Source organism: Nisaea sp. (assembly GCF_040217065.1).
Classification (GTDB): domain Bacteria; phylum Pseudomonadota; class Alphaproteobacteria; order Thalassobaculales; family Thalassobaculaceae; genus Nisaea.
Window position 1 is genome coordinate 57,083 of sequence record NZ_JAVJNX010000006.1, and the last position, 55,533, is coordinate 112,615.

Consider the following 55,533-nt stretch of genomic DNA (forward strand, 5'->3'; position numbering starts at 1 on the left):
ATCCGAGACTGCCGTAAAGCGTGCGGGCCGGGCCGGCCTGCTCCGAGACACTCAGATGTATGCCCGTAACGCCCTCAATCATCCGGGCGTGCGCAATCACGGCCGTCATCAAGGCGCGTCCCGCGCCGCAGCCTCTTGAAGCCGGGACGACATACATCGTCCAGACATGAACCTTGTGACGTGTTTTCTGTTTCGGCTCCCGGTACAGCCCCGCAATTCCCACCAGCCGATCGGTAAAAGCGCCGAAGACGACATCTCCGTTTCGCCGGCCGAAAAGCTGACTCACATCTTCTTCGGTCTGCAGGAAATCATCCCCGGCCGCGGCGCCGAACGACGCCGGGCACGCCGTCAGTGCTTCCCGCCTCAAGGCGAGAAAAGCCGCGGCGTCGCCCGCGCCGAGTGCCCGAACAGAGAAGGCGCTGTCCGTCCCCGAGGTCACGACACACCGTCGTCCTTCCAGCGGCGGACCGTGCCGGAATCGATGTCAAACAGGTCCAGCACACGGCCGACGGAATGGTCCACCATGTCGGCGATGGAGTCCGGCCTGGCATAGAAGGCGGGAACCGGCGGGGCGATGATTGCGCCCATGTCGGAGAGCGCCAGCATGTTCCGCAAATGACCCGAATGCAGCGGCGTTTCCCGCACCATGCAGACCAGGCGGCGCCGCTCCTTGAGAATCACGTCTGCCGCGCGCGACAGCAGTGTGTCGGTGACGCCCGTGGCGATCTCGGCCAGACTCTTCACCGAACAGGGCGCAATGATCATCCCCATGGTCCGGAAGGACCCGGAAGCGACAGCAGCACCGATATCCTTGTTGGCATGCACCACGTCGGCCAGCGCCTCGACATCCCGGACCTTGAGATCCGTCTCGTGGGCCAGCGTGATTTCCGCCGCCCGGCTCATGATCAGGTGAGTCTCGACTTTTTGCCCGTCCGGCAGCCCGCGCAGCACTTCCAGCAACCGGATTCCATAGACGATCCCCGAAGCACCGCTGATCGCAACAATCAGCCTGTTTTTTTGAGGATTTCTCATGGAAAAAATTTACCTCGGGAATCCAGCATGTTGCACGTTTCAGCCAAAAAACCGGGCACCATGCCCGAGACTGCCCCATTGCACAAGCCCCTATAGCTACCTATTCTCTAAACTGTAACGTTTTGAGGTTCACGATCAAAAAGGAGAGCATAGGCATGGCCCAGGCACAGCGGATTGAGTCGCTGAAACAACGCCACGAGACCTTGGAGCGCAACCTTGATCAGGAACGGACCAGACCCATGCCGGACAGTGCCGCTATCGCGGAAATAAAACGTCAGAAACTTGCCATCAAAGACGAGATGGAAAATCTCTCGGCCTAACCAGACGCCCTCGCCAAACCGATACAGAAATCAGGATCAAGTTGCACCCGCCGAATTTTCGGCGGGTGTTTGTTTTCGGGCTCTAGGACGCCATCCAGCCGCCATCCAGCGTCAGCGTGGTCCCTGTCATGGTGTCGGCGGCACTGCTGCACAGGAAAAGGGCGGCTCCGCTCAGCTGCCCGCATGTGGTGAAGCGGCCGGACGGCTGCTGGTCGATCAGCAGGTCATAGGTTGCCTGCGCGATACTGGTCCCGTCCCTTTTCGCCCGGTCCTCGATCTGTACATCGACCAGCGGCGTTTTCACCCAGCCGGGGCAGATCGCATTGCAGGTCACCCCCGTCCCCGCAGTTTCCAGGCCGGCGACCTTGGTCAGGCCGACGACGCCGTGCTTGGCCGCGACATAGGCCGATTTCCGGATCGAACCGCCCAGTCCCGCGTTGGACGCAATATTGACGATACGCCCCCAGCCGCGCCGCTTCATGCCCGGCAAGGCCGCCCGCATCGCCAGAAACGGGGCCGTCAGGTTGATTGCGATCAGCGCATCCCAGCGTTCGGCCGGGAACGCCTCGATCACTTCGGTATATTGGATGCCGGCATTGTTCACGAGGATATCGACAGCGCCGAAATGTGTCTCGGCCGTTCGCACCAGATCCTCGATCTCCTCCGGCCGGGCCATGTCGGCGCCGTGATAGATCACCTCGACGCCATGGCGTGAAGCCAGCGCCGCCCGCGCGGTTTCGATCGCCCCGGCCTCCCCAAGACCATTCAGGACGATCTGCGCGCCCTCGGCGGCAAAACCCTCGGCCAGCGCGGCCCCGATCCCGCTGGTGGAGCCGGTGACGATCACTGTCCTGCCCTTCATGGCCGGGCCCTTTCGATCAATCCGGGCCATGCCGGAGGAGCGTTACTGCGCGGTCCAGCCGCCGTCGAGCGTCACGGTCGTGCCCGTCATGTTGCTGGCGGCATCGCCGCACAGGAATACGGCGGCGCCGGCGAGTTGCTCGACTGTTGTGAATTGCCCGGACGGCTGCTTTTCCAGCAGCAGCGCCTGGGTTTCCTGCTCGACACTCGTGCCATTGGCCTCCGCACGCGCCTCGATCTGGGCGATCACCAGCGCGGTCTTCACCCAGCCCGGGCAGATGGCATTGCAGGTGACGCCGCGCTGGGCGTTTTCCAGGGCCGCGACCTTGGTCAGGCCGACGATCCCGTGCTTTGCCGCCACATAGGCGGACTTGTTGGCCGACGCGACCAGACCATGTGCCGAGGCCACATTGATGATCCGCCCCCAGCCCCGCGCCTGCATGCCGGGCAGGGCCGCGCGCATGCAGTGGAAGGCGGCGGAAAGATTGATCGCGATCACGGCATCCCAACGATCTACCGGAAAGGCCTCGATCGGGTCGGTATGCTGGATACCGGCATTGTTGACGAGAATATCGACGGAACCGAACCGCTTCTCGGCCGCCCGGATCAAGTCCTCGATCTCTTCCGGCCTGGTCATGTCCGCGCCGTGATAGATCACCTCGACACCATGGGCCGACGCCAGGGCGGCCCGTGATTTCTCGATCTCCGCTGCGTCCCCCAGCCCGTTGATGACGATATTCGCGCCTTCGGCCGCGAATGCCGCCGCCATGGCCGCGCCGATTCCGCTGGTCGATCCCGTGACGACTGCCGTCCTGCCCTTCATGAGCCTGTCCTTATGTTCATGCGTTGCTGCGTCACTCTGGCGATACAGTTTATCGCGGTGCGCCGCAAGATCAGGCTGGTCTGCGCCTAACGCTTGAACAGCGACTCGGCAGCCGATGAAATCGAGCGTTTTTCCTCGATCATCGCTTCCGCGCGAAGGATTTCAGCCTTCATGTTCTCGATATAAAGCGCAAGATCCTCAAGGTTCCAGGTCGAAAGGTCGACCGGCTTGCGGGTTACGTTCTTCGGTTCCAGGTCTTCGAATGTCATCTGCACCTCTCCCGTTATCCGGTTTCGCCGCGATCCCTGTTCAAGCCACCTTCTTTTTACGGAGACTTACTGATTGGATCGTTCCGTAACTTGCTCTATATAACCACCATTCAGAACATTTCAGACAACCAAGAAAGAACGGATCCGTCATCCTCACGGTAGTCGGATAACGTGCTTCAAAGGAGATATCATGGCGAATCCGCTGATGCCGAAAGCGACGGCCGTCTGGCTGATCGACAATACGGCGTTGTCGTTCGAACAGATCGCCGATTTCTGCGGCCTGCATCCCCTCGAAGTCCAGGCGATCGCCGACGGCGAGGTCAGTTCCGGAATCCAGGGCATTGATCCGCTGCAGAACGGTCAAGTGGCCCGCGGCGAAATCGACAAGGCCGAGGCAGACACGTCCTACCGGATGAAAATTCTGGTCAGCACGCTGCCGCAGCCGAAAGCCCGTTCCAAGGGACCGAAATACGTTCCGGTCTCCAAGCGCGGCGACAAGCCGGACGCCATCGCCTGGCTGGTCAAGCACCATCCGGAACTGAAGGACGTCCAGGTCGCGAAACTGGTCGGCACGACCAAGGACACGATCAACAAGGTGCGTGACCGCACGCACTGGAATTCCCAGAACATCACAGCCCGTCATCCGGTGCTGCTCGGCCTCTGTTCGCAGACCGATCTGGATCAGGCCGTGACCAAGGCCGGCGGTACTGCCGCCCCGCCGGAATCCCAGCTCGAATCGCTTTCCGAAGTACCCTGATTCAAGTTTATCAGAATGACAAACGGCCGGTCATATGACCGGCCGTTTTGCTATCTGGCCGGCCCCGCGGCCACAAGGGCGGCACGACGCACCGCAGCGGCAATCTCTTCCGCCGGTCCATCTTCCCCGACCGCCCGTGCCATCGTCAGCCCGCCGATCAAGCCGGTCAGGAAAGCCCAGGCCCGCGCACGCCGGTCGGCATGGTCACCGCCGGCCAGCCCTTCCGCAATCCGGTCCACGATCCGGTTCATCCTGTCCGCATAGGCCTGATGCAGATCCCCCTGTCCTCGCGCTACCTCCGGCGACAGACTTGCCATGGCACAGCCGCAGGAGAGGTCCGCGCGATGCGGCTTGCCAAGATAATAGTCGGCGAAGGCCTCCAGCCACTTGGCTCCATGCTCATCTCGGAACTGCCGGATGCCGTCCAGGACCTCGTCCAGACCAAGTTCCAACGCCGCGGCGAAAGCCCGGTCTTTCGACTTCAAATGCGCATAGAACGCCCCGGACGTGACTCCGGCGGCCTTTGCAATTCCATCAACCCCGATCCCGGCATAGCCATGCGCCCTGAATCCGGCACTGGCCGCGGCCAGCATCTTTTTCCTCGTCTCGTCCCTGCGCGCATTCATGCCGCCGCTCCAGCGAAAATAACGATCGCTATATAATAGTTGACTCGCTGCGACCTTCGTCATAGATAACATCACGACCGTTATATAACGATCGTTATTTTGGAGAATTTCATGAAGGAAGCAGACCGACCACCAAGACCCGAACGGCATCCATCCCGGCGCGAAATTCTCGCCGGCGGCATGGCTGCGACAGCAACGGCACCCCTCATCGGCAGCGCGATATTGCGGCCCGGAACCGGACACGCCCAATCATCAACATCGGAGATCAAGATGCCCCCACATGCCTTCGTTTACACGGAACTCCAGATTTCAGTACCGTTCGACCAGGGCCCATGGCGCCAAGTCAATCCGGTCATCCGGCAGCAACCCGGCTTCCTGAGCAAGACGTGGCTGTTCGGTCTGGGCACGCAATCGCTCGGCGGGTTCTACAGCTTCGATTCTGTCGAGAACGCCAAGACATTCGTAACCGGGTACTTCCCGACGGAAACACGCAGGTTTGGCGTCACCCATACAACCCGGGTGTTTGATGCGGAGGGTGTCGCCGAAGCGAGCGCAGAAATGGGGTCGCCCTATTTCGGCGGGATCGCCGAGCAAGCCCCCGGCGCCTATGTCTACACGGAGTTGCAGCTCAGTCTTCCGTTCGAGCAGGCCCCATGGCGAAAGCGTAACCCCATCCTGAAGAACCAGCCGGGATTGCTGAACAAGACCTGGCTGAGCGGACTGAACAATAACAGCATCGGCGGATTCTACGCCTTCGAAACCGTCGAGCATGCGCAACGGTTCGCTCTCGAGGATTTTCCGGCCGAAACAGCGCGCCTCGATACAGCCTATTATGCGCGAATCTTCGAGGCCCCGCCGGCCGCTGACGCAAGCCGCGACCTGAGCTCACCCTACTACAGCTAGCATTGAGCTTGAGGCGCTACACAAAGGCCGCCATGTGAAAGGCCGCCTGACCTGCTCCGTAGGCATAATCCCGGCCTACGGGGCAGGCCTGGCGTGCCAGGCAAGAACCGTCGAGACAATAATCTCCCGCACCGGACCGCAGATGCCTGCGGCATGCCTGCAGGTCATACCCCCGCCCAGAGAACGCCCCGACCGGGCACGTTGTGAGACAGGGCCGCGCGGTACAGCTGTCGCAGGGGTTCGCCGACATGTCCTTGTCCGGCAGATCCAGCACCCGCTCGAACAACAAGGCACCCCGGTAACCGTGCCAGAGACCGTAGACGGGATGGATCAGGATACCGATCGGGGACGGGAAAACCGGCTCGGCCCGCATCGCCCATTGCTGGAACGGCCGGTAGGGCGGGCCGTCGGACGGCAGCGCCACTTCAGCACCGAACTGTCGGGCCACGGCACCCAGCACCTCTCCGCTCCAGCGATCCAGCGGGTCCACCCCCGCAGGCATTTGTGCGGAGAAAGCCTCCCACATGCCCGGCCCGGCATTGCCGGCGAGCAAGACCGTGCCGACTGATTCGCCCTCGGCAAGCGCCATTTCCTGCGCTTCCGGATGAAATCCGCCGCGCAGCAGCAGCCCGTGGCGCGCGAGCGCAGCCGCGATTTTCTCGCACAAGCTCATGGAACTCTCACCGCTGATCTCCGGGCCATCATTGAATTCGTCTATTCCCGACCTAGTGTCCCAATTTCGACATGGCTACGGGGCGAGCCAAGCGAAAACATCTACCAACACCTTATTTTCATTGCTCCCGGGCACCGACTTGGCTTTATCCTTTTCACGACAAAAATGACGGGCCGGGAAACAAGCGGAAACCCGTGCGGCGGAGTGTATGGCCAAATATGTTCGACGACCCAAATGATGTCCCGCTCACCGTCGATTTTTTTCTGACGCCTAACTTTTCACTGCTTCCCTTTACGGCAGCCGTCGAGCCTCTGCGCTCCGCCAACCGGATGGCCGGAAAGACGCTCTATCACTGGCGCGTGCTGAGCGAGGACGGCAAACCCGTGCAGGCCAGCAACGGCATTGAGGTGATGACGGTCGGCACGCTGTATGATCTGAACACTTCCGATGCGGTGGTCGTCGCCGCCGGCATCGACGCCCAGCATTATCGCAACGACCGGGTATTCGGCGCCCTGCGCCGGCTGTCACGGCAGGGTGCCGTGATCGGTTCCGTCTGCACCGGCGCGCACGTACTGGCCCGGGCGGGCCTGCTGGAAGGCCGCCGCTGCACCATCCATTGGGAGAATCTCGGCGGCTTCACCGAAGAATTTCCCGAAATCGACGTCACCTCTGATCTGTTCGAGATTGATCGCGACCGTTTCACCTGCTCCGGCGGAACCGCCGCGCTGGACATGATGCTGCATCTGATTGCCAAGCAGCATGGATTCAAACTGGCCAACGAGGTGTCCGAGCAGTTCATCCATGACCGCATCCGCGAGCCGCACGATCACCAGCGCATGGAATTGCGGGCCCGCCTCGGTGTCAGCCACCCGAAGCTGATCAATGTGATTGCCGAAATGGAAGCCAATCTGGAAGAGCCGTTGAGCCAGACCGCGCTGGCGGACAAGGCCAACCTGTCCACCCGGCAGCTGGAGCGGCTGTTCCGGAAATATCTTTCCAGCACACCGACCCGCTACTACCTCAACCTGCGCCTGCAGCGTGCCCGCCAGCTGCTGGCCCAGACCAGCATGTCGATCCTGTCGGTGGCGCTGGCCTGCGGTTTCGTTTCCGCCAGCCACTTCTCGAAATGCTATCGTGAATGTTTCGGGCGCACGCCGCGCGCCGAGCGGGCGGTACGGCACGATGCGCCGACCCTGGTGATGCAGAAACTCGCGGGCTGATGGCCGGGCGTTAGCCCCGCTAATTGCATCGCAACAAATTCTCGTTTGACCTGCCCCGCCGCCGGACGCACATCTAGCCGGCATTTGGTGGGAATGGCGATGACAACCTTTACTTCAAGCGGCATGCGCTCGGGCGCGGTCCTGATCTGGCCCATCGCCGTCAGCGGCTTTTTCTTCGCAGTCGCTGTCGGTGTGATCGGGCGCAATGTCGGCATGAGCTGGATCGAGGCCGTCACCATGAGCGGCGTCGTTTTCGCCGGCGCCTCCCAGGTCGCGATCATCGATCTCTGGCAGGACCCGCTGCCGCTGCTGATCATCGCCATCACCACACTTGGCATCAACTCCCGCATGCTGCTGATGGGGGCGTCACTTCGGGAGTGGTTCGCGCCTCTGCCGCGGCGCCTGACCTGGCTCAGCTTCTTCTTCCTGACGGATGCCAACTGGGCTGTCGCGATCGCGGAGCGGCGGAAGGGATCGACGGATGCCGGGATCCTTCTCGGCTCCGGTATGGCGCTGTGGTTCTCCTGGATATTCGGCACCGGGCTCGGGCACGCTCTGGGCGCCGCTCTCGACCCGAAAGCGCTCGCCTTCGATGTCCTGCTGCCGGCCTTCTTCGTCATCATGATCAAGCCGATCTGGACCGGGCGGAAGCAGATCCTGCCCTGGGCCGTGGCTGCCGCCGGCGCCATTCTGGCAAACGAGTACGTCCCCGGTGAGGCTCATGTGGTGATCGGCGGCATTGCCGGCTCCCTGGTCGGAGGGCTGCTCCGTGAACGCTGAATCCATCGCCCCCTACCTCGCCTTCGACTGGACCGCCATGATCGCCATCCTGCTGATGGGGATGGTGACCTACTTCACCCGGATCGGCGGCTTCCTGATGATGCGCTGGGTCCCGGAAGGCGGCTTCGTGTCCCGTTGGCTCGCGGCCATACCCGGGGCCGTTCTGGTCGCGATCCTGGCACCAACGGTCTGGCATTCCGGCTGGCTGGAACGTGCGGCCCTGGTTTCGGTCGCCGCCCTCTCCCTGCTCGGCGCCAACCCGCTTGTCGCCGTTGCTGTCGGCACGGCCAGCGTTGCCGCGGGTCGGGCTTTCCTGTTCTAGATCAATGCCCGCGATTGCCATCCGGGGCATTCCTCGGGCAGACTCTCGGCGGACAAACGGGATTGGCGCGCGCATGCAGACCGAAGAAGCGGAGCTCCTGGCTCTGACAGAAGACGCATCGGCCCGCGGCGCCGGTCGGACCGTCATCCTGATCGACCTGTCATCCATCCCGCATATCAGCGATCCGATATTCTTCCGGACGCTGATCGCGCGCATTGACGTGGCACCCAAAGACGGAAAATCCCGGATGTACCGGCTGTCTCACCATATTGTCGCCATCGTCACGCCGGACGAACAGGCTCATCTCGCCGTCTTCGCGGTCGACAAGCTCGATGCCTTCCTGAAGCGCAGCGGCCGCGGCGGCGCCCGCCACCAGGAACTCCGGCTCGCGACCGAATCCGACAAGATTGCCAAAATCTGCCGCAAACTGATGGCGGAAGCGGCCAGGACACGGCAACCCAACCGCGACAGCGGCGAACTCGAGAGTTTCATGCGGTTGTTCGAGTCGCTGCGGAATGCCGATATCGCCAATCTGGTGCGCGAGCAGACCATCTGGAATCTGTCCGACCCGCATCACCCGGTCTCGCTGGCCAGCGCGCTCACCGTTTCCATCGACGCGCTCGACGACATGTTCGGGCAGGACATCCGGGCCAATCCCTGGCTTTTCGAGAAAGTGATCGAAGTCGTCGATATCCGCATGCTCGACCATCTGGTGGACGATCGTCTCAAGGCGCGCAAGACCTACACGGTGAACGTCAACAGCACGGTGGTTATCGAAAGGGAACTCGACGAGGCCTTCTCCGCCATTCCGATGACCTCCCGCAATCGCATCATTCTTGAAGTGCCCTATGTCGAGGCCCTGCACGAACGGGCCGAATTCGACCGCATGGTGGGAGATCTCGAGCACGAGAACTTTCCCATTGCGCTGGACGGCATCCGCTGGACGTCCCTGCCGAAACTCGAGGTGCCAACGGAGCGCTTCGCCTATCTGAAGATCATGTGGGACCGGCATCTGACGCCGGCCAGCGCGCCGGAATGGGCCGCCTTCTCTGCCGCTGTTGCCGCGGTCGGCCCGGAACGGATCATCATGTTCAACTGCGTCGACGATGCCGTGATCCCGGATCTGCTGGCACGCGGCCTCACCCTGTTCCAGGGCCGCGGGGTCGAGAGCTTCATCCGGCGCGACCGGATCGAACTGCTGCAGGCGCAGGAACACGACCTGCAGGCGGAACGGCTGGCCGACGAGACCAGCCGGACCGGCCGCAAGAAAGGGATTCTCGGGAAAATACTGAGCGGCTGACATGCTGCCGTCGGCGTGGTGCCGGATGTGGCAATCCGGCACTTGATTTGCCCTCCACGGCCATCGACCATGCAGTCAGAGAAACACGATAAAACGATTTCAGGGAGGCTCTGGATATGGGCCAGTTTGACGAGGTCTACCGGCATTCTCTCGACGACCCGGAAGCATTCTGGGGCGCGGCGGCCGACGATGTTTTCTGGTTCAAGCGCTGGGACAGGGTGCTCGACGACAGCAAGCCGCCCTTCTACCGCTGGTATCCCGGCGGTGTGACCAATACCTGCTACAACGCCCTCGACCGGCATGTGAAGGAAGGTCGCGGCGATCAGGCCGCCCTGATCTATGACAGCCCGGTCACGGACACGAAGCAGAGCTTCACCTACAGCGAGTTGACCGACAAGGTCGCCGCCTTTGCCGGCGTGCTGACGAAATACGGCCTCGGCTATGGCGACCGGGTGATCATCTACATGCCGATGATTCCCGAAGCCGTGATCGCCATGCTGGCCGCGACACGGATCGGCGCGGTGCATTCCGTGGTGTTCGGCGGCTTCGCCTCGAACGAGCTGGCAAAACGGATCGACGATTGCAGGCCGAAGCTGATCGTCAGCGCCTCCTGCGGCATCGAGCCGGGCCGGACCGTCGCCTACATGCCGCTGCTCGACGGCGCCATCGAGATGGCGACGCACAAGCCGGATCACTGCATCATCCATCAGCGCCCGATGGCGGAGGCCAAACTGACCCCCGGCAGGGACATAGAATGGAACGCCGCGCATGAGGGCGCCGCGCCGGCACCCTGCGCCGAAGTGCTCGCCACCGACCCGGCCTATATCCTCTACACCTCCGGCACCACAGGCGTGCCCAAGGGCGTCGTCCGGTCGACCGGCGGCCATATCGTCGCCCTGAAATGGTCGATGAAGAACATCTATGGCGTCGACCCGGGCGAGGTCTTCTGGGCGGCGTCCGACGTCGGCTGGGTGGTCGGGCACTCCTATATCGTCTATGCGCCGCTGTTCCACGGCTGCACCACCATGCTGTACGAGGGCAAACCGGTCGGCACGCCGGACGCCGGCGCTTTCTGGCGGGTGATCGCCGAGCACAAGGTCAGCACCATGTTCACCGCGCCGACAGCGATCCGGGCGATCAAGAAGGAAGACCCGGACGGCAAGCTGCTCGCGCAGTATGACCTGAGCCACTACAAGGCCCAGTTCCTGGCAGGCGAGCGGTGCGATCCGGACACGCTGCACTGGTGCGAGGAGAAGCTGAAGGTTCCCGTGGTGGACCATTGGTGGCAGACCGAGACCGGCTGGCCGATTGCCTCCAACTGCATCGGTATCGAGCTGCTGCCGATCAAGGCCGGCTCTCCGACCCGGGCGGTGCCCGGCTGGGACGTGCAGATCCTCGACGAGGCCAGCAAGGAGATGAAGCGCGGTGAGATCGGCGCCATATCCATCAAGCTGCCCATGCCGCCGGGCTCCCTGCCCACGCTCTGGCAGAATGACGACCGGTTCGTTGAAAGCTATCTCGCGGACTATCCCGGCTATTACAAGACCGGTGACGCGGGTTATATGGACGAGGATGGCTATCTCTATGTCATGAGCCGGACGGACGACATCATCAATGTCGCCGGGCACAGGCTGTCCACAGGCGGCATGGAAGAGGTGCTGGCCGGGCACCCGGCCGTCGCCGAATGCGCCGTGATCGGCGTTGCCGACCAGCTCAAGGGCCAGGTCCCGCTCGGCTTCGTTGTGCTGAAGGACGGCGTGAACACGCCGGCGGAGCAGATCCTGAAGGAACTGGTGCAGATGGTCCGCGACCGCATCGGCCCGGTGGCCGCCTTCAAGCAGGCCACCATCGTCCAGCGCCTGCCGAAGACCCGCTCCGGCAAGATCCTGCGCGGCACCATGCAGAAGATCGCCGACGGCGAGACCTACCCGATGCCGGCAACCATCGACGACGCGTCGATCCTGCCGGAGATCAAGGAAGCGCTGCAAGGGATCGGTTACGCGAAATAGCCGGCCAACGCGGCTGATTGACGTTTTGCGACAGAGAAAAGGCCCGGGGCGAAACCGCCCGGGCCTTTTTCATGCGGATGACAGGGAACGCGACGCCGTCGCGCTTTTTTCTAGACGTTCAGCCCTTCCGGCACCGGCACCTTGGCCATGATCGGATCGTCCGGCACCCGGCCCTCCTCGACACCGTGACAGGCAACAACGGCGCCGTCGGCCAGCGGCCGGGGCTCCGGGCGCTCGCTCTTGCAGCGGTCGTTCGCGAACGGGCAGCGCGGATGGAAGGCGCAGCCCGATGGCGGGTTGATCGGGCTTGGGACCTCGCCTGCAACCGGCATCCGCTCGCGGCCGGACATTTCCAGATCCGGGATCGTGTCCAGCAGCATCCGCGTGTAGGGATGGCGCGGACGGGTGAACAGGATATCCGACGGCGCGACCTCGACCAGCCGGCCGAGATACATCACGCCGACCCGGTCGGAGACATGGCAGACCACGGCGAGATTGTGGCTGATGAAGAGATAGGTCAGCCCCAGTTTCTTCTGCAGGTCCCGCATCAGGTTCAGGATCTGGGCCTGCACCGACACATCGAGCGCCGATGTCGGCTCGTCGCAGACCAGGAAGTCCGGCTCGCTGGCAAGGGCGCGGGCGATGGACAGCCGCTGGCGCTGACCGCCGGAGAATTCATGCGGATATTTCTCGCCGTCGACGGGCGAGAGACCGACCTGGGTGAGCAGCTGCCCGACCCGCTCCAGCACCTCGTCCGGACTGTCCGCCAGGCCGAAGGCGCGGATCGGCTCGGCAATGATGTCCCGGACCTTCCAGCGCGGATTGAGGCTGGCATAGGGATCCTGGAAAATCATCTGCAGGCGGCGGCGGATCGGCCCCATCTGCTTGCGGGACAGGTTGGCGATGTCCCGGCCCTCGAACTCGATGGACCCGCTGCTCGGCCCGTGCAGGCCGACGATCAGCTTCGCCACCGTTGACTTGCCGCAGCCGGACTCGCCGACCAGGCTGAAGGTCTCCCCCGGCTTGATGGCGAAATCGATACCGTCGACAGCCTTCAGGATCTGCTCCGGCGCCCCTTCCAGGACCCGGTTCAGCCAGGGTGCGGAAACGTCGAAATAGCGCTTCAGGCCCTTCACTTCGAGAATGGTCTCGAAGGTTTCTTTCGCCACGGCAGGTTTCTTGGCGGTCGTCGCATCAGACATGGGCCGCCTCCTTGTCATAGAGCCAGCAGGCTACCTCGGTTCCATCCACCGCGATCGTATCCGGCCGCTCCTTAAAGCAACGATCGAAGGCTTTCGGGCAGCGCTGGTTGAAGGCGCAGCCGGTCGGGATGCTGGTCAGCCGCGGCATGGAACCCTCAATCTGGCGAAGCTTCTCGTCGGTGTGTCCGATCATCGGGATCGAGCCCATCAGGCCTTCGGTATAGGGATGCTTGGCCTGCTTCACGACCTGGCGGACAGGGCCGATCTCGGCAATCCGTCCGGCATACATGACGGCCACGCGATCGGCGGTTTCGGCGATGACACCCATATCGTGGGTCACCAGCATGACCGCCGTCCCGTGTTCCCGGCACAGCTTCTTCAAGAGCGCGATGATCTGCGCCTGGATCGAGACGTCGAGCGCGGTGGTCGGCTCATCCGCCACCACCAGCTTCGGATTGACGCACAGCGCGAGTGCGATGACGACGCGCTGGCGCATGCCGCCCGAGAACTGGTGCGGATACTGGTCGACCCGTGTCTCCGGCGCCGGGATGCCGACCTCGGTCAGCAACTCGATCGCCCGTTCCCGGGCTTTCGTCGGCGTCATGTCCGTATGGGTCATGATTGTTTCGGTGAGCTGCCGTCCGACCGTATAGAGCGGGTTCAGACTGGTCAGCGGGTCCTGGAAAATCGCGCCGATCTCCCGGCCTCGGATCTTCCGCATTTCCTCGTATTCGAGATTGTCGATCCGCCGCCCGTTCATGACGATCTCGCCGCCGGAGATCCGTCCCGGCGGCTCCAGCAGGCCGATGATGGCCGCCCCGGTGAGAGATTTTCCGGCGCCGGATTCCCCGACCACGCCGAGCACTTCGCCCTCGTCGATATGGAAGGACACATCGTCGATGGCTGTCAGAATCCCCTTCCGCGTCGGGAAATCGATACGGAGGTTTCTGACTTCAAGAAGATGTTTCGACATCAGCGCAGCTTCGGGTTGAGGGCATCACGGAGCCAATCTCCGAGGAGATTGACGGCGAGAACGAGGATCGCAAGCGTCATCCCCGGGAAGATCGCGATCCACCAGACTCCGGAAAACAGGAAGTCGTTCCCGATCTGGATCAGGGTGCCGAGCGACGGCTCGGTCGGCGGCATGCCGACACCGAGGAATGACAGGGTCGCTTCCGTCAGAATGGCGAAGGCGAGACCCAGCGTGGCGATGACCAGCACCGGCCCCATCACGTTCGGCAGTACATGCTTGATCATGATCAGGATCGGGTGCAGGCCGATGATCCGGGCCGCCTGGACATATTCCTTGTTCCGCTCCACCAGGGTCGAGCCACGCACGGTACGGGCATACTGCACCCAGTTGGAGATACCGATGGAGAGCACCAGCACCGGGATGATCATGGCGTCATGCTGTTCCCGGTCCAGGATGCCGCGCATGATCCCGTCGATCAGCAGGGCGATCAGGATGGTCGGGAAGGAAAGCTGGATGTCTGCGATCCGCATGATCACTGCATCCACCTTTCCGCCGACATATCCGGCGACGAGGCCGGCCGAGATACCGATCACAGCGGAAAAGACGACGCTTGCGAATCCGACCAGCAGAGAGATGCGCATGCCATACAAGATTGTGGAATAGATGTCGCGGCCCAGATTGTCCGTGCCGAGCAGGAAACGCGGGTCGCCATCTTCCACCCAGACCGGGGGCAATTCGGAGTCCATCAGGTCGATGGAGGCCAGATCGTAGGGATTATGCGGCGCGATCACACCGGCAAACACCGCCGCCAGAATCAGCAGCAGCGTAACCACAGCGGCCGCGACGGTCAGGGGCGAGTTCCTGAAGCTGTAGCAGAGCTCGTGATCCCAGATCCGAAACAGCAGGCTCGGCTTCGAGGGTGTCACTTTGAGCGAGGTTGTATCAGTCATATCTCGGCCCTCAATGTCCGCCGCCATGACCTTCAACGCGCAGGCGCGGGTCAACGACGTAATAAAGAATATCGACGATCAGGTTCAGAACGACGAAAAGGAACGAAATCATGACCAGATAGGCAGACATGACGGGCAGATCGACTTCCTGGATGGACTGCAGGAACAGGCGTCCCATTCCCGGCCACTGGAACACGCTCTCGGTGATGATCGCGAAAGCGATCAGGTTGCCGAGCAGAAGACCGGTCACCGTGATCACCGGTACCATCGTATTCTTCAAGGCGTGGCCGAAATTGACTGCCCGGTTCGTAAGCCCGCGCGCGCGAGCGAATTTAATATAGTCCGTCCGCAACACTTCCAGCATTTCAGCCCGGATCAGCCGCATGATAAGGGTCAGGGTAAAAAGTCCGAGCGTCAGGGCTGGCAGGACGATTGCCTTGAGGCCGCTGACCGTCAGCAGGCCGGTTGTCCAGCCGCCGGGAAGCGTCACAACGTCGCCGCGTCCGTAAGACGGCAGCCAGCCGAGCACAACCGCGAAGAGATAGATAAAGAGAATACCGATGAGAAAGGTCGGCACAGATATACCGACCAATGAGAGGGTCAGCATCGCCTTGCTGCTCCACCGGTTCCGGTAGAGTCCTGTGTAAACGCCAGCCGGCAGTGCCAGCGCAAAGGCGATTATGGCGGAAACCACACTCAGTTCAATGGTTGCCGGCAAACGCTCGAGCAGCAGGTCCGTAACCGGCGACTTATGCTGATACGACAACCCGAATTCGAGCTGCGCCGCGTTCACGACGAACTTGCCGAAACGAATGATCAACGGATCATTCAGGCCGAGCCGTTCGCGCAGGGCTTCGCGCTCCGCTTCAGGTGTGTCGATACCGACCATCTGGTTCACGGGATCGCCGAGAAACTGGAACATGAAAAAGGCGACGAGGCTGACCACAAGCATCACGAGAATGGATTGAGCCAGCCGACGAAGTATGAATGCAACCATAAACGGTCACGCTTTCCGGCAAGTTAGCAGATCTCTCATAAAGGCAGGGGCCGGTCCAGAGGACCGGCCCGCACCTGATTATCGCCAGTGAATCACTTCACGTTGACGTAATAGAAGCGGAACTGGTTGTCAGCCCGCTGCCTCAGCTCGACGTTGTCGCGCTTGCCCCAGGCCAGGGCCTGCTGATGAAGCGGGATCGTCGCAACATCGTTCGTGGTGATCTGGAAAGCTTCCTCGATCAATGCATCGCGCTTTGCCTTGTCCGTCTCAACACCGATCAACTCAGCCAACTCATCAACCCGTGCATTGCTGTAGCCGCTGTAGTTATAGAGGCCACGGCCTTTGTCCGGAGTCGGGGTGGAGAGCAGATTCCAGATCACGTTCCAGGAATCGAAGCTGCCTGGTGTCCAGCCAAGCAGGCCAAACGCATAGTCGCTGCCGCCCTTCGGAGCGATGGCTGCGAAATACTTCGCCTTCGGCTGCGCCACCAGGGTGGACTTGATACCGACCTTGGCAAGCATGGACACGATTGCCTGGCAGATCTGCTCGTCGTTGACATAGCGGTCGTTCGGGCAGTCCATCCGGGTCTCGAACCCGTCCGGATAGCCGGCTTCGGCCAGCAGGGCCTTGGCTTTGTCACGATCGTACGGCAGACGCTGGAAGCCTTCCGACCTGTCGAACAGCTTCGGCGAGATCATGATCGCGGAGGGATCGGAGAGACCGCGCATGATCTTCTTCTTGATCGCCTCGATATCGATCGCGTGATACATCGCCTGCCGGACCTTGAGGTCCTTGAACGGGTTCTTGCCCTTGACGTTGGAATAGAGCAGCTCGTCGCGGAACATGTCGAAGAACAGGAAGATGGTCCGCAGTTCCGGGCCGACCAGCACGCTGGTACCGCCGTTCTTGTTCACCCGGTCGATGTCCTGGACCGGAACCGGGAAGACCATGTCGATCTCTCCCGAGAGCAGCGCCGCGACGCGGGTCGCGTCCTGACTGATCGGGGTCATGATGACTTCGGTCAAGTTGTGCTGCGGTTTGTCCCACCAGCCATCGAACGGAACCAAGACGGTCTTAACATCGGTCTGGCGTTCGGTGATGGTGAAAGCGCCTGTGCCGTTTTCATGGTGCGCGGCGTAGCTCTCGACACCCTTGGACATGTTCGTCGGGGTGGTGGCGCCATTCGCCTCGGACCACTCCTTGTCCATGATGAACCAGGTATCCCACTCGTAATAGATGATGGGATTCGGCTTCTCGGTGATGAAGTCGACCGTGTAATCGTCAATCTTGACGACTTCCGTGATACCGACGACGCGGCCGCGCAGGTTGGCGTCCTCGTTGTTCGTCCGCTCGTAGGAGAAGAGTACGTCGTCCGCGTTGAAGTCGTTCCCGTTATGGAACTTGACGCCCTTGCGGAGATGGAACCGCCAGCGGGTCGGCTCAAGGTTTTCCCACTTGGTGGCAAGACCCGGTTCGAACTTCAGATCCGCATCGCGACGGACCAGGCCCTCATAGATGTTTCCGAGGAAACCGAGGGTGAAGGTCACGTTGTGAGCATGCGGATCGAGAGATGTGGTGTCAGTCTGAAAGCCCCACTTAAAGGTCTTCGCCTCAGCGAAACCTCCGGAAGCGACAACAGCTGCCGCGACCGCAAGGGCGGTGAATGCTTTACGCATGGAAAGCTCCCCAATGATGCCTCTGTCGCGCCCGGTGCAGACCCTTCTTGATTGTCGGGATCGCGGCCAGGGCACGGCCCGACGAAAACAATTGCCGGGATTGATGCATAAAAGCCTCTCGTCCTGGTGGCGTCAATGACATTGATGTTCGCCAACCCCGCAGAAAACGGCACAGAAACGTACAACGCGAAATTGCAGGGGTCGCGCTTTACCTATGCTTCAGCACGCAGCAACATGTGCGGTAATTTGGCATCACTATGATTTCTTTGTCGAACTGGTCACGGGCTTTTCAAGCCCATTTGGCATGCTATGCTGCCTGCAGTCCCCACGGCCTGTTCAGCGCCGTTCCCGAAGGAGAATCGTCATGACCTTTCAGCCGAATTCACCGGCGGCGCGAGACGTCGCATATGTGCTGCATCCCTACACGAACTTCGAGGCCCATGAAGAAAAGGGCCCGATGATCATCGACCGGGGGGAAGGCATCTATGTCTACGATGATTCTGGAAAAAAATATATCGAGGGCATGGCCGGGCTCTGGTCGACCTCGCTCGGCTTCAATTCCGAGCGCCTGAAACAGGCTGCCATGAAGCAGTTCGACACCCTGCCATACTATCATACCTTCGCGCACAAGGCGCACCTGCCCAGCATTGATCTGGCGGAGCAGCTGATCTCCAAGATGCCGGTGCCGATGTCCAAGGTGTTCTTCAACAATTCCGGCTCGGAAGCGAACGACACCGCGATCAAGATCATCTGGTACTACAACAACGCGCTCGGCCGGCATCACAAGAAGAAGATCATCGGCCGGGTGAACGGCTATCACGGCATCACCCTCGCCGCCGCCAGCCTGACCGGCCGGTCGATGAACCATCGGGGTTTCGACGCCCCGATCGCCAACTTCATCCACACGGACGAGCCGCACCACTATTCGAAGTGCAATCCGGGTGAGAGCGAAGAGGATTTCGCGACCCGCCTCGCCGACAGCCTCGAGAACCTGATCATCGAGGAAGGTCCGGACACGGTTGCCGCCTTCTTCGCCGAGCCCGTCATGGGTGCCGGCGGCGTCATCGTTCCGCCGAAGACCTATTTCGAGAAGATCCAGAAGGTCCTCAACAAGTACGATATCCTGCTGGTCGCCGACGAAGTGATCTGCGGCTTTGGCCGGACCGGGAACTACTGGGGCTCGCAAACCTTCAACATGAAACCCGATATTCTGGTCTGCGCGAAGGCTCTGTCCTCCAGCTACCTGCCGATCTCCGCGACCATCATCAATGACCGGGTCTACGAGCCGGTGAAGAAGGCCAGCGCCGAGCTCGGCGCCTTCGGCCACGGCTACACCTATTCCGGCCATCCGGTCTGCGCTGCCGTCGCCCTCGAGACGATGAAGATCTACGACGAGGAAAACATCATGGAGAAGGTGCAGGGCGTTGCCCCGCACTTCCAGAAGGGCATTCGCGCCTTCGCCGACCATCCGCTGGTTGGCGAAGCCCGGGGTGTCGGCCTTGTGGGCGCCATCCAGGTGATGCAGGACAAGGCGACAAAGAAGCCGTTCGAGGCTTCCGCCGGCGTCGGCCCGATGGTTGCCAATCTGGCGACCGAGGAAGGCCTGATGCTGCGCGCCATCGGTGACAGCGTTGCCTTCTGTCCGCCACTGATCATCACCGAGCCCCAGATCGACGAGATGTTCGCATGCTTCCGGCGTGGCCTCGACCGGGCGCTGGATCACCTGCGCAAGGAAGGCCAGGCCGTCGCCTGACCTGACGCGGGACACGACAGAGTAAAGGGCCGGCGCATGCGCCGGCCCTTTTTGTTTGTTCTCTTCGTAAGATCCAGCCCGGCTTAAGCGCGGATGAAATTCAGAACATCGGTGTTGAATTGTGCCGCCTGCAACTGGGCCAGACCGTGCCCACCGCCTTCGTAGATTTTCAGCTCAGCACCCTGCACAATTTCGGCCGCACGATGCGCCGATGCCTCGATCGGCACGATCTGGTCGTCGCTACCGTGCACGATGAGGGTCGGCCGCCGGATCGCTTTCAGATCAGCCGTGTAATCCACTTCCGAGAATTCCCGGATGCTGTCGTACTGCCCCTTGATGCTGCCGGCCATGCCCTGAAGCCAGAAGCTGTCCCTCAGGCCCTGCACTTCCTCGACCCCGTCGCGGTTAAAGCCATAAAAGGGGACCGTCAGGTCCTGGAAGAACTGCGAGCGGTTCAAAGCCGTCCCCTCGCGGATTCCGTCGAACACCTCAAGCGGTGTACCGTTCGGATTATCGGCGGTTTTCAGCATCAGAGGCGGCACTGCGCCGACCAGCACGACTTTCGCCACACGATCATTCCCGTGCCGTCCGACATAGTGCGAAACCTCGCCGCCGCCAGTCGAATGACCAACCAGGATGACGTCCCGCAGATCCAGATGCTCGATCAGTTCCGCCAGGTCGTCGGCATAGCGGTCCATGTTGTTATTGTCCCAGGGTTGAGCCGAACGCCCATGTCCCCGGCGGTCATGGGCGATGACCCGATATCCGTTCAGGCCGAAGAAGAGCATCTGTGCGTCCCAGGCGTCCGACGACAATGGCCAGCCGTGGGAGAACACGATCGGCTGTCCCTTACCCCAGTCCTTGTAGAAGATTTCAACTCCGTCATTTGTGGTGAAAGTGATCATGGTGATGTCTCCAATCTTTGAAAATGCGGTTGTTGCTGCGGCCTGGGAAAGCAACGCCAGGCCAAGTCCGGAAAGGCCTCCCGCGATCAGCGCCTGACGGCGGGAAAGATGCGGACCTTGGGGTGTCGGGTTCATTCGTGAGGTTTTCCTCCAGGTTTCAGATTTAAAATCTTGCTCGATTTCATCGTGCACGATATATTTAGATTCAACATACGCCAAAATCAATAGGAAGCGATTAAGTCGTGTGCGATTTTTTTATCGGCCTCTCATTTGCCGACCGCCGGTGAAACGTCCGGAGAGGCAGAGGCTCGCCGAAACAGGCGGCGCCTTGGCCCAAACAGGCCCTTTAAACAAAGTGAATACGCGGAAAGAGTAAGGACAGAGCAGGCCGTCCTCCGCTAAGCGTGCCAACAAGTTGGTGTTTCACGCTGTTTTCGCATATCTTTTCCATCAGCGTTTTGCATGTGGAGTTTCGATATGTCGGCACCCGACAATCCCGACGACAAGAAGGATCTCAACAAGACTTCGAACGCCAGCCAGCCGGAAACGCCTACTCCCGAAAAAAAAGATGCCGAAGCATCCGCGGAGAAGAAACCGGCCGCCGCCAAGAAAAAGCCAAACCCCGAACTTTCCGCGACGAAAGATCCGGCGGACAAACTCGCCGAGGAAAAACCCGGCTCCCCGCGCCAGGGCACGCCCTGGGGAAAGCGTGCGGCACTCTCAATTGCCGCCGTGATCGCAGTAATCCTGCTCGGCGGGCCGGCACTGTTTGCATTGTGCCTGTCAGAAACATCCCGACCGTTCGATGCCGCCATCGCGCCGAACGGCGGTCCGATCGCCTGCCCGGCGATCGCCAGGCATTTCGAGGATTGCTACCTCACCGAAGAAGTCACCGTCTCGGCGCCTGCCGCGGCACCGAAAACCGGTCTTGAGAAATTCTGCTGCGATGTGGTGGTCGAACGGTCGCTGCTGATCACGGCCCGATACGAGGATGCATCCGGCTCCCTTCCCCGGACGCTGAGTGCGGATGGCAGCATGCTGCCGCTGCATGACGGCGCACGTCTGACAGGCAGTCCGATCCTGCTGCGTGCCGGCGAGATCCCGCAGCGCTCTCTCAATCTGTCCGCCCGGCCCGAATTTTCAGTGCCGCTGCTTGAACAGGCGGAAATGCTGCTGGGACACGAGACGGGCATTTCCATTGCCGGACTGATTGCCGCGATCGCCCCGAATGCAGCCGAAGAACACCAACTCGACCGGGACATTCCGCTGTCAGAGGGCGGCACGATGGTGCGCATTTCCACCGGCGCGCCCGAATTTCAGCAGATCAGCATCCGTACGCGAACATCCGGGACCCTGCTGTTTTCGGACATTCTCCCCGCGGGCATGAATCCCGCCCGCATCCTGGGCGCAATGCCGCAGGACACAAACGGCCTGCTGATGCGCAAGATCGACGCTGCCGGCCCCTCAGCCCGCGCCAGTATCCGTGGCGCCTTCGACAACCTGCAATCGCACATGGTGTCACGCCTCGAAACCAGCGAAGAGGCCGTCTCCGCGCAACAGGTTGCGGGCCGGTCCTGCATCGCGTTCTACGGAGCCATGCGGCAGGATTTCAGCCGCTACGATGCCGCGGTTGCCACCTATATCGCGGCCGGGCCGAGCGGACTTTTAACCGCACGCTCGCCGGCCGATCCGCATGGCTGTTTCGATCCGGGCGCCGAAAGATATTCAGCGGAGCTCGCCGCCGACTGGCAGGCGCTGGATGCCCCCATGGTCGACCTCGCCATGGCGCCGGAAAGCGAGATGAAAGCTGACACCGGTCCGGATGCGGCACATCAGGAGACCGTCCGGAAGCTGCTGCTGGACTTCGCCTCTGCCGCCAAGAGCGGTGCCCGGCTCCAGGATATCAAGGCCGCCATCAACGACCCTGTCGCCATCCGCTTCCACCGCAAGGGCGAGGCGGCAACCGGGTCACGCGATTCCGTATTGCGCATGCTGCATCAGCAATGGACCCATGTCGGTTGCTGGATCTATGCGCCGGCCGGCAATGCCGGCGGGACGGCGATGCTGCTGGCGGAAGCCCAGTACCCGTACCTGAACCGCATCGTTCTCGGTTTCGACAACAACGGGCTGGTGGAGAAGGTCGAGGTGACTGGCGTCACCTTCGACGACATCCTGCGCTTCAAGGCAGCCAACCGGGGCCGGAACTGTCAGGATTTCCTGAATTCCGTCCGGCTTGCGGAGTACCGGGACTGGTATGTCGACAACCCGGCGGGGACACCGACACCGACCGATCATGCCGAGCGGCTCTTCCATGAAGGCCTGAAGCGGAAGTTTCGTCTCAATTAAACCCTCCCGGTTCTGAACATGTCTGGTGAAGACCACCACGTCCCGAATCTCGACGGTACGAGACGCGGCGGACTGATTTCCGCCGCCGAGCTTACGCGCGAGGCACCCGCCGTTCGCCCTGCCCTGCATATGCTGGAACGGTGGGATAGCTGGACCGGGGTAGGCTTTCCGCTCCAGTCGCATTTCCGGCCGGAGAGCTTCGGCACATTGATGGGCCGCATTTCCCTGCTGGATCCCGTGGATGATGGTGCCGATTTCATCTATCGGCTTTATGCGACTATTGCCGCGAACAAGGGCGGCATGGACCTGACCGGCACGCGGGTCAGCGACATGCCCTATCCGGACTATGCCGCCGCCCTTATCCAGCAAAACCGCCAATGCCTGTCGTCTGGCCGTCCGACCATTCACGAAAACCGCTTCATCTGGCGCAACCGTAAATACGGCATCTGCTGCGTCCGCCTGCCAATTCGCGACAAAACCGGCAGGCAAAACATGCTCATGGCAATTGATCTGCATGCCAACCCGGACAAGCGGCCGGACAAGGCGGACTACATTCCGCAGCTTTAGAGTCACAGCAACGCACGTATGCGATAAAAGAACCCTTGCGGCCTGTTCCAGCGGCGTCACCGCAGGTCGGGCCGGAACAACAGGGGCTGGACAGCTCCGATTACGGTCCCGATCATTCTGGCAATTCTTTGGTTCTATGGGGGCATGGCGATGAAGGGTTCCGCGAATGGCATGCGGGCACTGAGGGGCGGGGCTTCCCGCTACTCGATCTTCGCACTGGCGCGCAATGCGCTCAGCTATCACGAGAACTGGCAAAAGGCCTGGCGGTCGCCGGAACCCAAGCCGGAATACGACGTGATCATTGTCGGCGGCGGCGGCCATGGGCTGGCAACCGCCTATTACCTCGCCTCCGTGCACGGCATCCGGAATATCGCCGTGGTCGAAAAGGGCTGGATCGGCGGCGGCAATACCGGCCGGAACACCACCATCATCCGCTCCAACTATCTCTGGGACGAAAGTGCCGGTATCTATGAGCACGCGCTGAAGCTCTGGGAAGGCATGAGCCAGGAGCTGAACTTCAACGTCATGTTCTCCCAGCGCGGCGTGCTGACGCTGGCGCATTCCGAACATGAGCTGAAGGAAATGCGCCGCCGGGTCGAGGCGATCCGCCTGAACGGCATCGACAGCGAGGTGCTGAGCCCGGCCCAGATCAAGCAGCTGGTGCCGATCATCGATACCAATCCCGGCATTCGCTATCCGGTCATGGGCGGCTTCATCCAGCGCCGTGGCGGCACCGCCCGGCACGATGCCGTGGCCTGGGGCTATGCCCGGGCGGCCGACGATCTCGGCGTCGACATCATCCAGAATTGCGAGGTTACCGGCATCCTGCGCGACGGCGGCAAGGTCACCGGCATCGAGACCAGCCGCGGCACCATCAAGGCCAAGAAGGTCGGCGTGGTCACCGCAGGCCATTCCGGCGTCGTCGCCTCCATGGCGGGCCTGAACCTGCCGATCGATTCCCGGCCGCTGCAGGCGCTCGTCTCCGAGCCGATCAAGCCCTGCATCGACACGGTCGTGATGTCGAACGCGGTGCATATGTATATCAGCCAGTCCGACAAGGGCGAGCTGGTGTTCGGCGCCGGTGTGGACAGCTACAATTCCTACAGCCAGCGCGGCAGCATCCCGACGGTGGAGAGCCTGCTGGCGGCAGGCGTCGAACTCTACCCGATCATCTCGCGCCTGCGCGTGCTGCGGACCTGGGGCGGTATCGTCGATACATGCCCCGACGCCTCGCCGATCATTTCCAAGACTCCGATCGACGGGCTCTATTTCAACTGCGGCTGGGGCACCGGCGGCTTCAAGGCAACGCCGGGCTCCGGGCATGTCTTCGCCGACCTGATCGCCCGGGACGAGCCGAATGCAATCGCCGCGCCGTACAGCCTGAAGCGGTTCGAAACCGGCTATCTGATCGACGAACACGGCGCCGCCGGCGTCGCGCACTAGGGAGACGAGACATGCTGCATATCACCTGTCCCTGGTGCGGACCGCGCGACGACAACGAATTCCACTATGGCGGCGAGGCCCACATCCTGCGCCCGGCCGCGCCGGAAAAGCTGAGCGACGCGGAATGGGCCGAATATCTGTTCCTGAAGCAGAACGCCAAGGGTCCGTTCCTGGAACGCTGGTCGCACAGCGCCGGCTGCCGGCAATGGTTCAACGTCGTGCGCAACACCGCCACCGACGAGATCATCGAGGTCTACCCGATGGGGGAGCTGCCGAAGAGTCCCGAAGGCATCAAGGCCTATGAAGGCAACTGGCGGCGCCAGAGCGCGGCCGAGAAGAACGCGAAAGCGGGAGTGTCGGGCACATGAGCGGGCAGTCTTTCCGGATCCGCGACAAGGGGCGCATCGACCGCTCCAAGCCGGTTCGCTTCACTTTCGACGGCAAGAGCTACGAGGGCTTTGAGGGCGATACGCTCGCCTCCGCCCTGATCGCCAACGGCGTCCACCTGATCGGCCGCAGCTTCAAGTATCACCGTCCGCGCGGCATCCTCGCCGCCGGATCAGAAGAGCCGAACGCGCTGATCCAGCTCGGCGGCGGCAACAAGTCGGAGCCGAACCTGCGGGCGACCCAGATCGAGATCTTCGACGGTCTGGAAGCCGCCAGCCAGAACCGCTGGCCGAACCTGAAGTTCGATGTCGGCGCGATCAACTCCGTCTTCCATCGGCTGTTCCCGGCGGGCTTCTATTACAAGACCTTCATGTGGCCTGCCTCGCTCTGGCTGAAATACGAGCATGTCATCCGGCATGCCGCCGGTCTCGGCAAGGCCCCGCCGGACCGCGATCCGGACCGCTACGAGAAAGTCCATGCCCATGCCGACGTTCTGATTGTCGGCGGCGGCCCGGCTGGTCTGGCCGCCGCATTGGCGGCCGGCAAGACCGGTGCCCGGGTGATCCTGGCGGACGAGACGGCGGACTGGGGCGGATCGCTGCTGTCCGAAAGCGATTGCGAGATCGACGGCAAGGAGCCTGCCCGCTGGGTCGAGGAGACCGTTGCCGAGCTGGAAGCGATGCCGGAGGTCACTCTGGTCAAGCGCTGTACCATCACCGGCTATTACGATCACAACTACCTGACCGGCCTGGAGCGGGTCAGCGATCATCTCGGCGCGGCGCCGGAACACACCCCGCGCCAGCGGCTGTGGAAGATCCGGGCAAAACGCGTGGTACTGGCCACCGGCGCCCTCGAACGGCCGCTGGTCTTCACGGACAATGATCGTCCGGGTGTCATGCTGTCCTCGGCGGTGCGCACCTATGTCAACCGGTACGGCGTGCTGCCGGGTCGCAAGGCGGTGATCTTCACCAATAACGACGACGCCTACCGCACCGCCCTGGCCCTCGAAGAGGCGCATGGACGGGTTGCCGCCATCGTCGATGTCCGCGCCTCCGTCACCGGCCCGCTGGCCGACGCGGTCCGGGCCAAGGGCATTACCGTCTACGAGAACCACGGCATCGTCTCGGTGCAGGGCACGCAGAAAGTGACCGGCATCGAGGTCATGCAGCTTGACGCGGACGGCACCGGCGTCACCGGTACGGCCAAATCACTCAATTGCGACCTGATCGCCATGTCCGGCGGCTGGAACCCGACCGTGCACCTGTTCTCCCAGTCCAAGGGCAAGCTCACCTGGGATCCGGAGATGGCTGCGTTCATCCCCGGCACGGCAAGTCAGGCCCTGGCCAGTGCCGGTGCCTGCAATGGCACCATGGGTCTGGCCGACGGCCTGAAGGAAGGTGTCAAGCTCGGGGCCGAAGCCGCGCGCGAAGCCGGACACAAGGGCCGCGCTCCCGCCGCCCCGAAAGCCACCGAGCCGGCACAGGGCAGCCTGCGGCCGCTCTGGATCACGCCGGGCAAGGCCAGGCTCGGCCGCAAGGGCAAGCATTTCGTCGATTTCCAGAACGACGTGACCGCCGCCGACGTGCAGCTCGCCGCCCGCGAAGGCTATCGCTCGGTCGAGCATCTGAAGCGCTACACCACCACCGGCATGGGCACGGACCAGGGCAAGACCTCCAACGTCAATGCGCTCGCCATCCTGTCGGACGTGCTCGCCGCCGAGATCCCGTCTGTCGGCACCACCACCTTCCGCCCGCCCTACACGCCGGCCACCATCGGCGCCTATGCGGGCCGGAATGTCGGCAAGCTGTTCGAGCCGATCCGCAAGACCCGGATCGACGAATGGGCCCGGGCCAACGGCGCTAAATTCGAGCATGTCGGTCAGTGGATGCGGGCCTGGTATTTCCCGAAGAACGGCGAGACCTTCAGGCAAGCGATCGACCGTGAGGTCAAGGCCGTGCGCGATTCTGTCGGCATTCTCGATGCCTCGACCCTCGGCAAGATCGACATCCAGGGGCCGGACGCCGCCGAATTCCTCAACCGCATCTATACCAATGCGTGGCTGAAGCTCGGCGTCGGCCGCTGCCGCTACGGGCTGATGCTGAAGGAAGACGGCATGGTCATGGATGACGGCGTGACCACCTGCATCGGCGAGAGCCACTACCACATGACCACCACCACCGGCGGCGCGGCGAACGTGCTGTCCTGGCTGGAGGAATGGCACCAGACCGAATGGCCGGACCTGAAGGTCTTCTTCTCCAGTGTGACCGAGCAATGGTCCGTGGTGGCGATCAACGGCCCCAAAAGCCGGGCGGTGATGCAGAAACTCTGCAATGACGTGGACTTCTCCGCCGACGCCTTCCCCTTCATGGCCATGAAGGAAGGCACCGTCGCGGGCATCCCGGCGCGGCTGTACCGGATTTCCTTCACCGGCGAGCTGTCCTTCGAGATCAACGTCCCGGCCCGCTACGGCCTGGCGCTCTGGGAAGCCCTGATGGAGGCCGGCAAGGAGTTCGACATCACGCCCTACGGCACCGAGACCATGCATGTGCTGCGGGCCGAGAAGGGTTTCATCATCGTCGGCCAGGAAACCGACGGCACGGTGAACCCGCTCGATCTCGGCATGGACTGGATCGTCTCGAAGAAGAAGCCGGACTTTGTCGGCAAGCGCTCCCTTGAGCGCGAAAGCATGGCCTCACCGGAGCGCAAGCAGCTTGTCGGGCTGTTGACGGAAGATCCGCAGACCGTGCTGCCCGAAGGCGGCCATGTGGTCGAAAAGCTGAAACCGCAGCCGCCGATGGTCATGCTGGGCCATGTCACGTCAAGCTATTACAGCCCGAATTGCGGCCGCTCCATCGCCATGGCCCTGATCAAGGGCGGCCATGCCCGGCACGGCCAGACCCTGCATGTCCCGCTTGAGGACAAGGTCGTGAAAGTCACGGTGACCGAACCCCGGTTCTTTGATCTGGAAGGAGAGCGGATCGATGGCTGATCTGGAAACCCTCACCGCCCGCACCCCGCTCGATCCGCTCGACATCGTCATCGGCGGCCCGTCCGATGCCGGGGTCACCCTGACCGAGATCCCGTTCCAGACCAGACTGGTGCTGCGCGGCCTGCCGTCGGACAAGAAATTCGTCTCGACCGTCAAGAAAGCGCTCGGTGTCGAGCTGCCGGCAAAGCCGGGCACCGTCGCCAGCTCGAAGACAGCCCGTGTGCTCTGGACCGGCCCGAACGAGTGGATGGTCTATAGCGACGATACCGGCCTCGCCGCCGCGCTGACAAAGGCTGTCTCCAATCTGCATGCCGCCGTCACCGACGTGACGGAGCATTACACCTTGATCCGGCTGTCCGGCAGGCACGCCCGGGACGTGATGATCAAGGGCTGCGCCATCGACCTGCATCCCCGCGAATTCGGCCCCGGCCAGTGCGCCCAAAGCCATCTCGGCCGGATCACGGTCCTGTTCGACCAGACCGACGAGACGCCGAGCTACGACATTCTCGTCCGGGCCAGCTTCGCCGAATATCTCTGGATGTATCTGGAAGATGCCGGGCTGGAATTCGGCGTCCGGATCGAAAACGTAGGCTGAACGGCTCAAGGTGCGATACAAACGCAGCATGAAATTCGCCGCTATCGCCGACATTCACGGAAACAGCCTCGCACTGGAAGCAGTGATCGCCGACATCGAGGCCGAGGGGATTTCCGACATCGTCAATCTCGGGGATTTCTTCAGCTCGCCGCTGGATGCCGAAGGTACAGCGGAACTGCTGCGCGGCATCAATGCCGTCTCGATCCGCGGCAATCACGACCGCTGGCTCATCGAACTCGCGCCCGAAGATATGGGGACGTCGGACCGCCTCGCCCATGACCAGCTGGCGATGGAAACGCTCGACTGGATCCGGCAGCTTCCGGCAACGATGGTCTGGCGCGACGAAGTCTTCCTCTGCCACGGCACGCCGGAAGACGACAACACCTACTGGCTGGAGCAGGTGACCCGGGAAGGGAGAACCCGCAGCGCGGCGCTTACCGACATCGAAGCGCGTGCACAAGGCATCACGCAGCCGCTGATCCTCTGCGCCCATACCCATCTGCCCCGGACCGTTGCGCTGGCGGACGGGCGTCTGATCGTCAATCCGGGATCTGTCGGCTGCCCTGCCTATATCGACCTTGAACCCATCCCGCACAAGGTGCAGGCCGGAAAGCCCCACGCCAGCTACGCTATTCTGGAAAAACGGCCGGAAGGCTGGTCCGTCACCCACCGCCATGTGCCTTACGCACATCTGGACATGGCAACACTTGCAATGGAGCGGGGCCGCCCCGATTGGGCCGAGGGTCTCGCTACCGGCTGGATCAGCAACGGGACGTTCGCGGATATCGCCAACGGATAACCCGCGGCCAGACGCGAGGCCGGCCTAACTAATGCCTTCTGTCTCGATCTTCAGCGGCTCGCCGCAATGCTTGCAGTGAACTGCGTCTTCCTCGTGCCGTTTCAGGCCGCATGACGGGCAGGGGTAAGTTACCTTCTGCGGCCGGAAAATTGCCTGGGCCAGCCGCAGGAACAGGGTCACGCCAACGACCATGATGACAATCGCGAGCAGCCGCCCGACCGTGCCGGTGAGCACGATATCGCCGAACCCGGTCGTCGTCAGCGCGGACACGGTGAAATAGAGCGCGGCAATGAAGTCCTCGATTCCCGGATTGGCGCCGAACTGCAGCACGAAGACCAGCGAGGTCACGAAAAAGACGAACACGCCGAGATTGACCGAGCCGAGGATGACCTCCTCGTTCCGGCGGAAGAACGGCGTTTCGGACCGCAGGTCGCGCAGCACTTGGTAGGAATGCAGCAGCCGGAGTGCCCTGAGAATGCGCAGGAAGGCGAAGCTCTGGCTGAAGATCGGCGCCAGCAGCAGTGACAGGATCACGAAAATATCCGCGATTGTATAGATCTGCCCCAACATGCGGATCTTGTTCGGGGCGATCCAGAGCCGGGCCATGAAATCGCCGAAGATCAGCAGTCCAACGACAATATCGATCAGGAATATCTTGGCCGACGGGCTCATGGGGATCGTGACGATGAAGAAGGCGATCGTGAAAACGTCAAACACAATCAGCGCGTACCGGAACAGCACCGCCCTGCGGCTCCGCCCGGTGTAAAGAAGTGCCAGTTTTTCTTTCAGGTTCGCCTCAGCCATGGATTTGACTCGTCACCCCGTCCGCGCATTTCGCTGACCGTCCCAAAAAGGTCAGACCCGGTGCCATACAAAACCATATCCGATTGTATTGAAAACAAAATTCCGCTGATGACGACACTCGCCATGGAACGCGGCCGCCCCGACTGGGCGGAAGGTCTCGCTGCCAGATAGATCAGCAGCGGGACCTTCGCCACGATAATTGGAACCTGATCAGGCCGCCGCCTCGATCAGACCTTCCGCCTGCATCGCCGCACGCACTGACGGACGTTCAGCCATCCGGCCCATATAGGCGATCAGATTCGGCCGCTCGCCCAGTCCGAGACCGGTCACATTTGTCCAGTTCGAAATCGTGAAGAGATAGGCATCGGCAATCGAGAAATCTTTCCCGAGGAAGAATGCACGACCATCTGACAGCACCGTCTCCACGTCATTTAGACGCAGGGCTACTTTCTTGCGCGCCGCGGTCTTTTCATCTTCGGTCGAGTCTTTCTTGAACAGCGGGCTGAACGCTTTGTGCAGCTCGGCGGAGACGAAGTTGAGCTCCGATTGCAGCCGGGCCCGCTCGATACTGCCCTGCGGCGGGGACAAATCATTCCGGGCGGAACTGTCGGCAAGATATTGCAGTATGGCCACACCTTCGGTCAGCACTTCTCCATCCTTGAGCTGCAGGGCCGGAACATAGCCCTTGCGGTGTATCTGGAAGAAGTCGGCGCCTGTTTCCGTCTTGTGCGTGGCACTGTCGACCTTCTCGATAGCGAATGATGCGTCAGTTTCGTGCAACACGATATGGGATGCGAGGGAACATGCACCGGGGATGTAATAGAGCTTCATTCTTTGGTCTCCTTTGGAAAAGCCGCAGGACCGGCGCCGCACAATGCGGCAATGGATGAGACGTTCCGGCGGCCGGGGTGTCCCGCTTCATTCAGGCAGCGCGGACGGATTCGAGATCGCCGGTCAGCTCATCCATCAACGCGACGGCCGACCGGTGTTTAAGGTTCGGTGCGGACTGGCCGGCATAAAGCGAGACCAGGTCGTCCCGTCCCGCCTTGAGCGCCGCCGCCTTGATGGCGCCGAAGAACCAGCTCTGCACCGGGAATGGCGGCAGCTCCGCTTCCCGTCCGGCCATCTCGCTGACCCAGCGATTGCGGATCCCCCGGGCCAGACGGCCGGTATAGGACCGGGTCAGCGCCGTATCCCGGGCCGCATCGGTGAAGAGCAGGTCCCGGTGCGCCTGGTTGGTGCCGGATTCGGCGCAGGCCAGGAACGCGGTGCCGATCTGGGCCGCGCCGGCGCCGAGTGTCAGGGCCGCGCGGACGCCGCGCCCGTCGACGATACCGCCGGCAGCGATCACCGGCGCTTTGACATGGGATGCGGCGACCTGGGTCAGCGAGAAGGTTCCGGTCAGGCTGTCCTCCGCGGATTTCAGAAAGGAGACCCGGTGCCCGCCGGCTTCCAGCCCCGTGGCGACGATGAGATCGACCCCGGCCGCGTCCAGCGCCTCCGCTTCCGCCAGCGTGGTGGCGGCGCCCATGGTGCGGATGCCGAGGCGGCGGCATTCCTGCAGGATCTTCGGTGAGGGAATACCGAAGACGAAGCTGAATACCGGAGGACGCGCTTCCAGCAGCGCTTCGATCTGGTCGTCGAAGCGGTGGTGGAAACGGTCCGGCGGTGTCGGCTTAGCCAACCCGAGTTCCTCGAAATAGGGGGCGAAGACCGGATAGACTTTCTCGAACGCCTCATCGGTCAGGTGCTCCCCTCCCGGATCGTGGTCCGAAACCCAGAGATTCAGCGCAAAAGGCGCGTCGGTGGCATCCGCAAGTTCCTGCCTCAACGCGCCGATGTCTTCCGGTGCGGTGATGTGGGCACCGTAGGATCCGAGCCCGCCCCTGTTGGAAACCACCGCCGCAAGCTCGATGGTCGAAAGGCCGCCACCGAACGGCCCCTGGATGATTGGGTGCCGAATGCCCAAGCGGGCGGTGGCGTTGTGGGTGAACGTCATTCCGCGCTCCTTCTGCTGCTATGACGCCCTTCACCTAGTGATGCTGGTCACAATTGTAAATTAAGTGATATTTGGTAAGCTCATTATCCTGTTACGCCTTGGTAACCAGCACACCGGAAGGTAATCCCACCATGGCCCTGAAAATGCGGAAGAACACGGTCACCCCGCCACCGGAGGAGTGCCCGCTCGGAACCTGCCTCAGCATTATCTCCAGCGCTTGGGCGCCGAACGTTATCTGGTACCTCAGCAAGGCCCCACGCCGCTTCAGCGAGCTGAAGGCGGATATCCCCGAAGTCTCGTCAAAAATGCTGACGGCACGGCTGAAGGACCTGCAGCAGCACGGCGTCATCTCCCGCACGGTGAAGCCGACCTCCCCGCCGTCCGTCGAATACGCGTTGACGGATCTTGGCCTGGAACTGGTCCCTGCAATCAACGCCATCGTCGAGGTTGGGCATAAACTGAAGAAACGCAAAGACGCGGCCGCTGCATAGGCTTGCCGCACGACCAGCTCGGGCACTAGGCTGCCTATCCCGCCGACACCAGCCCCGCGAGCGACCATGAAACTCTCCGATCTCCAGACCCCCTGCCTGATCCTCGACAAGAGCCGGGTGGAGCGCAATTGTGCCCGCATGAGCGCGCGCGCCGCCGCACTCGGCGTGGCCCTGCGCCCGCATATGAAGACCGGCAAGTCGGCGGAGATCGCCAGGATCGCGACGGCAGGCCAGTCCGGCGGCGTTACCGTCTCGACGCTGGCGGAAGCGGACTATCTGTTCGAGCACGGTTTCGCCGACATCCTCTATGCGGTCAGCATCCCGCCCTCGAAGCTGGACCGCGCCGCCGCACTGACAGCCCGGGGTGCGGACCTGAAGGTCCTGATCGACAGTGTGGAGGTGGCGGAGGCCATCGCCGCCCATCCGGGCACTCACGCTGTAATGATCGAGGTGGATTGCGGCGAGCACCGGACCGGTGTCGACCAGGACAATGACCGGCTGCTGGCCATCGCCCGCATTCTCGACACGGCCCCGCGTTCCCGCCTTGCCGGTGTGATGACCCATGCCGGTCATTCCTATCGCGGACGCACGCCGGAAGACATGAAAGCCGTCGCCGCGACGGAACGGGATACGGCTGTCGCAATGGCCGAGCTGATCCGGGCCGACGGCATCGCCTGCCCGATCGTCAGCGTCGGCTCGACCCCGACCACGCTCTATGCCGATCACCTCGACGGCGTCACCGAAATGCGCCCGGGCGTCTATACACTGGGGGATCTTTTCCAGGCCGGGATCGGCAGTCACGGCATCGACGATATCGCCGCCACCGTTGTCGCCAGCGTGATCTCCCATAACAAGGCCCGGGGCACCCTGATCCTCGATGCGGGCGGCATCGCCCTGTCCAAGGACCGCTCGACCGAAGCGCTCGGCGAGAAAGGCGATATGGGCTTCGGCCTGCTGGCGGACCTGGAGACCGGAAAACCGCTGCACAACCTCACCATCCGGGGCACCCATCAGGAACACGGCGAAGTCCACCTGCCCGACCCGGCACTGTTCGCGGAACTGCCCATCGGCGCCCGCGTCCGCGTCCTGCCAAACCATGTCTGCATGACGGTGGCGGCGTATGAGAATTATGAAGTGTTCGAGGAAGGCTCGGACGAAATCATCGCCCGGTGGGACCGGCGCAACGGCTGGTAAGCCGCCGCGCCGTCCTCAATCTGATCAGACCATCGAGTCCGGGAAAGACGCTTTCCGCTTGGTCATGAACGCGACCAGCGCCTCGTCCACCGCCGGATCGATGTCCGGGGCCTGGTATTCCGCCAGCATGGTCTTCACCCGGTCGCCGGTACGCTGATAGGCGTCGCGGGAACCTTCGGCGGCCCATTGCTCGTAGGTGTTGTTGTCGGCGACCTTGGAGCGGAAGAAGGCGTTCTCGAAATTCGCCTGGGTATGGGCGCAGCCGAGGAAATGCTTGCCGGGGCCGACCTCGCGGATCGCGTCCATGGCCTGGCCGTTTTCGGTCAGATCGACGCCGCCGAGCAGGGTCGGCATCATGGCGAGCTGGTCCGCATCCATCAGCAGTTTCTCGTAGGAGGCGACGAGACCGCCTTCCAGCCAGCCGGCCGCGTGCAGCACGAAATTCACCCCGCCCATCACCGTCGGGTTCAGGGTCTGCGCGGACTCGTAAGCCGCCTGCGCGTCCGGGGTCTTGGAGCCGCAGAGCGAGCCGCCGGAGCGGAACGGCACGCCAAGACGGCGGGCGAGCTGGGCGCAACCATAGAGCACCATGGCAGGCTCCGGCGTGCCGAAGGTCGGGGCGCCGGACTGCATGGAGATGGAGCTGGCGAAGGAGCCGAAGATCACCGGCGCTCCCGGCCGCACGAGCTGGGTGAAGGCGATCCCGGCCATGGCTTCGGCCAGCGTCTGGGCCAGCGTGCCCGCCACCGTCACCGGCGACATGGCACCTGCGAGGATGAAGGGCGTGGTGATGCAGGCCTGGTTGTTGCGGGCATAGGTCTTCAGCGCGCCCAGCATGGTGCCGTCCCAGACCATCGGCGAGTTGGCGTTGATCAGGCTGGTGCAGACAGTATTGTTCTCGACGAACGCGGCACCGAACAGGATCTTCGCCATGTCGACCGTGTCCTGCGCCCGTTCCGGCGCGGTGACGGAGCCCATGAACGGCTTGTCGCTGTATTTCATATGGGCATAGACCATGTCGAAATGCCGCTTGTTCACGGGCAGATCGACCGGCTCGCACACCGTGCCGCCGCTATGGTGCAGCGACGGCAGCATGTAGGTCAGCTTCACGAAATTCTGGAAGTCCTCGATGGTCGCATAGCGGCGGCCGCCATCGACATCGCTGACGAAGGGCGGGCCGTAGACCGGTGCGAAGATCGTATTCTTGCCGCCGACCTCGACCGAGCGGGCCGGATTGCGGGCATGCTGGGTGAAGGTCGAGGGTGCCGTCGCGCAGAGCGTGCGGGCAAGACCGCGCGGGATATGCACCCGCGTTCCCTGCACGTCCGCGCCGGCGCTGCGCCAGAGCTCCAGCGCCTCGGCATCGTCCTGAAACTCGATGCCGATCTCTTCCATGATGGTGTCGGCATTGGCCTCGATGATCTCGAGACCTTCCTCGCTGAGGACTTCATAGACCGGCACGTTGCGGGTGATGTAGGGCGCCTGCAGCTGGGACGGCTTCGCCCTGGAGGCGCGGCGGGCTTCGCGGCCACCGCCGCTGCGGCCGCGACGGCCGGGCGCTTCGCCTGCAGCGTCCGCGGCAGCATCAATACCGGTACCGGCGTTTTCGAGATCCCGGGCTTCAGCGGTCATCTCGTGTCCTCCACAATTTCGTTCGCTGCATCGATATGAGCACGATTGGAAGTGTGAACTTTCAAATGCCCGTCATCCGTTGTCGCCCTTGAGCCAGATTTGATCCGGCGCAATCCCTTGCTGAGCCTGCGATACCGCTGCCTCCCGTTGCCTCGCGCGGGCTTCCCATGCGCGTGAACGGCGAATTCGGCAATTGAACCTTTGCGCGTGCGGTGAGATGCTTTCGGTAACGCATAAAGCCGGAGGTCCCGGCCTTCATGGTTGCGGGACCGACCGGCCAGCTCCGGAGGAAACAGCCATGTTCCGACATCTTGCGTCTTTCGGCCTTTGCCTCGGCCTTGCCGCCGGTCTCGCCACCGGCCCCGTCAGCGGCACAACCGAGGCCCGCGCGGCCACATCAGAACTGCCCCAGGTCCTCGGCCTGGTCGCCACCAGGCTTCCCGTTCCGCTCGATTGCGAGGACGGCAGCTGCACAGGGTTCTTTTCCGCCTTCTGCCTGCAGGAACACCGTCCGAAGCCGGATGCCGGCCATGTCTATGACGTCGCGGGCGATGGCGACATCACCATGATTGTGCAGAAGAAGGACGGCAGCACCGCCGAGTTCTCGGCCGCGGGCCTGCTGCATTTCGAGAGCACCGGCGCCTATACCTCGGTCCGGATCTCCATGGAGGGGCACCGGCTTGCCGCGCTGGATGCCGCCGCGGTCTCCCTGAGCGTGCCGCGCCGGATCTCCCTGCTGCCGCGTTCCGAGCCGACTGTCGCCGCCCGGCCAAGCGATGAGGACCTGGAAGCCGCGCTTGGCGAGAAGCGGATGCTGGCGGAAGGCTATTTCGAGAACGGCTCGCCCCGGGCCGACAGCGGCGCGCTGATGTCCCGGATGATCAACCTGCTGCCGGCGGATGGGTATGCGGAAAAAGCGCTGCGCGGCGGCGTCTGGGACAAGGCGACCACGCCGGCCGCTCTGAAACAGTTCTCGCCGCAAGGCGTCGAGTCCGCCCGCGACGCCTACGCGCGCTGCAAGGCCTATGGCGACCAGGGCTACAAGGTCCGCCTGCGCGGCTGCCTGGAGAAGAGCCACGACAAACTGATGAAACACCTGAACGACAAATACTGGGAAGGCGATGCCGGGTTCTGACGGCGGGGGCCTCGCTTAGTCGTCATCCGTTCTCCCAATCGTCATCCCGGACCTGATCCGGGATCTGCCCAAGCTGGGCACCGCCTTATGATCGAAAGGTCCCGGATCGGGGTTCGGGATGACGGTTCTGGTGGGGTGATCTACAAATCCCGCCGTTCCGCCAAAACCGCTTCCTCGACCCGGATCCGGTAGGCCAGCAGGGCCAGATTGGCGGCGCCGAACAATGCGGCAATATCCCAGGCGCCAAAAGCGAGCGGCAGCAGCGGAATTTCCACCGCCACCAGGAGATAGTTCGGATGCCGGAGAAACCGGTAGGGACCGCGCCGGATCAGCGGCGCGTCCGGCAGGGTGACGATTCGCGTGGTCCAGTAGGGCCCGAGGCTGGCGATGATCCAGACGCGGACAGCCTGCAGGGCGGCGAAGAGAGCCAGCAGCGGCAGGCTCGGCAGCACATCGCCATGCACCAGGAAAAACAGGGCCAGCAGCCAGCTGCCGTGCAACAGGACGAAGAGCGGGTAATGGCGGGCGCCATGCTCTACGCCGCCCCGGGCGATCAGCCGGGTCAGGTTGCGCCGGGCATGAACCAGTTCAGCCATCCGCAGGCCCGCGACGATCAACACGACCCATTGCGCCCAGCCGAATTCCATCCCGCTCACCCTTCCAGCACGGCGAACCCGGCGGTGAAACCGGGGCCGAGCGCCTGGACCAGCACACGCTGGCCGTCGATACCGTCCGCCTGCATCCGCTCCAGCACGAAGAACACGGTCGCCGCCGACATGTTCCCATAGTCCCGCAGCACCGACCGGGACTGCGCGAGGCCGCCGCCGGGCAGCCCGAACGCCTCTTCCAGCGCATCGGCAACCTTGGCGCCGCCCGGATGGCAGGCGAACAGGTCGATGTCGGAAAGGGTCAGCTCATTCCGAGCCAGAAACCGGTCCACCTCGCCCCGCATGCCGGTGCGGACGATCTCGGGAATGCGCGGGCTGAAGATCACCCCGAAGCCGTCCTCCTCCACCGACCAGCCCATGACATCGAGGGAGTCCGGCCAGGTATGCTCACCCCAGGCCGTGACAGTCGTGCCGTCTCCGTCGCCGCCACCGCGCAGCACTGCCGCCGCCGCGCCGTCGCCGAAGATCGCGGTCGCCACCTGGTTGGATTTCCCGATATCGGACCAGCGGAAGGTCAGGCTGCACAGCTCGACCACCAGCAGCAGAACCGTCTCCCCGTCCCCGCTTGCGGCAAACTGCGCCGCCCGGCCGAGGCCGAGCACGCCACCGGCGCACCCGAGCCCGAACAGCGGCACCCGTTTCACATCCTCCCGGAAATCCAGCCGGCGCAACATCCGGGCATCCAGGCTCGGCGTCGCAATGCCGGTGCTGGAGACGACGATAAGCGTGTCCACCTCGGCGGCTGAAATACCGGCCTGTTCCAACGCCTTGCGCGCGGCCTCGGCCAGCAGGTCCTCGGCGACCTGCAGATAGATCCGGTTCGCCTCGGCCCAGCTGCGCGGCCGGGCGAACCAGTCGAGCGGCACGGACAGATAGCGGGTCTCGACCCCGGCATTGCCATAGACCGGGGCCAGCCGGGCAAAGGCCGGCACCCGCTCCTCGAAGATCTTTCGGGCATGGGCGAGGGCGTCGGATTGCGACAGGCGATGCCGGGGCACGGCCGTCGCGACACTGAGGAGGCGCGGAGTGATCATGCAAGTGAATGTGCGCCCGATCCTGCGCACGACAAATGAAAAACCCGCGAGACCCTGTGACGCGGGGTTTTCTTCAGGGTGTCCTCGTCTTCCGGGGAGCCCCCCTCAGACTGCCACGGGCGTCCCGGCGCTCCAGACGCCCGTCTTGGCGGCGCGCCGCGCATAATCGGCAAAACGGCGCGGCGGACGGCCCAATGCCTGATCGACGCCATCGGTCACATTGGCATTGCGCCCGTCCAGCACTGTGGTGAAGAGATAAAGAACCAGCGAGATCATGTCCTGCGGCACACCGGCCTGCTCCATCGCCGCCCTGTAATCCGCCGCCGGGATCTGCCTGTAACGGATCGGCCGTCCGGTCGCTTCAGCAATGGAGGCGACAGCCTCGGAAAAACTCAGCAGCTCCGGGCCGGTGACCTCGTACAGCTTGCCTATATGCGCGGGATCGGTCAGGACCGCCGCCGCCACGTCGGCAATATCCTCGACGTCGATGAAGGGCTCCTTCACATCGCCGATCGGCAGCGCCACCTCGCCCGTATTGATGGCGTCGGCCAGGAAGGTCTCGCTGAAATTCTGGAAGAACCAACTGGCCCGCACAATGGTCCAGTCGGCGCCCGAGCCCATCAGCATCTTCTCTGTCTGCTCGGCCTCTTCCTCGCCCCGGCCGGACAGCAGAACCATGCGCCTTACACCAGATTTTAACGCGGTTTCGACAAAGGCCCCGACTGTCTCCAATGCGCCCGGAACAGCAAGATCCGGATGATAGGCGATGTAGATGGCGCGCGCGCCTTCGACCACAGGCGACCAGGTTTCCGGCGCGTCCCAGTCGAATGGCAATGCCGCTTCCCGGGAGCCGATCCGGACAGGCTGTCCCTGCTCGATCAGCCGTTTCACAACCCGTTGCCCGGTCTTGCCCGTCCCGCCCAGAACCAGGATCGGCGCCGTCCCGTCGTATCTGTTCATCTCGTTCTCCGTAAATGTGAGGATTACTCATATTTTGAAATCTGATAAACTCTCACATTTACGGAGTCAACGAAATTTGCTCTGATGCCGGACGGTTTCATGGAGTGGTCATGTCGAAAGTACTGCCGGATATGTCGCATGTCGCGCTGGAGCACATCTCGCTCCGCCGCATGCCCAATCAGGAACGCAGCCGCGCCCGCGTTGAACACATGCTGAACTGCGCCATCGCGGTGATCGCCGAAAAGGGCAGCGAGGCAATGACGATGAGCGAGGTGGCCCGGCTTGCGGACGTCTCCATCGGCTCGCTCTATCAGTATTTTCCGGACAAGAGCGCGATCATCCGGGCGCTCGCCGAGCATTACGGCGCGGAATGTCTCCGCTGCATCGAGGAGGGACTGGCCGGACCGGACACGCTCGACGCCCTCTGCGATGCGCTGGGTGAGCTGATCGACGTCTATTACGCCCTGTTCCAGGCGGAACCGGTCATTCGCGACATCTATTCCGGGATAGGCGCCGACAAGTCCCTGAGAGACATGGAAATCGCCGAGAGCCGCAAGAGCGGCGCCCTGCTTTCCGAGGCACTCTGCCGTGTCGCGCCGGACTGTGACCCGGAGCGCGCCGCCACAGACTGTTTCCTGATCATGCATTTTGGCGAAGCCACCATGCGGCTCGCGATTTCGGTCGCGCCGGACGAAGGCGCCAAGCTCGTCGATGCCTATAAACGCATGGCCGTGAGTGAATTGCACCGGGCCGGAACAGCGCCCTGATACGGCGATCAGGCGGCGCTCACAGCCTTGTGTGTCCGCATCCTTTTTACCCGGTCGACAGAGTGCGTCTTTCGCCACAGAAAGTTCCGGCAAAAGGGGGGAATGCGAATGACGGGTACGGCGAAATTCTGGGACAGGCACGCGGAAGGCTATGCGAAACGCCCCGTCGGAGACGAGGCGGCGTACGAGCACAAGCTGGCCCTGACCCGCGCGCGCCTTGCGCCGGAGATGACGGTTCTTGAGATCGGCTGCGGCACGGGCACCACCGCCCTGCATCATGCCCCGCATGTCGCGCATATCCGGGCGGTGGATGTCTCACCGAAGATGCTGGAAATCGCACGCCGCAAGGCCGAGGCAGCCGGCATCGGGAATATCACCTTCGAGGTTGCGGATTTCGACAGCCTGGACACCGAGGACGGAGACTACGACCTCGTCATGGCCCACAGCATCCTGCACCTGCTGCGCGACCGCCGGGACGCCATCGTGAAAGCGGTGCGCCTGCTGAAGCCGGGAGGGCTCTTCATCAGCTCCACCCCGTGCCTCGCCGGCGGCCGGCTGGGTTGGCTGCGCTTCGTGCTCCCGCCGGCACGCTGGCTCGGCCTCGTGCCCTGGGTCGGCTTTTTCACCGCCGAGACCCTGATCGCCGACTTCGAAGCGGCGGGACTTGAGATAGAGGAAACATGGCAGCCGGGGCCGGCAAAGGCGCTCTTCGTGATCGCCCGCAAACGCTGACGGGCTTGGATTTCCTTCAGAGTCCGACGGGCGTCCCGCCGCTGATCGGCATGGCAATGCCGGTGATGTATTCCGATCGCGGCCCGGCCAGAAAAGCGACCGCCTCGGCCACCTCTTCCGGCTCGCCCGCCCGGCGCATCGCCACCGTTCTGTAGCGCTCCTGCTTCACAGCATCGACCGGGCGGCCGCTTTCCCGGGCCAGACGCGCATTCGCCGCCGCATGCATGTCCGTCGCGATAAAGCCGGGGCAGACCACGTTGCAGCGGATACCGTCGACGCCGAATTCCGCCGCGACCGTTTTTGTCAGACCGACCAGCCCGTGTTTCATCGCGGTATAGGCGCCGAAACCGGCATCGGCGCCGAGACTGCCGGTGGAGCCGATATTGACGATGCTGCCGCCGCCCGCCGCCTGCATTTCCGGGATCACCGCCTGGGTGAACATGGCCGGGCCCAGCAGGTTGACCCGGAAGCTGGTCTCCCACTGTTCCGGCGCGGTCTCCAGCAGGTTCGCGGCCCCGGCGAGAGAGCCGGCATTGTTCACCAGAATATCGATCCGGCCGAATTGGTCTTTTGCCAGCTTAACGGCGGTTTCGATGTCGGCCGTCCGGGTAACGTCGACCGCCACGGCCAGTGCCGTCCCCCCGGCCGCCGCGATCTCCGAGACAATATCGTCAAGACGCCCCGTGGTCTCGTCTGAGCCGATATCGCTGACAATGACGGACGCACCCTCCGCCGCCAGACGCAGGGCCACCGCCCGCCCGATACCGCGCGGCGCCGATGCGCCGGTGACGATCGCCACCTTGCCGTCAAGTTCAGCCATGGTTTTTTCCGATTGATCGTCCCCAGAAGCGGCAGATGTGGGACCGGGAGTGACGGCCGTCAATTGGCCGGGCTGGCGCCGGCCCGAAAGGATTTCCCGCGCGGGCTCAGAACTTTCCGAATTTGAGGTAGGCTTCCTGTGGATCTGTGCCGCCGAGAATGGCCGTCCGGACCTTGTTCTCGGTGGTGATGGCGGCCTCGGCCTTGTCCACGACCTCCTCGACGATACCGGACGGCACGCGGACAAGCCCGTCACGGTCTCCCAGCATGTAGTCGCCCGGCTCGATCACCACATCGCCGATCCGCACGTCGACATCGGTCGCCGCCGGCAACCACCAGCCGACAATGTCCCGCGGGGTGAAGCCGCGCGACCAGGACTGGAAGCCGATATCGAGCAGGAAATTGACATCCCGGACGAACCCGTCGGCAACACAGCCGCGCACGCCCTTGTCCTTCAGCGTCTCGGCCGACAATTCTCCCATATGGGCGACCACCCGGTCGTTCGGCTGGCTCACCCAGACGGAACCCGCCGGCGCCTTCGACAGCAGCCCGGTCCAGGCGAGCAGCGTCTCGTGCGCATCCGCCGTCGGGTCGACCTTGCCGAGAATGGTGAAGGCGGGACCGGCCATCGGCTTTTCCGGCATGATCGGGCGCAGTTCCGGCGGCAGGGTGAAGTCCTTCAGCCCCATTGCCCGCATGACGTCATGGACGACGCCCGTATAGCATTTCTCCAACCGCTCCGTGATCGACATGGTTCCTCCCAGCTCTTCGGTTTGATTTTCTTGTTATGCCGCCGGCAGGCAGGCCGGCCCGATCGGCTCGAAAGACTTGTAGGTCAGGATGAACTCCTGATGCCCGAGCTCTTCCGACCGGGTCCGCGCGCCATCCGCGACGGCCAGCACCAGATCCCGGATCTCGGTGCCGACATCGTCCAGCTCCGCCGCCCCCTCAAGGATACGACCGGCATCCACGTCCATGTCATCCGCCATGCGCCGGTAGGTTTCCGGATTGGCGCAGATCTTGATCACCGGCGAGATGGCGGAGCCGACGACCGAGCCGCGTCCGGTGACGAACAGGTTGATATGGGCGCCGCAGGCCATCAGCTCGGCGATCTCGGCATTGTCGTTGATGTTCGGAAAGCCGAACCGGACCTCACCGTCCGGCACCACGTCGAGCAGATAGAGCCCGCCTTTCGGCGGCACGTCGCCCGGCTTCAGCAACCCGACAATCGGTGAAGCCCCGGATTTGGCATAGGCGCCCATCGACTTCTCCTCGATGGTCGTCAGCCCGCCGGTGGCATTGCCTGCCGCGAAGGAGCCGTAACCGAGGGTCGCGTAATAGCGCGCCGCCTTGGCCACACTTTCCTCGAGCAGGGCGGCGAGTGCCGGTGTGGCGGCGCGGGCGGCCATGATGTGCTCGCAGCCGATCAGCTCGCCGGTTTCCTCGAAGATGCAGGCGGCGCCATCGCCGATCAGCATGTCGAAGGCTCGGCCCGCCGCCGGATTGCCGGTGATGCCGGACGTCCCGTCGGAACCGCCGCAGATCGTGCCGATGACCAGTTCATCCGCCTGCATGGGCACCCGCACGGCGGCTTCCAGCGCTGGCAGGTGCTCTGCGATGAAGGCCTCGCCTTCAGCAATCGCAGCCCGTGTGCCGCCGACCTGCTGGATGGTGATCGCCTTCACCGGGCGCCCGGTCGCCTCGATCTGCTCGCGCAGCAGTCGGTTGTTGAAGGATTCGCAGCCGAGCGAGACCAGCAGCGCCCCGCCGACATTCGGATGGGTGCAGAGCGCCTGCATCATCCGCTGGGCATACTCGTTCGGGTAGCAGCCGGGAAAGCCGATGAGATGGACCTCCCGGTCCCGGAACCGCAACGCGATCTCCCGCGCGACGTGATGCGCGCATTCGACCAGATAGGCCACGACGAAGACATTCCGGATGCCCTTGCGCCCGTCACTCCTCGGATATCCGCTGAAGCCGGTCATCGCGTCTCCTCCGGCAGGCTGTAGGTCGGTGTGTAGTTGCTGCGGACATTGTGCACATGAACATGTCCGCCCGCCTCGATGGATGTGGTGGCGACGCCGATCACGGCGCCGTATTTCAGGATTTCCTCGCCTTCGGAAATCGCCCGGCGCGCAACCTTGTGGCCGAGATTGAGGCTGCGGTCGGTTTCCACATGCCCCGTGCCGATAGCGATCCGCTCGCCCGCGGCGATGCCCCGGCGCAGGACCAGAACATTGTCATCCTCGTTCAGAAGCAGCAGGCGGCGGTCCGTCATCGGTCAACCTCAAGCAGGTGAGGTCAAAAGCGTGGGCCCAGCCGGGAGACCGAGTCAACAACAACGCGGCCAGATCATCCCCGCATCAGGGCGCCCTTCGGATCGTGCAGCGGCGCGGCCACCCGGTGCGCCTTCAGGATCTTGCCGAGGATCTCGACCTCGAAACCGTCCGTCTCCCCGGCGCATGCCTTCGCGACGTAGCCGATGGCGATGCTCTTGCCCACCGTGTGACCGAAGCCACCCGACGTCACCCAGCCGATCGCCTTGCCGCCGTGGAAGATCGGCTCGTCGGCGATCGGGTCCACATCCTCGACATCGATGGTCAGGGTGACCAGCTTGTATTTGCCGCCGGTTTCTTTCTCCTCGACCAGCGCATCCCGGCCGATGAAGCTGTTCTTCGACATGTCGACGAACCGGTCCAGCCCGGCTTCGAAGGGTGAATAGTCCGGCGTGAATTCGGCCCGGAAGCCACCGAAGCCCTTTTCCAGACGCAGGGAATTGAGTGCCCGGCCACCGAAATGCTTCAGCCCGAATTCAGCCCCGGCGCGGACCAGCATGTCATGGAGCGTGATCAGGTAATCCGGCTTCACCCAGATCTCGTAGCCGCGCTCGCCGGTGAAGGAGACCCGGCCAACCATGGCGTGGAGCATGCCGAGATTCATCTCCCGGAAAGACATGAACGGCATCGCCTCGGTCGAGACATCCTCATGGGTCAGCTTGGCCAGCAGATCGGCCGATTTTGGCCCGGCGATGGAGAGCCCGACAAGTTCCTGACAGCGGCTCCGGATCTCGACGCCAGCCTCCGGCAGGTGATCCCAGAACCAGCGCAGATGGAACATTTCCGCGATGCCGGAGCCGAAGATCATGAACCGGTCGTCGGCCAGCTTGGCGATGGTGAAATCGCCGATGATCTTGCCCTGCTGGTTCAGCATCGGGGTCAGCACCATGCGGCCGGTGCGCGGCATCCTGTTTGCCATCAGCTCCGACAGCCAGGCTTCCGCGCCCTCGCCCGTCACCTCGTACTTGGCAAAGCTGGAAATCTCGATCATGCCGACGCCGGTGCGCACGGCCTTGCATTCCTCCGCCACCGGGCCGAAAGCGTTGGAGCGGCCGAAGGTCACATTCTCCACCGGCTCCATGCCTTCCGGCGCAAACCAGAGCGCGTGCTCCAGCCCGTAGGAGGCACCGAACACGGCATTCTGCGCCGCCAGCCGGTCATAGATCGCCGTCTTGCGCAGCGGACGGCCGGCCGGCAGTTCCTCGTTCGGGAAGGTGATGGAGAAGCGGCGGGAGTAGTTTTCCTTCACCTTCTCGTAGGTATAGCCCTTGGTCGCGTAGGAGCCGAAGCGGGCGCAGTCCATGGCATAGATATCCATGTCCGGCTCGCCCTCGATCATCCATTGCGCCAGCGCGAGGCCGACGCCGCCGCCCTGGCTGAACCCGGCCATCACACCGCAGGCGAGGTACATGTTTCGGAGCCCCGGCACCGGGCCGACCAGCGGGTTGCCGTCCGGTGCGAAGGTGAACGGCCCATTGATCATCGATTTCACACCGGCATTCGCCAGGAACGGGAAGTGCTGGTAGGCGATGTCGAGGGACGGCGCGATCCGGTCGAGATCCGGCTGCAGCAGCTCGTGCCCGAAATCCCACGGCGTCTGGTGCGGCGACCAGGGCACGCAGGCTTTCTCGTAGGTGCCGAGCAGGAAGCCCTGGCCTTCCTGGCGGGTATAGAGCTCCGCCTCGAAGTCGATCAGGTGCGGCAGCTCGGCCTCAAGCGCCTTGATCTCGTCCAGCGCCTCGGTGATCAGGTAATGGTGCTCCATCGCCAGCACCGGCAGCTCCAGCCCGACCATGCGGCCGACCTCGCGGGCCCAGAGGCCGCCGGCATTCACCACCTTCTCGCAGCGGATCGTGCCCTTGTCGGTGGCGACAGACCAGCCGCCGTCCTTTTCCGCCACCAGTTCCTCGACCTTGGTGTGGCGGTAGATCTCCGCCCCGCCCTTGCGGGCCGAGATGGCATAGGCGTTGGTCACGCCGGACGGGTCGACATGGCCCTCGTTCGGGTCGTAGACGGCGCCGGTGAAGTGACTGGCATCGACCAGCGGATGCAGGCGCTGCACCTCGTCTAGGGAGATGAAGTCGATATCGAGACCCATATATTTGCCCTTGGCGACCATCGTCTTCAGATAGTCGAGCCGTTCGGGCGTCCCCGCCGCCATGATCCCGCCGGAGAGATGCACGCCGGTCGCCTGTCCGGAGATCTCCTCGATCTCCTTGTAGAGATCGATGGTGTATTTCTGCAGCTTGGTGACGTTCGGGTCGCTGTTCAGCGTGTGCATGCCGCCCGCCGCGTGCCAGGTGGAGCCGGATGTCAGCTCGCTGCGCTCCACCAGGACCACGTCTTTCCAGCCCAGTTTGGTCAGGTGGTAGAGAACGCTGCAGCCAACGACGCCCCCGCCGATAACAACGACCTGCGCATGCGATTTCATCGATATGTCCCCCCTCGCCACCGGCGCGCCCGGCGGCCTTGCACTGGAGCCAGTCCAGCAGATCCAGCGAAACGAGGCGAGCCATCCGGCGACACGGGCCCACGGCCCGGCGTCGGAATCGGAGCATTGAGCCCGACGCGGGGACTTTGCCTCATCCGCTCAAGCGACTACCCTTGGACATGCAGTACGTGAGGGAGATTGACATGGCTATTGTGGATATGAGCGTGAAGCTGGCGGCGCCGGCCTCGGAAGTCTGGTCGCTGGTTGGCGATTTCCTGGCCCTTCATACCTGGCACCCGGCCGTCCCGACTTGCGAGCCTGTCGGCGAGGGTGGCGGCATCCGGCGCCTGACATCCGGCAATGGCGGGCCGACCTTCGACGAAGTGCAGCTGGAGCGCGACGAGGATAACCACAGGATGCGCTATGCCATCCTCGGCAAGCCCTTCCCGCTGGAGAATTATTCCTCCTGGCTGTCTGTCGAAGATACCGACGGCGGCTGCGTTGTCCGCTGGCGCTCGGCCTTCGCCCCGGACGAGGGCAACGAAACCAAGGCGAACGGTATCGTCCAGTTCATCTACAAGAGCGGCTTCGACGCGCTGGTGGCACGGTTCGGCGCCGGCTAGCGCCCGCGATCGACGGCCCGGACCAGCAGCACGACGAACAGCCCCGTCACCCCGAGGCCGATCATCGGCAGATGGCCGTTCGACCAGCCGCCGAAATAGGTCACGACCGCGGCGAAGATCGGCGCGGCCAGCAGGTTGCCGGCATTGGAGCCATGCACCACCACGCCGCTGCAGGTGGCGACCTCCGACGCATTGCGGGCCTGCGCCGGCGCGCCGGCGAGGCAGGCCGCCGGCAGCACCCCGCCGATGCAGGACATGGCGATGGCCGCAGGGACCCGGAGCCCGTCCGGTGCACTGCCGGCGAAGACAAACCAGGCCGTGCCGATGATGCCGAGGAAACTGATGGCGATGATGCTCCAGCGCGGCATGCCGCGATGCATCAGCCAGGCCGCGCCGAGATTGCCCACCGTGTTCACCAGCACCACGGCGGCGCCGATCAGGGCCGCTCCCTCCAGGGAATAGCCCATCCGCTCGATCAGGAAGGTCGGCATCCAGGTCATCAGGGCGAAGATCGCGCAGGCATAGAGGAAAAAGGAGGCGGCGAAGAGATAGGGTCCTGGCAGGCGGAGCGTGACGAACACGTCGCTGAAGCCGCGGGACCGGCTCGGCAGGGGCGCGCCGGGCCAGCGGGCGGGCGCCGTCAGGAGCGCCAGGACAATGGCAAAGACGATACTGATGGCCGCCCCCGTGAACCAGAGCCCGCGCCATCCGGCGGAGGCGATCAGGACCGGTGCGGCGACCATGGCGATGGCGGCGCCGACCGGAAAATAGGCGGACCAGAAACCGAGCGCGAGGGAGCGGTGATGCGGTGTGGTCGCGGCCACGATCAGGGTCGGCGCGGCAATCGAGGTGGCAACGAACCCCATGCTTTCCAGGGCCCGTCCCGTAAACAGCACGGGCGTGGATTCCGAAACGGCGCCGAGCGCCGAGCCGAGCGCGGTGATCAGCATTGCCGCGACGGCCATCCGGGCGGGGCCGAGCCGGTCCGTCGCCATACTGATGAGAATGGCGAACAGTGCGGCGAACAGGTGCAGCAGGGAGGCCAGCCAGCCTCCGGCAACCAGCGACAGGTCGAGATCGGCCCGGATCTCCGGCAGGGCGGGCGGCACCTTGCCGACCTGAAGCGCCGCGACAACGCCCGCCATTACGGCGAGCGCGACAATGTCCCAGCGGGTCTGACCCGGCTCGGGCGCCGCGGCAGCGGCGGTCACGGGATCGCCAGACGCGCCAGCTCGTCCGCCCGCTCATTCTCGGGATGGCCGGCATGGCCCTTGACCCAGTGCCACTCGATCTCGTGCCGCTCGACGGCGGCCTCGAGCCGCTGCCAGAGCTCCATGTTCTTCACCGGCTTCTTGTCGGCCGTGCGCCAGCCCCGCTTCTTCCAGCCGTGGATCCATTTGGTGATGCCGTCGCGGACATAGGTGCTGTCCGTATAGAGGTCCACATGCATTGGCCGGGTCAGGGATTCCAGCGAGGTGATCGCCGCCATCATCTCCATGCGGTTGTTGGTGGTTTCCTTCTCGCCGCCGGACAGTTCCTTCTCGGTATCGCCGTAGCGCAGGATCGCGCCCCAGCCGCCGGGCCCGGGATTGCCGCTGCAGGCGCCGTCCGTGAAGATCTCGACCCGTTTTCCGGCCATCAGATGCCATAGCCCGCGCTGGAGGAAACGCTCTGGTGGAAGCTCAGCTTGCGGTGATATTCCATCGGATCCTTCGGTTTCACGAATGCCCCTTCCGGGTGGTTCAGCCAGTCATAAAGGCGGGTCAGCAGGAAGCGGGTGGCGGAGCCGCGGGCCAGCACCGGCAGGGCGGCCAGCTCGGCGTCGGAGAGTTTCCGGACCGCCTGGTAGGCCGTGATCATCTGCCGCGCCTTGGTCACGTTGAAACTGCCATCCGTCTCGAAACACCAGGCGTTGAGGCAAATCGCGAGGTCGTAGACCAGCATGTCCGTGCAGGCGAAGTAGAAGTCGATGAAGCCGGACAGTTCGTCCCCGAGGAAGAACACATTGTCCTGGAACAGATCGGCATGGATGACGCCGCGCGGCAGATCGGCCGGCCAGTTCTTTTCCAGGAAATCGATTTCCGATTCCAGGAAGGCATAGAGCCCGGGCTTCACGCTGTCCGCCGCCGGGCCGCAGGAGACCAGCAGGGGACGCCAGGACTGCACGGAGAGGCTGTTCTCCCGGATCATGCCGAAATCGGCCCCCAACGCGTGCATCCTGGCCAGCTCGGCGCCAAGAGCCCGGCAATGGGCTGGCGTCGCCTTGCGGTGCCAGATCCCGTCCAGGAAGGTCACGACCGCCGCCGGACGGTCGTTCAGGCGGCTGAGCATCTCGCCGGCCCGCGTCCGGACCGGCTGCGGGCAGGACAGCCCCTTGCCGGCCAGATGGTTCATCAGGTTCAGGAAGAACGGCAGATCGTCGGGATTCACCCGCTTCTCGTACAGCGTCAGGATGTAGGTACCGGTCGTCGTCCGGACCATGAAGTTCGAGTTCTCGACCCCTTCGGCGATGCCGGCGAAGGAAACCGGATCGCCGATATCGTATTCGGCCAGAAAGGACGCGAGATCCTCGTCGGAAATAGCAGTGTAAACGGCCAAGGACTTAACTCGCCAGTTCGCGGGGCAGCTTGAAATGGACGTCCTCGCGGGCGACCGTGACCTCTTCGATGGTCACCGAGCGGTGGGCCCGGCAGGCCTCGATCACCTCGTCCACCAGGATTTCCGGCGCGGACGCCCCGGCGGTGATGCCGAGCACCGTGATATCGGCCATCCAGTCCCAGTCGATATCGACAGCGCGCTGGATCAGCAGCGCCTTGTCGCAGCCGCGCACCCTGGCGACCTCCACCAGGCGCTTGGAATTGGAGGAGTTCGGCGCGCCGATGACGACCATGCCGTCGCAGCGCTCCGCAATGGCCTTGACCGCCTCCTGGCGGTTCGTCGTGGCGTAGCAGATGTCTTCCTTGGCCGGCCCGATCATCTTCGGGAACCGGCTCTGCAGGACCGCGACGATTTCCGCCGTGTCGTCCACCGACAGCGTGGTCTGGGTGATGAAGGAAAGATCCGGATCGCCCTCGAAGCTGACCGTCTCGGCATCGGCGCGGGTTTCCACCAGGGTGATGGTGCCGTCCGGCACCTGCCCCATGGTGCCGACCACTTCGGGATGGCCGGCATGGCCGATCAGGATGATGTGCCGGCCCTGCTTCATGTGCCGTTCGGCTTCCAGATGCACCTTGCTGACCAGCGGGCAGGTGGCGTCGAGATAGACCATGTTGCGCCGTGCCGCTTCGGCCGGAACCGATTTTGGCACGCCGTGCGCGCTGAACACGACCGGTGCGTCGAGCGGCACCTGGTCCAGCTCCTCGACGAAGATCGCACCCTTGCGTTCCAGGCCCTCGACCACAAAACGGTTATGCACGATCTCGTGCCGGACATAGACCGGCGCGCCGTATTTCTCGAGGCTGCGCTCGACGATCTGGATGGCCCGGTCCACCCCGGCGCAGAAACCGCGCGGCGTGGCCAGTAAAATGGTGAGAGCGGCTTTGTTCATGCCCGCGATGTAGTCCCTCGGTAAAAACTTGTCCATAGAAGACAGAAGCGCGCCATGCCTGTTTGCGGGTCCGCGCCCGAGCGGGTAGTGTGTGCGCCGACAGAACCCTAGCAGAGCTGAGCCATGTTTTCCCAATCGCGTTTCCGCTTTCTGACCCGCGCCCTGCTGCCGCTTGTGCTGCTGGCGTCCGTGGCCGCCTGCTCCAGCGACGAGGGCCCGCCGCCAGGCTGCCCGGTGACCAATTTCGTCGACGATCTGGACCGTATGACCGTCTTCGCCGATGGCGCCGTCGGCGATCTCACCGATGTCCGATTCGACGCCCAGTTCGCCAGCCTCAGCGCGATCTGCAATTTCGAGGACGACGCGCTTGTCATGGATATCGCGTTCCAGGTCATCGCCACGCGCGGGCCGGCCAACAAGGACAACCAGGCAGCGGTAACCTATTTCCTCGCCATCTCGGACGAGACCGGCGCGGTGATCGCCAAGCAGACCTTCGACAACGTTCTGCCGTTCCGGGGAAATCTGCGCCGCGTCGCCATCAAGGACGAGTTCGAGCCGACCATCCCCTATCCGTCGGACCAGAAGATCCTGAATAATTACCGGGTTCTGATCGGCTTCCAGCTGACGACGGAACAGCTTGCCTATAACCGGTCGCGGCGATAAGGGCGGCCGGGCCGGCACCTTTGGCCTCCGTGACCCCTTTTCTTTTTCTCTGGCGCCGATTACTGTCTTGCACGACTACCGATGACCCTCAAGGGAGAGACCGGCCACATGGTCGGCGCCGAAGGAGCAACCGCCCCCGGAAACTCTCAGGCAAAAGGACCTTGAGGCGAGGAACTTCTGGAAAGCAGACGGGAAACCGTCTCACCCACGGTGAAAGCCCGGCACAGAGTTCGCCGGGTGAATCTCTCAGGTTAGCGACAGAGGGGGCAGGTTCCGGCAGTTCGCCGGGATGCCTTTCGCTGACCGGAGAGACCTATGACCGAAACCGCCCTTCTCAAGACTCCCCTGCACGCACTGCATGTCGAACTCGGCGCCAAGATGGTGCCGTTCGCCGGCTATGACATGCCCGTGCAGTACCCCGCCGGCGTCAAGGCCGAGCATCTGCATACCCGCACCAGGACCGGGCTGTTCGACGTCTCCCATATGGGCCAGGTCAGGCTGACCGGCGCCGACGCGGCACGCGACCTGGAACGGCTGGTGCCGGGCGATCTCGACGGACTCGCGATCGGTCAGATGCGCTACAGCATGTTCACCAACAATGAGGGCGGCATCCTGGATGACCTGATGGTTTGCCGGATTGAGGACGGGTTGATGGTCGTCGTCAACGCGGCCTGCAAGGATGCCGATATTGCCCATATGCGGGCGCAGCTTTCCTCCGAGATCACGGTTCTGGAAGACCGCGCGCTGATCGCCTTGCAGGGCCCCGGCGCCGAGGCGGCACTGTCCGCCCTCGCCCCGGCCGCCGCGACCCTCAGCTTCATGACCGGCGCCGAGATGGATGTGGACGGGGCTGCCTGCTTCGTCACCCGGTCGGGCTATACTGGCGAGGACGGCTACGAGATATCCGTGCCGGCCGATCAGGCCGATGCGCTGGCCCGCACGCTGCTGGCCCGGAACGACGTGGAAGCCATCGGCCTTGGCGCCCGGGATTCCCTGCGACTTGAAGCCGGGCTGTGCCTCTATGGCCACGATATCGACGAGACGACAACGCCGGTCGAGGCGGCGCTCACCTGGTCCATCGGCAAGCGCCGGCGGGAGGAAGGCGGCTTTCCCGGCGCGGATGTCATTCTCGGTCAGATCAAGAACGGCGCTCCGCGCAAGCGCGTCGGCATCCTGCCGGACGGACGGGCACCGGCCCGCGAAGGCACCGAAATCCAGGCGCCGGATGGCACCAGCATCGGCAGCATCACAAGCGGCGGCTTCGGGCCGAGCCTCGAGGCACCGCTGGCCATGGGATACGTCACGACGGAGCACGCCGCCGCCGGCAGCGCTGTAAATGTTGTCGTTCGGGGCAAAGCCCTGCCCGCCAAAATCGCCAAAATGCCGTTCGTCCCGAATGGCTACAAACGTTAAAACAAAGCACCTGAGGGGATCAGATATGAGCGAACGCCGTTACACCGAAGACCATGAATGGATTGATCTCGACGGCGAGATCGGCACCGTGGGGATTACCGATTTCGCCCAGGAACAGCTTGGCGAGGTCGTGTTCGTGGAAGTGCCGGATGTCGGCAAGGTCGTTGCCCAGGGCGACGAGACCGCCGTCGTCGAATCGGTGAAGGCCGCCAGCGAGCTCTACGCACCAGTCACCGGCGAAGTGGTCGAGGCCAACACCGCGCTGGCAGACACGCCGGACCTGGTGAACAGCGACCCAGAGGGCGATGCCTGGTTCTACAAGATCAAGCTTTCCGACAAGGACGAGTTCGACGCCCTGATGGACGCGGACGCCTACAAGGCGCACACGGAAGCCTGAGGCCGGGCGCCGGGACCTTCGGGTCCCGTTGCCGCCCCCGAGCAGTGAGAAAGACGTACGGCCCACGGGCCGGAAGGAGCAGATGAGATGCGGGACAACAGGTTGGCCTTCGCCGAGCAGGAAGAAAGCGAAGAGTTCATTCGCCGTCATATCGGCCCCGGCCCGGACGAACAGGCACAGATGCTGAAAGCTCTCGGCTACGAGAGCCTCGGCGCCCTGATCGATGCCGCCGTTCCGGCCAGGATCCGCGTCAAGGAGCCGCTCGACCTGCCGCCCGCGCAGACCGAAAGCGCGGTGCTGCAGAAGCTCCGGCAATATGCCAACACCAACACGGTGAACCGCACCCTGATCGGGATGGGTTATTACGGCACCCGCGTGCCCGCCGTCATTCAGCGCAACATCCTGGAAAACCCTGCCTGGTACACGGCCTATACGCCGTATCAGCCGGAAATCAGCCAGGGCCGGCTGGAAATGCTGCTGAACTTCCAGACCATGATCGGCGATCTGACCGGCCTCGATATCGCCAATGCCTCCCTGCTGGACGAAGGCACGGCGGCGGCCGAGGCCATGGCCTTCTGCCACAAGGCCTCGAAGAACAAGGGCAGCGTTTTCTTCGTCTCGAAGAATTGCCATCCGCAGACCATCGACATTCTGCAGACCCGCGCCGCACCGGCCGGGCTGACCGTGGTGGTCGGCGACGAGAACGACGCTCTGCCGGAAGACGCCTTCGCCATCCTGCTGCAATATCCGGACACCAACGGCGCCGTGCACGACTATGCCGGCATCGTCGAGAAGGCCCATGCCCAGGGCGCGCTCGCCGTGGTCGCCGCCGATCTGCTGGCTCTGACCCATCTCACCCCTCCGGGCGAGTTCGGCGCGGATGTCGCCATCGGCACCAGCCAGCGCTTTGGCGTGCCGCTCGGCTTCGGCGGCCCGCATGCCGCCTATTTCGCCACCAAGGACGAATACAAGCGCTCCATTCCGGGCCGCATCGTCGGCGTGTCGGTCGACAAGAACGGCGATCCGGCCTACCGGCTGGCCCTGCAGACCCGCGAGCAGCATATCCGCCGCGAGAAGGCGACCAGCAACATCTGCACGGCCCAGGTTCTGCTCGCCGTCATGGCGGCGGCCTATGCCTGTTATCACGGGCCGGACGGGCTGACCAAGATCGGCCGCCGGGTGCACCGCCGGACCGCGATCCTGGCACAGGGCCTGCGCGAGCTCGGCTATACCATCGCGCATGACAATTTCTTCGACACCATCATCGTGCAGACGGACGACTGGACCGGCTCCGTCACCGAGGCGGCCCGCATCGAGGGCGTCAATCTGCGCATCTTCGACAATCGTGTCGGCATCTCCCTAGACGAGACCTGCACCCGGGAGCTGGTCGAGCGGCTCTGGGCCATGATGGCCTTCGACAGCATGAAGGAACTCACCTACGAGGCCGTCGCCGACCGCACCCCGGACGCCATTCCGGCAAAGCTGGAACGCAGCTCGGACTTCCTGACCCATCCGGCCTTCAACAGCTATCATTCCGAGACCGAGATGCTGCGCTATCTGCGCCGCCTCGCGGACAAGGACGTGGCGCTGGACCGGTCCATGATCCCGCTCGGTTCCTGCACCATGAAACTGAACGCGACCACGGAAATGATCCCGGTCACCTGGGCCGCCTTCTCCGACATCCACCCGTTCGCGCCGCGCGACCAGGCCGAAGGCTATCATCTGATGATCGCAGAGCTGGAGCACATGCTGGCGGAGATCACCGGTTATGCCGCCGTCTCCCTGCAACCGAACGCTGGCTCCCAGGGTGAATATGCCGGCCTGCTGGTGATCAGCGCCTATCACGCCAGCCGGGGCGAAGGGCATCGCAATATCTGCCTGATCCCGAGCTCCGCGCATGGCACCAACCCGGCCTCCGCCGCGATGGCCGGCATGAAGGTCGTGGTCGTGAAGTGCGACGATGACGGCAATGTCGACATGGCCGACCTGAAGGCCAAGGTGGAGCAGCACAGCGCCAACCTCGCCGCCCTGATGGTGACCTACCCCTCGACCCACGGTGTGTTCGAGGAAACCATCACCGAGATCTGCGACCTGATCCACAAGCATGGCGGACAGGTCTATATGGATGGCGCCAACCTCAACGCCATGGTCGGTGTCTGCAAGCCGGGCCAGTTCGGCTCAGACGTCAGCCATCTGAACCTGCACAAGACCTTCTGCATCCCGCATGGCGGCGGCGGCCCCGGTGTCGGCCCGATCGGCGTCGGCGCGCATCTGGCGCCGTTCCTGCCCGGTCACCGCAACATGCACGCCCAGGAAACCGCCATCGGCCCGGTCAGCGCCGCGCCATACGGCAGCGCCGGCATCCTGCCAATCTCCTGGAGCTATATCGAGCTGATGGGGGCGAACGGGCT

General features: G+C 63.4%; 55 protein-coding genes and 2 riboswitches (2 of these 57 only partly in view). Of the genes, 26 read left to right on the forward strand and 29 right to left on the reverse strand.

The window, feature by feature from the left end; genetic code table 11:
- Nucleotides 1–439, reverse strand: partial view of a GNAT family N-acetyltransferase gene (locus tag RH950_RS08495; RefSeq protein ID WP_350055668.1) — the 5' portion only. The gene continues 86 nt to the left of window position 1, outside the view; 439 of the gene's 525 nt are visible here — the first part of the coding sequence; it begins with the start codon at nt 437–439; its stop codon lies off the left edge, out of view.
- The gene (locus RH950_RS08500) at nt 436–1,032 is read right to left on the reverse strand and encodes a UbiX family flavin prenyltransferase (RefSeq protein ID WP_350055670.1); all 597 of its coding nucleotides are present in this window, start codon (nt 1,030–1,032) and stop codon (nt 436–438) included. The genes RH950_RS08495 and RH950_RS08500 overlap by 4 nt, the downstream gene beginning before the upstream one ends.
- A gap of 155 nt (nt 1,033–1,187) precedes the next feature.
- On the opposite strand from RH950_RS08500, the gene RH950_RS08505 reads away from it, so the two are divergent.
- The gene (locus RH950_RS08505; protein WP_350055672.1) at nt 1,188–1,352 is read left to right on the forward strand and encodes a YdcH family protein; all 165 of its coding nucleotides are present in this window, start codon (nt 1,188–1,190) and stop codon (nt 1,350–1,352) included.
- A gap of 82 nt (nt 1,353–1,434) precedes the next feature.
- Here RH950_RS08505 and RH950_RS08510 read toward each other — a convergent pair whose 3' ends face one another.
- The 3 genes from RH950_RS08510 to RH950_RS08520 form a co-directional block, all read right to left on the reverse strand.
- The gene (locus RH950_RS08510) at nt 1,435–2,214 is read right to left on the reverse strand and encodes a 3-hydroxybutyrate dehydrogenase (RefSeq protein WP_350055674.1); all 780 of its coding nucleotides are present in this window, start codon (nt 2,212–2,214) and stop codon (nt 1,435–1,437) included.
- Nucleotides 2,215–2,256: 42 nt separating this feature from the next.
- A complete protein-coding gene (locus RH950_RS08515) occupies nt 2,257–3,036 on the reverse strand; it encodes a 3-hydroxybutyrate dehydrogenase (protein WP_350055676.1) in 780 nt (259 codons plus the stop codon).
- 86 nt (nt 3,037–3,122) lie between these two features.
- Nucleotides 3,123–3,305 carry a DUF1192 domain-containing protein gene (locus RH950_RS08520; RefSeq protein WP_350055677.1) on the reverse strand — a complete coding sequence of 61 codons (183 nt, stop codon included), beginning with the start codon at nt 3,303–3,305 and terminating at the stop codon, nt 3,123–3,125.
- 190 nt (nt 3,306–3,495) lie between these two features.
- Here RH950_RS08520 and RH950_RS08525 point away from each other — a divergent pair, with 190 nt between their 5' ends.
- Entirely contained in the window at nt 3,496–4,062 is a 567-nt protein-coding gene (locus RH950_RS08525) for a DUF1013 domain-containing protein (RefSeq protein WP_350055679.1), read from the forward strand.
- 50 nt (nt 4,063–4,112) lie between these two features.
- Here the strand turns inward: RH950_RS08525 and RH950_RS08530 are convergent, their stop codons facing one another.
- Nucleotides 4,113–4,688 carry a TetR/AcrR family transcriptional regulator gene (locus RH950_RS08530; protein WP_350055681.1) on the reverse strand — a complete coding sequence of 192 codons (576 nt, stop codon included), beginning with the start codon at nt 4,686–4,688 and terminating at the stop codon, nt 4,113–4,115.
- A 270-nt stretch (nt 4,689–4,958) separates the two neighbouring features.
- Between RH950_RS08530 and RH950_RS08535 the strand changes: the two genes are divergently transcribed.
- Nucleotides 4,959–5,591: a YdhR family protein gene (locus RH950_RS08535; protein WP_350055683.1), complete on the forward strand. Its 633-nt coding sequence runs from the start codon at nt 4,959–4,961 to the stop codon at nt 5,589–5,591.
- Between the two features lie 16 nt (nt 5,592–5,607).
- Here RH950_RS08535 and RH950_RS08540 read toward each other — a convergent pair whose 3' ends face one another.
- Nucleotides 5,608–6,264 (reverse strand): ferredoxin, encoded by a 657-nt coding sequence (locus RH950_RS08540; protein ID WP_350055685.1) that lies wholly within the window; start codon nt 6,262–6,264, stop codon nt 5,608–5,610.
- 218 nt (nt 6,265–6,482) lie between these two features.
- Between RH950_RS08540 and RH950_RS08545 the strand changes: the two genes are divergently transcribed.
- From RH950_RS08545 to RH950_RS08565, 5 genes are all read left to right on the forward strand, one after another.
- Nucleotides 6,483–7,484: a GlxA family transcriptional regulator gene (locus tag RH950_RS08545; protein ID WP_350055687.1), complete on the forward strand. Its 1,002-nt coding sequence runs from the start codon at nt 6,483–6,485 to the stop codon at nt 7,482–7,484.
- A gap of 99 nt (nt 7,485–7,583) precedes the next feature.
- A complete protein-coding gene (locus RH950_RS08550) occupies nt 7,584–8,264 on the forward strand; it encodes an AzlC family ABC transporter permease (protein WP_350055689.1) in 681 nt (226 codons plus the stop codon).
- The gene (locus tag RH950_RS08555; RefSeq protein WP_350055691.1) at nt 8,254–8,586 is read left to right on the forward strand and encodes an AzlD family protein; all 333 of its coding nucleotides are present in this window, start codon (nt 8,254–8,256) and stop codon (nt 8,584–8,586) included. The genes RH950_RS08550 and RH950_RS08555 overlap by 11 nt, the downstream gene beginning before the upstream one ends.
- Nucleotides 8,587–8,659: 73 nt before the next feature.
- The gene (locus tag RH950_RS08560) at nt 8,660–9,886 is read left to right on the forward strand and encodes a hypothetical protein (protein WP_350055693.1); all 1,227 of its coding nucleotides are present in this window, start codon (nt 8,660–8,662) and stop codon (nt 9,884–9,886) included.
- Between the two features lie 116 nt (nt 9,887–10,002).
- Nucleotides 10,003–11,895, forward strand: coding sequence for a propionyl-CoA synthetase (locus RH950_RS08565; RefSeq protein WP_350055695.1), 1,893 nt, complete (start codon nt 10,003–10,005; stop codon nt 11,893–11,895).
- 110 nt (nt 11,896–12,005) lie between these two features.
- Here the strand turns inward: RH950_RS08565 and RH950_RS08570 are convergent, their stop codons facing one another.
- The 5 genes from RH950_RS08570 to RH950_RS08590 form a co-directional block, all read right to left on the reverse strand.
- A complete protein-coding gene (locus tag RH950_RS08570) occupies nt 12,006–13,097 on the reverse strand; it encodes an ABC transporter ATP-binding protein (RefSeq protein ID WP_350055697.1) in 1,092 nt (363 codons plus the stop codon).
- Nucleotides 13,090–14,070: an ABC transporter ATP-binding protein gene (locus RH950_RS08575; protein ID WP_350055699.1), complete on the reverse strand. Its 981-nt coding sequence runs from the start codon at nt 14,068–14,070 to the stop codon at nt 13,090–13,092. The genes RH950_RS08570 and RH950_RS08575 overlap by 8 nt, the downstream gene beginning before the upstream one ends.
- On the reverse strand, nt 14,070–15,020 hold the full coding sequence (locus RH950_RS08580; RefSeq protein ID WP_350055701.1) for an ABC transporter permease: 951 nt from the start codon (nt 15,018–15,020) through the stop codon (nt 14,070–14,072). The genes RH950_RS08575 and RH950_RS08580 overlap by 1 nt, the downstream gene beginning before the upstream one ends.
- Before the next feature lie 10 nt (nt 15,021–15,030).
- On the reverse strand, nt 15,031–16,017 hold the full coding sequence (locus RH950_RS08585; protein ID WP_350055703.1) for an ABC transporter permease: 987 nt from the start codon (nt 16,015–16,017) through the stop codon (nt 15,031–15,033).
- 92 nt (nt 16,018–16,109) lie between these two features.
- The gene (locus tag RH950_RS08590; RefSeq protein WP_350055705.1) at nt 16,110–17,693 is read right to left on the reverse strand and encodes an ABC transporter substrate-binding protein; all 1,584 of its coding nucleotides are present in this window, start codon (nt 17,691–17,693) and stop codon (nt 16,110–16,112) included.
- Between the two features lie 364 nt (nt 17,694–18,057).
- Between RH950_RS08590 and RH950_RS08595 the strand changes: the two genes are divergently transcribed.
- Nucleotides 18,058–19,446 carry an aspartate aminotransferase family protein gene (locus tag RH950_RS08595; RefSeq protein ID WP_350055707.1) on the forward strand — a complete coding sequence of 463 codons (1,389 nt, stop codon included), beginning with the start codon at nt 18,058–18,060 and terminating at the stop codon, nt 19,444–19,446.
- A gap of 83 nt (nt 19,447–19,529) precedes the next feature.
- Here the strand turns inward: RH950_RS08595 and RH950_RS08600 are convergent, their stop codons facing one another.
- A complete protein-coding gene (locus RH950_RS08600) occupies nt 19,530–20,486 on the reverse strand; it encodes an alpha/beta fold hydrolase (RefSeq protein ID WP_502889749.1) in 957 nt (318 codons plus the stop codon).
- A gap of 342 nt (nt 20,487–20,828) precedes the next feature.
- Between RH950_RS08600 and RH950_RS08605 the strand changes: the two genes are divergently transcribed.
- The 7 genes from RH950_RS08605 to RH950_RS08635 all read left to right on the forward strand — a co-directional run bounded on the left by RH950_RS08605 (nt 20,829) and on the right by RH950_RS08635 (nt 29,477).
- A complete protein-coding gene (locus tag RH950_RS08605; RefSeq protein WP_350055709.1) occupies nt 20,829–22,697 on the forward strand; it encodes a hypothetical protein in 1,869 nt (622 codons plus the stop codon).
- Between the two features lie 18 nt (nt 22,698–22,715).
- On the forward strand, nt 22,716–23,264 hold the full coding sequence (locus RH950_RS08610; RefSeq protein ID WP_350055711.1) for a PAS domain-containing protein: 549 nt from the start codon (nt 22,716–22,718) through the stop codon (nt 23,262–23,264).
- A gap of 150 nt (nt 23,265–23,414) precedes the next feature.
- Nucleotides 23,415–24,707 (forward strand): sarcosine oxidase subunit beta family protein, encoded by a 1,293-nt coding sequence (locus RH950_RS08615; protein WP_502889750.1) that lies wholly within the window; start codon nt 23,415–23,417, stop codon nt 24,705–24,707.
- 11 nt (nt 24,708–24,718) lie between these two features.
- Nucleotides 24,719–25,075: a sarcosine oxidase subunit delta gene (locus tag RH950_RS08620; RefSeq protein WP_350055713.1), complete on the forward strand. Its 357-nt coding sequence runs from the start codon at nt 24,719–24,721 to the stop codon at nt 25,073–25,075.
- Nucleotides 25,072–28,083, forward strand: a complete 3,012-nt coding sequence (locus RH950_RS08625; RefSeq protein WP_350055715.1) for a sarcosine oxidase subunit alpha — start codon at nt 25,072–25,074, stop codon at nt 28,081–28,083. The genes RH950_RS08620 and RH950_RS08625 overlap by 4 nt, the downstream gene beginning before the upstream one ends.
- The gene (locus RH950_RS08630) at nt 28,076–28,678 is read left to right on the forward strand and encodes a sarcosine oxidase subunit gamma (RefSeq protein WP_350055717.1); all 603 of its coding nucleotides are present in this window, start codon (nt 28,076–28,078) and stop codon (nt 28,676–28,678) included. The genes RH950_RS08625 and RH950_RS08630 overlap by 8 nt, the downstream gene beginning before the upstream one ends.
- A gap of 28 nt (nt 28,679–28,706) precedes the next feature.
- Complete coding sequence (locus RH950_RS08635; protein WP_350055719.1) at nt 28,707–29,477, forward strand: metallophosphoesterase family protein; 771 nt, start codon at nt 28,707–28,709, stop codon at nt 29,475–29,477.
- 24 nt (nt 29,478–29,501) lie between these two features.
- Here the strand turns inward: RH950_RS08635 and RH950_RS08640 are convergent, their stop codons facing one another.
- From RH950_RS08640 to RH950_RS08650, 3 genes are all read right to left on the reverse strand, one after another.
- Complete coding sequence (locus RH950_RS08640) at nt 29,502–30,281, reverse strand: zinc ribbon domain-containing protein (protein ID WP_350055721.1); 780 nt, start codon at nt 30,279–30,281, stop codon at nt 29,502–29,504.
- A 210-nt stretch (nt 30,282–30,491) separates the two neighbouring features.
- Nucleotides 30,492–31,112 (reverse strand): glutathione transferase GstA, encoded by a 621-nt coding sequence (gstA, locus tag RH950_RS08645; protein WP_350055723.1) that lies wholly within the window; start codon nt 31,110–31,112, stop codon nt 30,492–30,494.
- A gap of 91 nt (nt 31,113–31,203) precedes the next feature.
- Nucleotides 31,204–32,280, reverse strand: coding sequence for an NAD(P)H-dependent flavin oxidoreductase (locus RH950_RS08650; RefSeq protein WP_350055725.1), 1,077 nt, complete (start codon nt 32,278–32,280; stop codon nt 31,204–31,206).
- A 131-nt stretch (nt 32,281–32,411) separates the two neighbouring features.
- On the opposite strand from RH950_RS08650, the gene RH950_RS08655 reads away from it, so the two are divergent.
- Both RH950_RS08655 and RH950_RS08660 read left to right on the forward strand, forming a co-directional pair.
- Nucleotides 32,412–32,771 carry a winged helix-turn-helix transcriptional regulator gene (locus RH950_RS08655; RefSeq protein WP_350055727.1) on the forward strand — a complete coding sequence of 120 codons (360 nt, stop codon included), beginning with the start codon at nt 32,412–32,414 and terminating at the stop codon, nt 32,769–32,771.
- A gap of 66 nt (nt 32,772–32,837) precedes the next feature.
- Complete coding sequence (locus tag RH950_RS08660; RefSeq protein ID WP_350055729.1) at nt 32,838–33,965, forward strand: alanine racemase; 1,128 nt, start codon at nt 32,838–32,840, stop codon at nt 33,963–33,965.
- 24 nt (nt 33,966–33,989) lie between these two features.
- Here RH950_RS08660 and RH950_RS08665 read toward each other — a convergent pair whose 3' ends face one another.
- Nucleotides 33,990–35,597 (reverse strand): trimethylamine methyltransferase family protein, encoded by a 1,608-nt coding sequence (locus RH950_RS08665; RefSeq protein WP_350055731.1) that lies wholly within the window; start codon nt 35,595–35,597, stop codon nt 33,990–33,992.
- Between the two features lie 298 nt (nt 35,598–35,895).
- Here RH950_RS08665 and RH950_RS08670 point away from each other — a divergent pair, with 298 nt between their 5' ends.
- Nucleotides 35,896–36,732: a hypothetical protein gene (locus tag RH950_RS08670; RefSeq protein ID WP_350055732.1), complete on the forward strand. Its 837-nt coding sequence runs from the start codon at nt 35,896–35,898 to the stop codon at nt 36,730–36,732.
- A gap of 140 nt (nt 36,733–36,872) precedes the next feature.
- Here RH950_RS08670 and RH950_RS08675 read toward each other — a convergent pair whose 3' ends face one another.
- The 3 genes from RH950_RS08675 to RH950_RS08685 form a co-directional block, all read right to left on the reverse strand.
- Complete coding sequence (locus RH950_RS08675) at nt 36,873–37,379, reverse strand: isoprenylcysteine carboxyl methyltransferase family protein (protein ID WP_350055734.1); 507 nt, start codon at nt 37,377–37,379, stop codon at nt 36,873–36,875.
- Nucleotides 37,380–37,384: 5 nt separating this feature from the next.
- Nucleotides 37,385–38,434 (reverse strand): type III polyketide synthase, encoded by a 1,050-nt coding sequence (locus RH950_RS08680; protein ID WP_350055736.1) that lies wholly within the window; start codon nt 38,432–38,434, stop codon nt 37,385–37,387.
- A 105-nt stretch (nt 38,435–38,539) separates the two neighbouring features.
- Nucleotides 38,540–39,394 carry an NmrA family NAD(P)-binding protein gene (locus RH950_RS08685; RefSeq protein ID WP_350055738.1) on the reverse strand — a complete coding sequence of 285 codons (855 nt, stop codon included), beginning with the start codon at nt 39,392–39,394 and terminating at the stop codon, nt 38,540–38,542.
- Between the two features lie 110 nt (nt 39,395–39,504).
- Between RH950_RS08685 and RH950_RS08690 the strand changes: the two genes are divergently transcribed.
- Entirely contained in the window at nt 39,505–40,161 is a 657-nt protein-coding gene (locus RH950_RS08690; RefSeq protein ID WP_350055740.1) for a TetR/AcrR family transcriptional regulator, read from the forward strand.
- Nucleotides 40,162–40,269: 108 nt separating this feature from the next.
- The gene (locus RH950_RS08695; protein ID WP_350055742.1) at nt 40,270–40,893 is read left to right on the forward strand and encodes a class I SAM-dependent methyltransferase; all 624 of its coding nucleotides are present in this window, start codon (nt 40,270–40,272) and stop codon (nt 40,891–40,893) included.
- Between the two features lie 16 nt (nt 40,894–40,909).
- On the opposite strand, the gene RH950_RS08700 is transcribed toward RH950_RS08695, so the two are convergent.
- The 5 genes from RH950_RS08700 to RH950_RS08720 all read right to left on the reverse strand — a co-directional run bounded on the left by RH950_RS08700 (nt 40,910) and on the right by RH950_RS08720 (nt 46,479).
- Nucleotides 40,910–41,713 carry an SDR family NAD(P)-dependent oxidoreductase gene (locus tag RH950_RS08700; RefSeq protein ID WP_350055744.1) on the reverse strand — a complete coding sequence of 268 codons (804 nt, stop codon included), beginning with the start codon at nt 41,711–41,713 and terminating at the stop codon, nt 40,910–40,912.
- A 106-nt stretch (nt 41,714–41,819) separates the two neighbouring features.
- Nucleotides 41,820–42,464: an RraA family protein gene (locus RH950_RS08705; protein WP_350055746.1), complete on the reverse strand. Its 645-nt coding sequence runs from the start codon at nt 42,462–42,464 to the stop codon at nt 41,820–41,822.
- 33 nt (nt 42,465–42,497) lie between these two features.
- Nucleotides 42,498–43,697, reverse strand: a complete 1,200-nt coding sequence (locus RH950_RS08710) for a UxaA family hydrolase (protein WP_350055748.1) — start codon at nt 43,695–43,697, stop codon at nt 42,498–42,500.
- Nucleotides 43,694–43,990, reverse strand: a complete 297-nt coding sequence (locus RH950_RS08715; protein WP_350055750.1) for a UxaA family hydrolase — start codon at nt 43,988–43,990, stop codon at nt 43,694–43,696. Before RH950_RS08715 ends, RH950_RS08710 begins: the two co-directional genes overlap by 4 nt.
- Before the next feature lie 74 nt (nt 43,991–44,064).
- Complete coding sequence (locus RH950_RS08720; RefSeq protein WP_350055752.1) at nt 44,065–46,479, reverse strand: GcvT family protein; 2,415 nt, start codon at nt 46,477–46,479, stop codon at nt 44,065–44,067.
- Between the two features lie 203 nt (nt 46,480–46,682).
- On the opposite strand from RH950_RS08720, the gene RH950_RS08725 reads away from it, so the two are divergent.
- Complete coding sequence (locus RH950_RS08725; RefSeq protein ID WP_350055754.1) at nt 46,683–47,102, forward strand: SRPBCC family protein; 420 nt, start codon at nt 46,683–46,685, stop codon at nt 47,100–47,102.
- Here RH950_RS08725 and RH950_RS08730 read toward each other — a convergent pair.
- From RH950_RS08730 to ispH, 4 genes are read right to left on the reverse strand one after another with little or no spacing between them, the layout of a single operon-like run.
- Nucleotides 47,099–48,313 (reverse strand): MFS transporter, encoded by a 1,215-nt coding sequence (locus tag RH950_RS08730; protein WP_350055756.1) that lies wholly within the window; start codon nt 48,311–48,313, stop codon nt 47,099–47,101. The genes RH950_RS08725 and RH950_RS08730 overlap by 4 nt on opposite strands.
- A complete protein-coding gene (rnhA, locus tag RH950_RS08735) occupies nt 48,310–48,741 on the reverse strand; it encodes a ribonuclease HI (RefSeq protein WP_350055758.1) in 432 nt (143 codons plus the stop codon). The genes RH950_RS08730 and rnhA overlap by 4 nt, the downstream gene beginning before the upstream one ends.
- Nucleotides 48,741–49,700, reverse strand: a complete 960-nt coding sequence (locus tag RH950_RS08740) for a homoserine kinase (protein WP_350055760.1) — start codon at nt 49,698–49,700, stop codon at nt 48,741–48,743. Before RH950_RS08740 ends, rnhA begins: the two co-directional genes overlap by 1 nt.
- 4 nt (nt 49,701–49,704) lie before the next feature.
- Nucleotides 49,705–50,649, reverse strand: coding sequence for a 4-hydroxy-3-methylbut-2-enyl diphosphate reductase (ispH, locus tag RH950_RS08745; protein WP_350055762.1), 945 nt, complete (start codon nt 50,647–50,649; stop codon nt 49,705–49,707).
- 123 nt (nt 50,650–50,772) lie between these two features.
- On the opposite strand from ispH, the gene RH950_RS08750 reads away from it, so the two are divergent.
- The 4 genes from RH950_RS08750 to gcvP all read left to right on the forward strand — a co-directional run.
- A complete protein-coding gene (locus RH950_RS08750) occupies nt 50,773–51,312 on the forward strand; it encodes a hypothetical protein (RefSeq protein ID WP_350055764.1) in 540 nt (179 codons plus the stop codon).
- Between the two features lie 81 nt (nt 51,313–51,393).
- Nucleotides 51,394–51,484: riboswitch (glycine riboswitch) on the forward strand.
- Nucleotides 51,485–51,583, forward strand: a riboswitch (glycine riboswitch).
- A gap of 44 nt (nt 51,584–51,627) precedes the next feature.
- On the forward strand, nt 51,628–52,725 hold the full coding sequence (gcvT, locus tag RH950_RS08755; RefSeq protein WP_350055766.1) for a glycine cleavage system aminomethyltransferase GcvT: 1,098 nt from the start codon (nt 51,628–51,630) through the stop codon (nt 52,723–52,725).
- A gap of 25 nt (nt 52,726–52,750) precedes the next feature.
- Nucleotides 52,751–53,122: a glycine cleavage system protein GcvH gene (gcvH, locus tag RH950_RS08760; RefSeq protein WP_350055768.1), complete on the forward strand. Its 372-nt coding sequence runs from the start codon at nt 52,751–52,753 to the stop codon at nt 53,120–53,122.
- 87 nt (nt 53,123–53,209) lie between these two features.
- Nucleotides 53,210–55,533: the 5' portion of an aminomethyl-transferring glycine dehydrogenase gene (gcvP, locus tag RH950_RS08765; protein WP_350055770.1), read on the forward strand. 562 nt of this gene lie beyond the right edge of the window; 2,324 of the gene's 2,886 nt are visible here — the first part of the coding sequence; it begins with the start codon at nt 53,210–53,212; the stop codon falls past the right edge of the window.

Excerpts from the sequence above, each read along its gene's own strand:
- RH950_RS08500 (WP_350055670.1), bottom strand. The coding sequence starts at position 1,032 with ATGAGAAATCCTCAAAAAAACAGGCTGATTGTTGCGATCAGCGGTGCT.
- RH950_RS08505 (WP_350055672.1), top strand. The coding sequence starts at position 1,188 with ATGGCCCAGGCACAGCGGATTGAGTCGCTGAAACAACGCCACGAGACC.
- RH950_RS08510 (WP_350055674.1), bottom strand. The coding sequence starts at position 2,214 with ATGAAGGGCAGGACAGTGATCGTCACCGGCTCCACCAGCGGGATCGGG.
- RH950_RS08515 (WP_350055676.1), bottom strand. The coding sequence starts at position 3,036 with ATGAAGGGCAGGACGGCAGTCGTCACGGGATCGACCAGCGGAATCGGC.
- RH950_RS08520 (WP_350055677.1), bottom strand. The coding sequence starts at position 3,305 with ATGACATTCGAAGACCTGGAACCGAAGAACGTAACCCGCAAGCCGGTC.
- RH950_RS08525 (WP_350055679.1), top strand. The coding sequence starts at position 3,496 with ATGGCGAATCCGCTGATGCCGAAAGCGACGGCCGTCTGGCTGATCGAC.
- RH950_RS08530 (WP_350055681.1), bottom strand. The coding sequence starts at position 4,688 with ATGAATGCGCGCAGGGACGAGACGAGGAAAAAGATGCTGGCCGCGGCC.
- RH950_RS08535 (WP_350055683.1), top strand. The coding sequence starts at position 4,959 with ATGCCCCCACATGCCTTCGTTTACACGGAACTCCAGATTTCAGTACCG.
- RH950_RS08540 (WP_350055685.1), bottom strand. The coding sequence starts at position 6,264 with ATGAGCTTGTGCGAGAAAATCGCGGCTGCGCTCGCGCGCCACGGGCTG.
- RH950_RS08545 (WP_350055687.1), top strand. The coding sequence starts at position 6,483 with ATGTTCGACGACCCAAATGATGTCCCGCTCACCGTCGATTTTTTTCTG.
- RH950_RS08550 (WP_350055689.1), top strand. The coding sequence starts at position 7,584 with ATGACAACCTTTACTTCAAGCGGCATGCGCTCGGGCGCGGTCCTGATC.
- RH950_RS08560 (WP_350055693.1), top strand. The coding sequence starts at position 8,660 with ATGCAGACCGAAGAAGCGGAGCTCCTGGCTCTGACAGAAGACGCATCG.
- RH950_RS08565 (WP_350055695.1), top strand. The coding sequence starts at position 10,003 with ATGGGCCAGTTTGACGAGGTCTACCGGCATTCTCTCGACGACCCGGAA.
- RH950_RS08570 (WP_350055697.1), bottom strand. The coding sequence starts at position 13,097 with ATGTCTGATGCGACGACCGCCAAGAAACCTGCCGTGGCGAAAGAAACC.
- RH950_RS08575 (WP_350055699.1), bottom strand. The coding sequence starts at position 14,070 with ATGTCGAAACATCTTCTTGAAGTCAGAAACCTCCGTATCGATTTCCCG.
- RH950_RS08580 (WP_350055701.1), bottom strand. The coding sequence starts at position 15,020 with ATGACTGATACAACCTCGCTCAAAGTGACACCCTCGAAGCCGAGCCTG.
- RH950_RS08585 (WP_350055703.1), bottom strand. The coding sequence starts at position 16,017 with ATGGTTGCATTCATACTTCGTCGGCTGGCTCAATCCATTCTCGTGATG.
- RH950_RS08590 (WP_350055705.1), bottom strand. The coding sequence starts at position 17,693 with ATGCGTAAAGCATTCACCGCCCTTGCGGTCGCGGCAGCTGTTGTCGCT.
- RH950_RS08595 (WP_350055707.1), top strand. The coding sequence starts at position 18,058 with ATGACCTTTCAGCCGAATTCACCGGCGGCGCGAGACGTCGCATATGTG.
- RH950_RS08600 (WP_502889749.1), bottom strand. The coding sequence starts at position 20,486 with ATGAACCCGACACCCCAAGGTCCGCATCTTTCCCGCCGTCAGGCGCTG.
- RH950_RS08605 (WP_350055709.1), top strand. The coding sequence starts at position 20,829 with ATGTCGGCACCCGACAATCCCGACGACAAGAAGGATCTCAACAAGACT.
- RH950_RS08610 (WP_350055711.1), top strand. The coding sequence starts at position 22,716 with ATGTCTGGTGAAGACCACCACGTCCCGAATCTCGACGGTACGAGACGC.
- RH950_RS08615 (WP_502889750.1), top strand. The coding sequence starts at position 23,415 with ATGAAGGGTTCCGCGAATGGCATGCGGGCACTGAGGGGCGGGGCTTCC.
- RH950_RS08620 (WP_350055713.1), top strand. The coding sequence starts at position 24,719 with ATGCTGCATATCACCTGTCCCTGGTGCGGACCGCGCGACGACAACGAA.
- RH950_RS08625 (WP_350055715.1), top strand. The coding sequence starts at position 25,072 with ATGAGCGGGCAGTCTTTCCGGATCCGCGACAAGGGGCGCATCGACCGC.
- RH950_RS08630 (WP_350055717.1), top strand. The coding sequence starts at position 28,076 with ATGGCTGATCTGGAAACCCTCACCGCCCGCACCCCGCTCGATCCGCTC.
- RH950_RS08635 (WP_350055719.1), top strand. The coding sequence starts at position 28,707 with ATGAAATTCGCCGCTATCGCCGACATTCACGGAAACAGCCTCGCACTG.
- RH950_RS08640 (WP_350055721.1), bottom strand. The coding sequence starts at position 30,281 with ATGGCTGAGGCGAACCTGAAAGAAAAACTGGCACTTCTTTACACCGGG.
- gstA (WP_350055723.1), bottom strand. The coding sequence starts at position 31,112 with ATGAAGCTCTATTACATCCCCGGTGCATGTTCCCTCGCATCCCATATC.
- RH950_RS08650 (WP_350055725.1), bottom strand. The coding sequence starts at position 32,280 with ATGACGTTCACCCACAACGCCACCGCCCGCTTGGGCATTCGGCACCCA.
- RH950_RS08655 (WP_350055727.1), top strand. The coding sequence starts at position 32,412 with ATGGCCCTGAAAATGCGGAAGAACACGGTCACCCCGCCACCGGAGGAG.
- RH950_RS08660 (WP_350055729.1), top strand. The coding sequence starts at position 32,838 with ATGAAACTCTCCGATCTCCAGACCCCCTGCCTGATCCTCGACAAGAGC.
- RH950_RS08665 (WP_350055731.1), bottom strand. The coding sequence starts at position 35,597 with ATGACCGCTGAAGCCCGGGATCTCGAAAACGCCGGTACCGGTATTGAT.
- RH950_RS08670 (WP_350055732.1), top strand. The coding sequence starts at position 35,896 with ATGTTCCGACATCTTGCGTCTTTCGGCCTTTGCCTCGGCCTTGCCGCC.
- RH950_RS08675 (WP_350055734.1), bottom strand. The coding sequence starts at position 37,379 with ATGGAATTCGGCTGGGCGCAATGGGTCGTGTTGATCGTCGCGGGCCTG.
- RH950_RS08680 (WP_350055736.1), bottom strand. The coding sequence starts at position 38,434 with ATGATCACTCCGCGCCTCCTCAGTGTCGCGACGGCCGTGCCCCGGCAT.
- RH950_RS08685 (WP_350055738.1), bottom strand. The coding sequence starts at position 39,394 with ATGAACAGATACGACGGGACGGCGCCGATCCTGGTTCTGGGCGGGACG.
- RH950_RS08690 (WP_350055740.1), top strand. The coding sequence starts at position 39,505 with ATGTCGAAAGTACTGCCGGATATGTCGCATGTCGCGCTGGAGCACATC.
- RH950_RS08695 (WP_350055742.1), top strand. The coding sequence starts at position 40,270 with ATGACGGGTACGGCGAAATTCTGGGACAGGCACGCGGAAGGCTATGCG.
- RH950_RS08700 (WP_350055744.1), bottom strand. The coding sequence starts at position 41,713 with ATGGCTGAACTTGACGGCAAGGTGGCGATCGTCACCGGCGCATCGGCG.
- RH950_RS08705 (WP_350055746.1), bottom strand. The coding sequence starts at position 42,464 with ATGTCGATCACGGAGCGGTTGGAGAAATGCTATACGGGCGTCGTCCAT.
- RH950_RS08710 (WP_350055748.1), bottom strand. The coding sequence starts at position 43,697 with ATGACCGGCTTCAGCGGATATCCGAGGAGTGACGGGCGCAAGGGCATC.
- RH950_RS08715 (WP_350055750.1), bottom strand. The coding sequence starts at position 43,990 with ATGACGGACCGCCGCCTGCTGCTTCTGAACGAGGATGACAATGTTCTG.
- RH950_RS08720 (WP_350055752.1), bottom strand. The coding sequence starts at position 46,479 with ATGAAATCGCATGCGCAGGTCGTTGTTATCGGCGGGGGCGTCGTTGGC.
- RH950_RS08725 (WP_350055754.1), top strand. The coding sequence starts at position 46,683 with ATGGCTATTGTGGATATGAGCGTGAAGCTGGCGGCGCCGGCCTCGGAA.
- rnhA (WP_350055758.1), bottom strand. The coding sequence starts at position 48,741 with ATGGCCGGAAAACGGGTCGAGATCTTCACGGACGGCGCCTGCAGCGGC.
- ispH (WP_350055762.1), bottom strand. The coding sequence starts at position 50,649 with ATGAACAAAGCCGCTCTCACCATTTTACTGGCCACGCCGCGCGGTTTC.
- RH950_RS08750 (WP_350055764.1), top strand. The coding sequence starts at position 50,773 with ATGTTTTCCCAATCGCGTTTCCGCTTTCTGACCCGCGCCCTGCTGCCG.
- gcvT (WP_350055766.1), top strand. The coding sequence starts at position 51,628 with ATGACCGAAACCGCCCTTCTCAAGACTCCCCTGCACGCACTGCATGTC.
- gcvH (WP_350055768.1), top strand. The coding sequence starts at position 52,751 with ATGAGCGAACGCCGTTACACCGAAGACCATGAATGGATTGATCTCGAC.